Source organism: Furfurilactobacillus curtus (genome assembly GCF_045862785.1).
GTDB lineage: Bacteria > Bacillota > Bacilli > Lactobacillales > Lactobacillaceae > Furfurilactobacillus > Furfurilactobacillus curtus.
The window spans coordinates 538054-595724 of record NZ_BQXO01000002.1; the positions used below are offsets into that span (position 1 = coordinate 538054).

The following is a 57671-nucleotide window of genomic DNA, read 5'->3' on the forward strand; positions in this document are numbered from 1 at the left end:
ACTACGAATACGGGCTTTTAATTGTTTGATAAGCGTATTTTTAGTGGCTAAAAATTTAGCCGGCGTCCCCATGGTGTCCGGCTGACTGGCATAAATAGCGGCAATGGTTTCTTTAGTGAAAAAGAGACGACCATCTAACAAAACATCGTTAAAGCGTAGCTCAGCTGGCGTTAAATTCTGACAATAGGTCGACAGGTCGTTGACGGAAGCAGGGCTTTCTAAATAATCGCGGACATCGGGAAACAGCGAATTGGTTTGGGCGGCGTCAGCTTCATAGCGTTCAAATAGCGTCTCAACGTTTAGTCCTTGAAGCCGTTGGGTCAGAAAATCAGCTAAGGTCACTTGGCGCATGTTACGTTCTCCAAGGCTCGGCAAAACTTCTGAGATGTAGTGACTGAACAGACGATTCGGAGAAAAGAGCACCATTTGATCCGCTTGTAAAGTATGCTCGGTGGCTGTGCGACTGTGATACAACAGATAGGCAATTCGTTGTAGAATGGCAGAGGTCTTGCCTGATCCGGCCACGCCTTGAACGACAAGTAAGTCCGAGGTGGTGTCGCGAATAATGTCATTTTGCTCTTTTTGAATGGTAGCAACGATATTTTGCATGACTGCATCGTTTTGTTGGCCAAGCACGGCTTGTAGCATTTCGTCACCAACGGTCTCGTTGGTATCAAACATGTTGATAATTTGACCATTCTTAATGGTGAATTGGCGTTTTTTAGTTAGGTTTGTGGTTTGTCGGCCTGCAGGCGTGCTATAGTTCACCGAACCTAAAGTGCCATTGTAGTAGACGCTGGCAATTGGCGCTCGCCAATCATAGATGAGAAAATTCTGATTGGCATCCGTCAAAGAAAATGTGCCAATATATAGGGTATCAGGATGATCTTCATCAGTATCTTTGATATCGATCCGGCCAAAGTATGCTGATTTGTGTAGTTGATCAAGTTGGTCCAACTGTTGTCCAATGGTCGTTTCGTTAGTCACTGCTAGATAGACCAATTGGCGTTGCTGCTGAAGTTGCGCGTTGGTTTCCATCGCGTCGTCGATTTCAAACGTGTTAACCGAAGCGTTATCCGCATAGTTCTTCTGAACGGCGCTGGTTTCTTCGTGAGCACGGGTGAGCTGTTGCTGTCCTTCTTTTTGTTGACGCGTGATTTCGGTCATCACCTGGTCAAGTCGTTGCTGTTCTAGTTGCTGTTCATCGTTATTCAAGTTGACGCCTCCAGGTGCCATTGTGTCAGTCGCAACATTAATAAACTCTGACCATCTTAGCCGCCAAAAACGGACCTGTCAACGATGATGAATTACAGTTTTAAATCGCTAGCTAGTGCGTTTTGACAGCTCTTTTAAAAGTCGGTATACTTAATTAAGACGGATTGTGTCAAACAATCAGCATCGTAGTGGAGTAGACACCATAAAACAGCAAGGTTGAGATGGTGAGAGTCAGCCAAGGTGACGAAGTGGGCTAGGATGTCGTTTGCATCGAAAATAATTTTAAGTGGGATCGTAAGCGATCCAATTTAGGTGGCACCGCGGGTAACCGTCCTATGATGACCTTCTTTTCGTGTGAGAAGCGGTCATGATAGGACGGTTTTATTTTAGCGAAGCTACCCTTTAAGGAGGCCAATTAGATGGCAGAAACAAAAAAAGTGATTTTAACAGGTGATCGACCAACCGGGAAGTTGCATATCGGACACTACGTTGGCTCACTGCGTAATCGGGTGACGATGCAAAATTCTGGGGAATACAACACCTTTATTATGATCGCTGATATGCAGGCATTGACTGATAATGCACGTGATCCAGAAAAAATTCGACGCAGTCTGACTGAAGTTACGTTGGACTATTTAGCAGTTGGGATTGATCCTAAAAAGTCTACCATCCTAGTGCAATCTCAAATTCCGGCATTAAATGAACTGACCATGATTTATTTGAACTTAGTGACATTGGCGCGATTGGAACGAAATCCAACTGTGAAGTCAGAAATTGCTCAGAAAGGGTTTGGCCAAAGTATTCCCGCTGGCTTTTTAACTTATCCGGTCAGTCAGGCCGCTGACATTACCGCCTTCAAAGCCACGACGGTGCCAGTTGGCGATGATCAAGAGCCCATGTTGGAACAGACTCGTGAAATTGTCCGTGCCTTTAATGGCGCCTATAATGCTTCTGTGCTGATTGAACCGACCGGCGTTTTTCCACCTAAGGGTGAGGGCCGAATTCCTGGGTTAGATGGGAACGCTAAAATGAGTAAGTCATTGAATAATGCAATTTACTTGGCTGATGATGCGGACACGGTGACGCAAAAAGTGATGTCGATGTATACCGACCCACAACACATCAAGGTGAGTGATCCAGGTCATGTTGAAGGGAACACCGTCTTCACCTATTTGGATATCTTTGACCCTGATCAAGCCCATGTCGCAGAATTAAAAGCGCAGTATCAGGCTGGCGGACTGGGAGATGTTAAAATAAAGCGTTACTTAAATGAAGTTTTAGAAGCAACACTAGCACCGATCCGTAAACGACGGGCAGAGTATGCCGCCAATCTTGATTATGTGTATGACGTCTTAGCACAAGGATCAGCCCGGGCTAATGAAGTGGCTAACCAAACGCTCACTGAGGTTCGTGATGCAATGGGTATTAATTATTTTACGCAACGCAAGTAACAACAATGATGCGTTGAAAATGAGGCGAAGATGCATGGAAAATTTAGCGATTGTTGATTTGGGTTCGAATTCCGTCCGTATGGGAATCACACAAATCGAAAATGACGGGTCATTTAAAGAGGTTAAGCGAATTAAAGAGGATACCCGTATTTCTGAAGGCATGGGTGCCGAAAAAAGGTTGACAAAAGTGGCTATGGATCGAACCATCAAAGCGCTCGTTAGTTTCAAAAAGTTGTATGCGAATCTTCCCAATCTGACGGTGCGAGCCATTACAACGGCGGCAGTGCGTCAAGCGGTCAACCAAACAGAATTTCTTAGTCGGGTTCAAAAAGAAGTCGGTCTTAAATTGCAGGTATTATCTGGTGACGACGAAGCCTATTATGACTTTTTAGGTGCTGTCAATGCTTTGCCGTTGGATGATTGCATCATTTTGGATACCGGTGGCGCCAGTTGTGAATTAATTCATGTCGCTAACCGCAAGGCCAAGAATTTGATCAGCGTGCCCTTTGGTGCCGTTAATTTATCCGAGCAATTCCATTTTGAAAACATTATTACCGCTGGCAATCTTTTTTCCGGGCAAGTCTTCGTTCGTAAACGTTTGCAGGATATTTGGTGGCTTAATGATGCCATGCATTTGCCGATCGTCTTGCTGGGCGGTGCCAATCGCACGTTAGCCCGTATTAACCGTAAAGCACAAAAGATGGTGCGCGTCGAAGACATTCACGGTTATCGCTTGAAAACGGAGACCGTCTTTGACACATTTGATCGCTTAATCTCCAAGGATAATTCGCAACGGCAAGCGATTGATGGACTTGAATATGATCGAGCAGATATTATCGTTGGCGGGATGTTACCTCTTGTCGAGTTATTACAATTGCTGGATTCAGACCGCGTGATTTTTTCGGAAAGTGGCGTACGGGAAGGAATTGTATCCGAATATGTCAGTCAACATCCTAAATATCAAGCCCATCCTTAACTTTTAAATCAACAAAAAATGGAGGCCTAGTTGTGAATCAAGAACAACGCTCGTTTCGCTTTTTAACACCAGCACAGCGGCGCCAATACATTGCCCAACAACGAGCTCTGAGCGCTGACCAAGTCGCCATGGTTAAGAATAATGCCACCGATGCTGAGGCACTTTTAACTGAAAATTATCTGACCACCTATCGTCTGCCAGAAGGGATCGCCGTTAATTTGTTGATGAATCAGCAGGCTTATCAAATACCAATGGTGACCGAAGAGCCATCTGTTGTTGCCGCGGCAAGCTATGGCAGTTTAATGACGCTGGACGATGGTGGCGTGGTCGCACAGACTCTGGGACAGGCATTGACTGGGCAAATTTTGTTTGAAGGTATTGATTTTGAACAATTACGGATGTTTGTGACCGCAAATGAAGTTGAACTAAAGCGGCGGGCATTGGCCGAGCATCCAAGCCTAATCGATCATGGCGGTCAGATTAAGACGTTGATCGTTCGTGATTTGGCCGATGGCTTTGCTAGTGTGGATCTGACTGTGGATACTGGTGCTGCCATGGGGGCCAACACGATGAATGACCTCTTAAATGGCTTGAGAGATCAATTAGCTCAACATCTGGGCCACCAACCATTGACAGCGATTTTAACTAACGATGGTCAGGCTAGTCTCGTCAAGGTTACGACGCAAGTGTCATTTGCCCGCTTAGCTAAGGGTGATGCAGCTGCTGGTGCAGGTGTAGCACAGCGAATCGTTAGTTTAAGTGAACTAGCTCAACGCGATGTTAGCCGGGCAGTGACCCATAACAAGGGAATTATGAATGGCGTTGATGCCTTCGTTGTCGCAACTGGTAATGACTGGCGTGCAGTGGAAGCCAGTGCGCATGCTTATGCGGCACAGACAGGCCAGTATCGTGGCTTGGCGACTTGGCAACTGCGCGAAAATAAATTAAATGGTGAACTTACCATGCCGATGCATCTAGGACTAGTCGGCGGGGTGACCGCATCATTACCATTGGCGAAAATCAATCGTCAAATTGCTGACATTCAAGACGTTACTGAATTGAATCAATTGGCGGTTGCGCTAGGTCTTGTGCAAAATTTGGCCGCGTTGCGGGCCTTAGTTTCCGAGGGTATCCAACCGGGCCACATGGCCCTACAATATCGTAATTTAGCATTGGCTGCTGGTGCGACGCCAGCACAAGTGATTAAATTAGTGGCAAAACTGAAGGCATTAACGCGACCAACACTCGCAGATGCAAAACGACTATTAGCGGAATTATTAAGCGACTCGAAATAAGGAGGCAACATGGCAGAAATTAAGTTAATCCCCACGGTTCAAGCGCTGCTAGATCAAGTTAATGACTTGTTTCCTGGCACTGTAATGGTTCAATTTGGTGACCAACATGCAGGTTATGTGCGTGATGATCAGGTCGAACAACGACTATTAAAAGATCGGTTGTTAATCTGGGTTGATGACATTACAGCGCCACAATATTCGGCTGCCCATGAATTAAGTCATCTGTTGATGCTCTTACAAGGTTTTCCACAAATTTACTTCAATCTGACGTTTGGTGATGATGAACTAGATACGCAATTAATGGCGATGTCGACACAACTTTTCAACATTGCCAATCATTTGGTGATTTTTCCGGCGCTGGCTGGCCATGGATTGATTGATGACACGATTAAAAGCCAATACTATGACGGTGTTTTTGCGACGATTCAACCAGAAACTGGTCAACAAGATGACGCGCAAAATGCGCTCCGTTTATTGGTGATGCTGGATGCATTGGTCTTTTTTGGTGAAGAAATTGAACGCCACCGAACGGAATTAACGACGAATTTTCCAATGAGCTTTGCGGCTGCTGAAAAATTATATATGGGGATGATCGAGAAAACAGCTGATACCCCCTTTGGAATGCGGCGAACAATTGTAAAATTGTTCAAGGCGTTTGACGAACAACTGCAAGCCTGGCAGCTGCCGCCGTTGAATAGCACCGCCTTCACCACTATTTCAAGTGTTCTCAGTGAACGTCAATTGCGATTAAACATGCGTCAGTTGTTTGAAATCTTCCATTCTGATTTGAAAAATCCCCAAACCGGCGAACGTGCTTATGTAGGACTTAACCGATCTGATCGGCAAAACTCGTTTGTGTTGGCAATTCCGGATTCAGCTCAATCAGATACGGCTAGCTATTTTAAACAACTATATGATATGCCGGTCAAAGACTTCTTTGACGCGCAAAAAATCGCTTATATCATTCGTTGAATACCCACCTGCGTAGAGCATAAAAGGAGTTTGACATGGCCGTTAATTATCAAGCATTGTTTGATCAGGCCCAACATGTGACGTTCATGACGGGCGCCGGGGTGTCCACGGCTTCAGGAATCCCTGATTATCGTTCAAAGGCTGGCCTTTATTCATCAAAATTCCATGGTCTACCACCAGAAATATTGTTGAGTCACGATTTATTTGAACAACAGCCAGCGCTATTTTATGACTTTGTTAAAGAGAATATGTACTTTCCCGATGCCCAGCCGAACGTTATTCATGAGAAAATTGCGGCATTATGTCGCGCAGGCCGGGCTTCATTAATCACGCAAAATATTGATAATCTAGATCGTCGTGCGGGGAATGACGCTGTCGTGGAATTTCACGGGAATTTATTTCGTTGTTATTGCACCCTTGATGGTCAGTCAGTGACTTGGCAAGACTATTTACAGTCGATGTATCATCAAAGAGATCACGGCGTCATTCGGCCTGATATCGTTTTATACGGAGAGGGAATCGGTGATTCTGTTTTAAAACAAGCGGTCCAGGCGGTGGCAGCAGCCGATTTATTAGTTATCGTCGGCACCTCATTTAAAGTCTATCCGTTCGCCGGGTTGATCAGTTATCGACGTCCAACTGCAAAAGTTTTGGTGGTCAATAATGAGGCGATTCAGGCTGGAGACGTTACCGCGCAATTCACCGGCGATGCACGTGAGTTCTTTGCTAAATTGCAAGTTGATTAGTGTCAAGCAAGGGTGTTTGTTGGCGACACTTTTTGTTCGGTGATGCGACAGGCGCTGCATCGTATTGATTGCGTTTTTCATGAGAATTTTTTACAATTAACTTAATTAAAAAGGGAAGGCAGGTGGTCGGCTTGGCTCGCGAGGATATTTTTGCCCGACTTGGTAATTTACTGGCGCAGATGCGCTGGATGAATCGGTTCCAACTGATTTTTGATTTTCTGATGTTTTATGGAGCCTGGCAAGTCTTTTTTGGTGCACAGCCGGCCATGATGTTCGGTGTGGCCATGAGTCGCACGAATGCGGGGGTTGTCACGATGCTCTTTGCACTGATTAGCTGGTCATTTTCCGGCATTCGCGGTAATTATCGACGACAGGGACGGGCACTGATTAGCCATCTAAAGGGCATGCGGTTATCTGATGAAGAAACAGCAGTTGTGCGTCAATTCAAGTAGCACGCGATTAGTTTAAAATTGAGAATTGTGATTGAGAGTGGGACATAAGTCGGTAAGTGACGAACATTAAAAGCGAACTTCGAATGATGACGGTTTATCCATCATTCGAAGTTCGCTTTTAAGCGGAGTCAATTGACTTATGTCCCACGTTTTAGCTATTTAGGTTAGCGGTGAAATATAGATTTTGGTTTTGTCCCAAACTCGTTTTGTGTTTTTGACGATAGTCGGTTGACTTGATGCGGATAATCGCAAAAATTCGGCTAGTTACGCCTGAGATTGCTGTTTGGAGGAGACATAATGATTTCGATTGGTTTATCAACATGGACAAGACATCCACATCTGATCCACGATGAACAACGAGAAGTACGGTTTGACGAATACGCAGGCGTCTTTCCGTTGGTGGAGTTAGATACGTCTTTTTATGGCGTTCCTGCGCCATCTGCGATTAAAAAATGGGTTCGTCAGGCACCAGATGGTTTTAAGTACATTTTGAAAGCCCACTCAACCATGACGCATCATGATGATGGTCACACGCCAGTCTCAGAAAGGGAACGGATGGCGACGTTCAAGGCTTTTAAAATGGCGATTAAGCCGTTAGTAACCAGTGGCAAGCTAGCAATGGTGTTATTCCAATTTCCGCCGTTTTTTACCCGCACACTCGAACATATTCGCTACTTGCGGGAAGTACGGATTCAGATGGCTGATTTGCCAGTCGGTATTGAATTTCGAGATCCGAGTTGGTATGAAGGTGGTTTGAGCGAAGATGTTTTCAATTATTTAAAATCACTCAACTTGACCTATGTCATTGCTGATGAACCATTTGATGGAAATGCTGGCGTGCCCTTTACACCAATTGTGACCACACCAACTGCCGCCTATTTTCGTCTTCATGGGCAAAATCGGCGGGGGTGGTTGCAACGGGAAGGAAGTTGGGAGCACGAGCGGACCAACTATCATTATTCAGCGAAAGAAATTCAAACCCTTGGGCAAGCAATTAGCAATGTTGCCAAGCAAGTTGAACAAACTTACGTGATCTTCAACAATAACGGACACCGCGATGCGGCTGCTAATGCAGAAATGTTGCGGGATGAATTAGACTTACATTTTACTGGTTTAGGACCAACCCAAATCGAATTGTTTTAGGCAAAAGTGCTCAGCGTTAATCTAGTCTACTTCGCACTGGGCGATCTTGTCGTGCTATGCAGATTTGACACTGTCGCTTAACCAACAGAACCTGATTGATCAAAGCCATCAATTTGCCTCTGTTGGTTAGTGCTCGACGTCACCCAGTCTGCTTCGCACTGAGTGATAGTATGGTATACTGACTGTTAATTATTCGGGAACCACGCGGTTTCATCGAGTCAAAGGAGCGATTGTTTCATGGCAGAAAAAAAGCCCACTTATTATATTACAACCCCAATTTATTATCCTTCAGGAAAGCTACATATTGGTAACTCATATACCACGATTGCCGTTGATGCAGAGGCTCGCTATCGTCGATTAATGGGCAATGATGTCTTTTTCTTAACGGGAACGGACGAACATGGTCAAAAAATCGAAGAAAAGGCTGAATCATTGGGCCTAGATCCGAAAACATACGTTGATCAGATGGCAACGCAAATTAAAGATCTCTGGAAATTGCTAGAGGTCAGCAACGACAAATTTATTCGAACGACAGATAAGGATCATGAAGCAGCGGTGCAGGCAATTTTTGAGCAACTCTTAGCCCAAGGCGATATTTACAAGGGGCGTTATGAGGGCTGGTACTCGGTTGACGATGAAGAATTCTTTACTGAATCTCAGTTGGCCGAAGTTTTTCATGACGCGCAAGGCAATGTGACCGGCGGAAAGGCGCCATCTGGTCACGAAGTCGTCTGGACGGATGAAGAATCTTACTTCTTCAAGATGAGCAAGTATGCAGACTGGTTGTTGAACTATTACAAGACTCATCCTGACTTTTTGATTCCAAGCACACGAATGAATGAAATGATTAAGAACTTCCTTGAACCAGGTTTAGAGGATTTGTCGGTTTCGCGGACGAGTTATAAATGGGGCGTGCCGGTTAAATCTGATCCACGTCATGTGATTTACGTCTGGATTGACGCGCTATCCAACTATATTACGGCACTAGGATATGATGGCAAAGACTCGACTAACTTCGAGAAATTTTGGCCAGCCAACGTCCAAGTGGTCGGCAAGGAAATTGTGCGCTTCCATGCGATTTATTGGCCGATTATGTTGCACGCTTTGGGGTTACCATTGCCTGAACACATTGTTGGCCATGGTTGGCTCCTGATGAAAAATGGCAAGATGAGTAAATCAAAGGGGAATGTCATCTATCCAGAAACGCTGGTGGAACGTTATGGCCTTGATGCCTTGCGTTATTACTTATTAAAAGCGATGCCATTTGGTAATGACGGGCTATTTACGCCGGAGGATTTTGTCGACAAGATTAATTACGATCTGGCTAATGATCTTGGCAATTTGTTAAACCGAACGGTTGCAATGGTCAACAAGTACTTCAAGGGTAGCGTACCGGTGTTTGAAAGTGGTGTTAACGGGCCAGACATGGACCTTGAACAAACGGCCACTGATACGATCAGTCGTTATCACGAGTTAATGGCTTCGTTGCATTATGCTGATGCGCTCAGTGCCATTTGGCGGTTAGTGGCGCGGACCAATAAATATATCGATGAAACCGAACCTTGGGTATTAGCCAAGGCTGAAAAGGCTGGTGACGACCGGCGCTTGGCGGCAGCAATGAGCCATTTGGTGGCTAGCTTACGGGTGATCGCGCTACTGTTACAGCCAATTATGACGCATGCGCCGAAAGCCATTTTGGGACAACTGGGTTTATCCACCGAACCTGAAGACATGCAGATTCAACAATTATCATTAGCCGACTTACCGGCTAAAGTACAGGTTGTTGCTAAGGGAACCCCCATTTTTCCACGATTAGATGCAAAAGCTGAAATTGACTTTATTCAAGCACAGATGACACAATCTGATAAGCAGAAGGGGCGGGCCGCGATGGCCGCGGCGGCTGATTCTCAATGGGAACCAGAAAATGTGACGCTTGATTTGACGAAATCGGCCATTAAATTTGAAGATTTTGATCAAGTTGAAATCAAGGTCGCCCAGATTATTGAAGTTAAGCCCGTTGAAGGGGCTGATAAGTTGTTACAATTTAGACTAGATGCTGGCGATCAACAAAATCGGCAAATTTTGTCTGGCATTCATGAGTGGTATCCAGATTACCAAAAGCTTACCGGCAAAAAAGTCTTAGCGGTGACCAATTTGAAACCACGTAAAATGCGCGGGCAGATTAGTCAGGGCATGTTGTTATCAACAGAACACGAGGGTCAAGTCACGTTGGTTATCGTTCCAGATGAACTCAATAACGGGGATATTCTGGGCTAAACACCAGGTGCTTAATCAAATAACTTAGAGGGATTTATGGAAATTTTTGATTCACATACCCATTTGAATGATGATGCGTTTTATGAGAATGCCGCTGAATTTAATCAGCATGCGAAAGCAGTTGGTGTGGAGCGGATGATGAATGTCGGTTCAGATGCCGTGCTGAATGAGCGCGGTATCGAGCTTGCTCATCGGTACGAGACCATGTGGGCAGCGGTGGGATGGCATCCAGAAATGGCCGATCAATACACGGACGCAGCAGAAGAAACGTTAATTGGGCAACTACAAGATGACCGTGTGAAAGCGTTAGGCGAGATTGGCCTTGATTACCATGTGGATCAGCTTGACCAACATATTGAGGATCAAAAACGGATTTTTGCGCGGCAAGTAGCGATTGCCAAAGAGCTTCAGTTACCGGTTATCATTCATAATCGAGATGCATTTGCAGACACGTATGCGATCTTAAAAGCGGCAGATATTCGTGATATTGGTGGAGTCATGCATAGTTTCAATGGCGATCCAGAATGGCTCAAACGCTTTTTAGATTTGGGCATGCACATTTCTTACTCAGGGGTGGCTAGTTTTAAGAATGCTCATGAAGTGCATGCATCCGTCAAAGTGACACCGCTTGATGTCATGATGGTTGAAACGGATGCGCCATACTTGACTCCGACGCCGCATCGCGGTGAACAAAATGAACCGGCGCGAATTGTCGATACAGTCAATGCAATTGCGAAATTACGTGACATTGAGCCACTAAGCGTTGCTGCAGCAACTTATGACAATGCCAATGACTTTTTTAGGATTGAAGATTGATGACGAAGTTAAAAGAAGTCCTTGTTGTTGAAGGTAAGGATGATACGAAACGAATTTTACAGGCGGTTGAAGCAGATACGTTTGAAACAAATGGATCAGCGCTAAGCCAAACAATGTTAGCTCAGTTAAAACAACTGCAAGCAACACGTGGCATTATTGTGATGACGGATCCAGACTTTAACGGTGAGCGTTTACGCAAGCTCATTAGTCGAGCGGTACCAGAAGCCAAACATGCATTTATCACGCGCAAACAGGGCGTACCAGAGAATGCTGGTGGTAGCTTGGGAATTGAACATGCTGATCCAGCAGTTATTCAAGCGGCTTTAGCACATGTTGCGACCGGCACTGATCACTTTGAAGCGGTTATTTTTCAAAGCGACCTGCTTGCTGCTCATTTAATTGGTGATCAAACTTCCCGACAGCGGCGCGAACGGTTGGGCGAGTTGCTTAACTTGGGATATGTAAATGGTAAGCAATTGTTAAAACGACTCCAGCTATTTCAAATTCCCCGTGCTGATTTTATCGAGGCGGTGGCACAACTTGATCAAGAACTAGAAGGGAATCAGCATGAGCGATAAACAAAAACGACCCGATATTGCGACACCGCTGCGAACGCGAGCGATCATGAATACCTATGGCATCGCGGTCAAAAAGAGTCTTGGACAAAATTTTTTATCGGACCCAAATATCTTAACCAATATCGTTGATGCAGCTGAGGTGACAGAATCAGACGATGTTATTGAAGTCGGACCAGGCATTGGCGCATTAACCGAGCAACTCGCACGACGGGCCAAACGTGTATTGGCGTTTGAATTAGACCAGCAATTACTGCCGGTGTTGGCTGATACGCTGGCGCCCTACCCGAATGTCACAATTGTGAACGCAGACATTCTAAAGGTTGACTTGGCTTCAGCGATTGCTGAGCATTTACCAGGTGCTACGTCGGTTAAGGTGGTAGCAAATTTGCCCTACTATATCACCACACCGATTCTGATGGGGCTCATGAATGCCGCAGTCGATTTTGCGTCAATTGTTGTCATGATGCAAAAAGAAGTCGCTGAACGGTTGAGCGCGGTACCAGGTACCAAAGCCTATGGTGCATTGACTTTGGCCGTGGATTATCGGATGCAAGCAAAATTAGCTTTTACCGTTTCCCGGACGGCCTTCATTCCTCAACCTAATGTTGATTCAGCGATCGTTAAGTTGACACCGCGTGCACCGTTAACCGAATTGCCGTTTGATGAGGCGGCTTTATTTCATTTGATTAAGGGATGTTTTGCTCACCGGCGCAAGAGTTTATGGAATAATTTGCAAAGCCTATTTGGCAAGGCACCAGCGACCAAAGCAGTTATGGCCGAGACGTTGGATGATTTAGCTTTAGAGCCAAGTATTAGAGCAGAACGACTGTCATTGGCGGGTTTTATTGCACTGACCAACAGATTACATGAGCGCGGTGTTTTTTAGGTTAGGGCGTCGGTTTCACTTGATCTGGCTCATGCTCTTGCTTAAACGCGCTTGCCAGACCTGAGTCCTGTGCCCAACCAACAACCACAACCGGGCAGAAAGCGCCCAATTGTGATTGTCCGTTGGTGCTCGGTCTCAAACCGGTCTGGCTCACGCTCTGGCATAAACGCGCTTGCCAGACCTGAGTCCTGTGCCCAACCAACAACCACAACCGGGCAGAAAGCGCCCAATTATGATTGTCCGTTGGTGCTCGGTCTCACCCGGTCTGGCTCACACTCTGGCATAAACGCGCTTGCCAGACCTGAGTCCTGTGCCCAACCAACAACCACAACCGGGCAGAAAGCGCCCAATTATGATTGTCCGTTGGTGCTCGGTCTCACCCGGTCTGGCTCACGCTCTGATACAATTGTAATTTTTGCTTGACCATGCTATACTATTATGCATGTGAGGTGAATTGCATGCCAGCAACATTACAAAGTATCAAGTCTAAGTTGGACGCCAAATTAGGCCAAAAGCTGATGGTCGTCGCTCAGGCTGGTCGCAAAAAGGTGACTAAGCGTCGCGGCACTCTGCGGGAAACGTATCCGGCTGTTTTTGTGGTTGACCTCGATCAGGAGGAGAACTCATTTGAACGAGTCTCTTACAGTTACACAGATGTGTTAACTAAAAATATTGAAATCGCTTTTGATGAACAGTAATCATCACGGCGAACTCACGCATGAAGCACTTTCCCTAGTGGAAGGTGTTTTTTGTTTGGGGTAAAATAGAAAAAATAACAATTCGGTTAACTGGGGGTGACACCACGGAGATTTTGGAAAAGGCGCCTGCCAAACTTAACTTATTACTCGATACGCCGTTTCATCACGCGGATGGTAGTGAAGAGTGGGATATGGTCCTCACTTCGGTTGACCTAGCAGATTTAGTGACGATTAAGACTTTAGGTCGCAATGGACGAATTAAGGTCATGACGGATACTGGTTTTTTGCCCAATGATCGGCGAAATTTAGCCTATCAAGCTGCGGCGTTACTCGCCAATACTTATCACCGTAAAGAAGCAGTGAATATCACGATTGAAAAGCATATTCCCGTTGCTGCGGGAATGGGTGGCGGTTCTGCTGATGCAGCCGCAGTGTTAAGAGGGCTTAATCGATTGTGGTCGTTGAATTTAACGCCGGCGCAATTGTGCGAACTAGGCCTGAAAATTGATGCGGACGTTCCGTATTGTGTCTGGAGCCAGACCGCCCACGTAACAGGGCGTGGTGAACAAGTAGAACCCTTACCCGAACTACCGCCGATGTGGTTAGTAATTGCCAAGCCACAAACGAGTGTTTCAACGCCTTCAATTTTGCGCCAAATTAATTATGGTCGGTTGGAACATGCGTCTACGCCGCATTTACTGGCTGCTATTCATGCCAGTGACTATGATGGCATTTGTCAGGCGACCGCGAATGTTTTAACGCCGATCACGGCGCGGCGGTATCCCGTGGTTCAACGGCTCAAGACGCAAATGTTGCGTTTTGGTGCTGATGCGGCAGAAATGACTGGCACCGGCCCAACTGTCTATGGGATTTGTCGCAAACGATCCCGGGCGCAACGGGTGGCTAACGGATTGGCTGGTTTCTGTCGCGAGGTTTATGTGGTACGGCCAGTACGATTGGGCGCAGCAGTGCAATTAAGTGAGGCACCTTGTTCAACGGAGGATTAACAGGTGAATAAAGTCAGACAATTAGTCAAACGAACCGCGTTGGTCGGTCTTGGTAGTTATGCCACTTTAGTGGGCGCTGGCTATGGGGTCTACTACTTGGCAATGAATTGGTCAAGTAAGCAAAAGCGAGCCGGAATTAGTGCTTCTTTGAAAGAAAATACGCCTGATGAGAATCAGTGGTATCAAAATCAACAACGACAAGCATGGTCCATTGAGACTCCTGATGGATTAACTTTACGCGCAACATTTATTGCTGGTTACCAACCATCCTACGGCGTTGTTATTTTAGCGCATGGCTTACACCATGCCCGTGAACAGATGATTCCTTGGGCCAAATTGATGATCGAGCAAGGTTTCAGCGTGCTGATGCCAGATGCGCGAGCACATGGACGCAGCGACGGAAACGTGATTGGTTATGGTTGGTTAGATCGAAAAGATTATCAGCAATGGATTAATACTGTGGTTGAGCGTTGTGGGTTAACTGTGCAAATTGTGCTGCTTGGAATTAGCATGGGAGCGACGACGGTCATGGCTGCAGGCGGTCAGGCCTTACCTAAAAATGTCAAAGGAATCATTGAGGATAGTGGTTACCGATCAGTTTTTCAAGAAGGCAAATTTCGACTTTGGCACAAATATCACGTGCCCAGCACGGCCTTAATGCCGATTGCCAATTCGTTTGCCAAGCATCTAGCCGGTTACGCATTTCGCGAAGGGGATATTTTGGCTCAAGTCCGTCAAAATCACTTGCCTATTTTGATGATTCATGGTGGTGAAGATCAGACTGTCCCGGTGCAGGACGCCTATGCGTTATATGACGCGGCCAATGTCCCCAAACAACTGATGATTGATAGACAAGCGCCACATATTCGAGCCATTCGCACCCATCCGGACCGTTACCGACGAACGGTGCTCGCTTTTTTGCGGCGATCGCTGATTCATTAAATCAAAATTAGGTATAAAAAATAGCGAGGCCGTGAATGACTGTCTATATTTGAACAGTCATTCACGGCCTCGCTTTGGCCTATTTAATCGAGTGATTCGAGGTGTCTGGTTCAATGATGGATAATTCATGACGGAATTCATCTAGTAGTGTCTGGTTGGCGGTCGGTTTGGATTTCACGGTTTGATCAGCAACGGGTTGAACGGTGAGCCCCTCAGCAGATAGTTTATATTTACGAGTGGCGACATGCTCAACAAATTCATAATCGTGTGAAACAAACAAAATAGTGCCCGGATAATTAGCTAGAAAATTTTCTAAGGCGGTTAAGGTGGGCAAATCTAAAAAGTTGGTGGGCTCGTCCAATAAAAGGACATTTGCATCACTCAGGAGCACGGTCACTAAGGCGAGTTTGACCCGTTGGCCGCCACTCAACTGCCCGGCTCGTTGATTCAGCTGACTTGTGGTGAAGCCAAACTGGGCTAAAACGGTTTGACAAGTCACCCGAGGTTGTTCACTATTAGCAACCGCATTTGTCCAAACTGATTTTGTTAAGTTAAGACGACTCATGTTTTGCGCAAAATGACCAAACTTAACCGCTGGATTGACAGTAATTCCGCGCTTATTGTTCGTTAAAATTGAGCGTAACAGCGTGGTTTTGCCAATTTGATTAGGTCCGACAATGCCAACGTGTTCGCCAGTTTTAACCGTCAGATTTAGGTCTGCGCTTAACTGGTGTTTAGCGGCAGACAATGTAAAGTGCTCAAGCGTAAGCGGTGTGTGACGCCCTAATGACGCAAATTGCTGGACATGTAAGGTTACAGTCGGCGTGTGTTTCGGTTTTTGAACCGGCTCAAGCTGGGCCCGTTTTTGCAAACGACTAGCCGTCTTGCTGAGTTTACCTTGATTATTTCTCAAAACTGACTTTAAATTTTTGAGTTCATTTTTGCTGTGCTGATGGCGATTTGGTTTCACAACATGGGCGGCTTTTTGTTCGCGCCGTTGGGCCGCCTCAGCGAGGCGCCGCTGCTTTCGCTGTTGCACTTGGTAGGTTGCTTGTTGATGTTGACGTTGAGCCATCTGAGTAGTTTGAAAGGCGTCATAGTTCCCAGAAAAGCTCGTTAGCTGTTGATCAGCGACTGACCAAGTCGTAGTCGTGATGGCATTTAATAGATGCCGATCATGGGAAATGATGAGCAGCGTCCCAGAATAACGGGCCAGATGAGTGATAAGCCATTGCTGATTAGTTTGGTCTAAGTTGGCAGATGGTTCATCTAGGGCTAAGAAGGCCGGTTGCTCGCGGAAGGCGGCAATTAATGCCTGTTTGACTTGCTCGCCGCCACTCTGTGCTGAAATTTCATGTAGCTGTGTCACGATCGTTGGTGTAACGCGGCGATCGACATGACCAGCACGGGGAACCAAGGTGCCAGTAAGGACTTCGAGTAGTGTAGTTTTACCGACACCGTTAGCGCCAATTAAACCAATGCGATCACCAGGGTTAATGACTAATTGGTCGATATTTAATAGCTTTCGTTGACGGGAAATTTGTAACTTGGTTGCTTGTAGAATGAACATTAAATCAACTCCTTTAATGATAAACAAGGGTTGATCGAAGTCTATGAAAAAAAGGGTACACAAAAGGACATCCCCACGCTAAAGCATCGATCACCCCAAAAAAACAAACGTGAACATCATCATAGATTCGAATGACTGTCTACCCGATTTTCTGATGTTTGTTTTTTTATGACGACAGGCTTAATGGCGCATTGGCGGACGTCCTCCTCTTTTTAACTAAAATTATTGGCTCAACTGTAACGTGAAAGCTAAAGGCCGTCAATCTTTTTTAAAATCAGAGCGTGAGTCAGACATGTGAACTTCTAGAGATCATCGCTTTATGGCGAGGATTTGTTTAGACTTTTACATTGTCGTACACTGGCGATCATCCCACGCTGCCCTTATCGCAAGCACTTTGCGCTAACGCTAACGACACTGGTTAAAGGCGAAGCTTTAGTTAGTTGACGATTGATGAGGGATCGAAATGGAATGCAATTAATTTCTTAATTGCATTCACGCATCAGATTCGCTACACTATTAAACTGTAATCATTACTTTTTAAAATCAAATGTTAGTCCGTTATTCGATAAATTTTTGATCATGACGGCTAACTAAAGAGAGGCGATTGAGTGACATCGATGGAAAACAAAGCTGCGTCACTGCTATCTGTTAAGGATTTAGCGATGACGTTTCCTAACAAGGCTGTTTTTAAGAATTTGTCGTTTACGCTCCATCAGGGAGAATTTCTGAGTATTTTAGGTGAAAACGGCGTCGGGAAGACAACTCTGATTCGAATTTTATTGCATCAATTACGGCAAACGAGTGGCTCCGTGATGTGGCATCCTAACCGGGCAAACGTGACGATTGGTTATGTGCCACAATTTCGAAATATCGATACGGAATATCCGCTAACGGTTCGCGATTTTGTTGGTTTAGCGTTGGACCATAACTGGCGGCCTTGGTGGCGTCATGCGGAGAAACAGCGGATAAACGAGACGATCGTCACCACCGATTTAACGCGAATTGCGCGGACGCCACTAGGAAAAGTTTCTGGGGGAGAACTGCAAAAGGCCTATCTAGCTCAAGCTTTGATTCGGAAACCGCAATTGCTGATTTTAGATGAATCAACAGCTAGTTTAGATAACAACATGAAGTATGAATTGCTGAATCTCGTGAAGCGTTATCAGCAAGAAAACCAGGCGGCAGTGCTATTTGTTACCCATGATATTCCGTTAACAAAGGCCTTTTCGTCGCATTACTTGCTTATGCAAGCAGGTGGGTATCAACTTGGTCATGTGGCCGATTTGAAGGAATCAGTATTGGAGGCCGCACATGCTTAACTATCCTTTTATGCAAAATGCTTTTGCTGCCGGAACACTGATTGCATTGGTGAGTGGGCTGGTTGGGGTCTTTGTTGTGGCCCGCAACATGTCATTTCTGACCCATACGTTATCGGAAATTGGGTTTGCTGGGGCGGCATTTGGCTTGTTTATTGGCTGGACCCCATTGGCTGGAATGCTGTTGTTCACAACAGTGAGCTCTGTGGCGGTCGGTCAATTGAGTGAGAAAGCCTCCCGGCGAGAAGCCTCGATCACGTCTATTTCCGCGTTAGCCATTGGGCTGGGAATTTTATTTCTGGCGTTGTCAAATCAAAATGCCAGCTCGGCAACTAACATCTTATTTGGGTCAGTAATCGGAATCAGCCGCGCTTCAGTCGTACAAGTGGCCGTCTTGGCGATCGTTGTAATGATCGTGATCTTGGCCGTTTATCGTTCGCTTAAATTTGATTCGTTTGACGCAATCGGGGCTCGGGTAGCGGGCGTGCATGGAACGCTGCTGTCGATTATTTTCTTGGTTGCATTGGCCTTTTCCGTTAGTGTCGCCGCACAGATTGTGGGTTCACTGCTAATTTTTATTCTATTGACGCTTCCCGCCGCGGCTGCTAAGTATTTTGTTCACGGTGTTGGTACGATGATTGGCCTGTCCATGATTTTTGCGCTCATTGGTGTCTGGTTAGGGTTGGCTTTGAGTTACTGGACGAATTGGCCGGTGTCATTTTTTATCGCGACGATTGAGGTGGTTATCTACTTTATTGGGTTAGGCGTCAATCGACTAGCCACCCACGATTAATATCGTTTTCTTATCAGAAACTGTCTTCTCGTTACGGAGAGGATGGTTTTTTTAGGTGGTCTTAAATCAACTACTTGGAAATTTATGGGCGGTTTGCTTCAGAAAAGAGTTTGGAGAGCCCAACCGCTAGACATGCTCAGCCAGTCGTTCTTTATGCAAATTTTATCAAGAACAAAGCCGAACATTGTGCTATTATTAACCAGGGAAAGAACGCTTTTTGTTCGCATAAAATTAGAACGAGGATGAGGTAATTTAACGTGAAAGTTAGACGATCAGATCGCTTAATCGATATGACCCGGTATTTACTGGAACGACCGCGCACTTTGGTGTCGCTGTCTTTTTTTGCTGAACGCTATGAGTCGGCAAAATCCTCCATTAGCGAGGATCTCACCATTTTAAAACGGACCTTTCAAGAACGTGGGACTGGTTTGTTAGAAACCTTGCCAGGTGCCGCCGGTGGTGCACGATTTATTCCCTATATTTTGAAAGAAGATGCTGAAGCTTATATTAACGCTTTATGCAAACAGGTGTCTGATTCGCATCGGGTAATGCCAGGAGGTTACGTCTACCTGTCTGACTTATTGGGCCAACCGGAAGTGTTACGACAAATCGGTCGTCTAATTGCGACGCAGTATATGAACCAAACCATTGATTTAGTTTTGACCGTCTCTGTAAAAGGTATTCCGATTGCCCAGGCTGTCGCCGAACAGTTAAATGTGCCATTTGTGATTGCCCGCCAAGATGGCGCAATTACCGATGGTGCTACGGTTAGTGTCAACTATGTTTCAGGTTCATCAACGGCAATTGAAAAAATGCAAATTGCCAAACGAGCGCTGCCTGCTGGTTCTCGGGTATTGATTGTCGATGATTTTGTTAAAGGTGGTGGCACGATTTCTGGGTTAGCTAGTTTGGTACGTGAACTGGATAGTGAAGTGGCCGGTATTACGGTCTTTGGCGAAGGTCGTTTTAATGGTGATCGTAAGTCAGAGACATTTACCTCGTTACTGCATGTGGAAACTTTGCAAAGTGAATCAGAACCAATTAAAGCCACCCCGGGGAATTATCTAACGCGGGTCTTTGGCAATGAACGTTAATTAAAGGAGTTAGCATGAGTTCTCGGAATACAATTATTTTAGCAGCAGGTAAAGGCACACGGATGAAGTCCAAGTTATACAAAGTTCTGCATCGGGTAGCCGGTAAAACAATGGTTGATCATGTCTTGACTCAGGTTGAGCAAACCAACATGGATGAAATTGTGACGGTGGTCGGTTTTGGCGCAGAAGATGTGCAACATGAGTTGGGAGATCGTACCAAATACGTCTTGCAGGAGCAGCAACTAGGGACTGGTGACGCCGTTTTAAAGACTGAAGACATTCTTGGTGATGCAGATGGTATGACCTTGATTGTAAGTGGGGATACCCCTTTATTTAGAGCTGCAACGTTGCAAAAGCTATTTGATTATCATGAAGCTAAGGGTGATGTTGGCACAGTATTGACTTCCATCGCACCTGATCCAGCCGGTTACGGACGGATTATTCGTAACGATATTGGTTTGGTGGAAAAAATTGTGGAACAAAAGGATGCTACTGTTGAAGAGGCGGCTGTTGATGAAATCAATACAGGAGTTTACGTCTTTGACAATCAAGCGTTATTTAAAGCCTTGCATCAAGTCACCAATCACAATGCGCAAGGCGAGTATTATTTAACGGATGTGATTGGGATCTTGAAACAGGCGGGTCAACGAGTCGGCGCTTATCGGATGAGCGATTTTAGCGAGTCGATGGGCGTTAATGATCGTCAGGCACTAGCTGAGGCGACGAAGGTCATGCGCAAACGGATCAATGATGCACATATGGCTAACGGTGTGACCTTCATTGACCCGGAACATACTTATGTAGATATTGATGTCAAAATTGGTGCGGATACGATTATTGAACCAAATGTCCAATTAAAGGGACACACCGAGGTTGGTGAAGATTGTTTCATTGGTGCCAATTCTGAGATTCGCAATGGTCGGATTCATGATCACGTCACGGTGACTTCTTCTTTGATTGAAGATAGCGAAATGGAATCCGGTTCGAACATTGGTCCGATGAGCCATCTTCGTCCGCAAGCGCATATTGGTCATGATGTTCACTTGGGTAATTTTGTGGAAATTAAAAAGGCCAATATTGGTGATCGTACGAAGGTGGGCCACCTAACTTATGTTGGCGATGCTACTTTAGGAACGGACATCAACGTTGGCTGTGGTGTGGTCTTTGTCAATTACGACGGGGTTGCTAAACACGAAACAATCGTCGGTGATCACACGTTTATTGGTAGTAATTCGAACCTAGTTGCCCCCTTGCAAGTGGCGGATCATTCGTTTATTGCGGCTGGTTCCACAATCACCAAAGACGTGGCTTTCCATGATATGGCGATTGCTCGGGCCCGGCAAACAAATAAACCAGATTACTGGGATCGCTTACCTCACAAGCCAGAAGATGCTTAATCAAATCCGGACAGTAGATGCTTGCGTCTAGGCAAGTTAATAGGTACGATTAGAACGAAAAAGACTGTGATCACATCATCCGCGTGGAGGAAACATGGCAACTCAATACTTTGACCCAAAGCTAAAAATCTTTGCTCTAAACTCAAACCGGCCGTTGGCGGAGAAAATTGCTGAAGAAGTTGGTGTTGAATTAGGCAAAACGTCCGTCGATCGATTTAGCGATGGCGAAATTCGCATCAACATTGAAGAAAGCGTCCGTGGCGACAATGTTTACTTGATTCAATCAACATCAGCACCGGTTAACGATAATTTGATGGAATTATTGATTATGATCGACGCTTTGCGCCGGGCTAGTGCGAATACAATTAACTTGGTTGTCCCTTATTATGGTTACGCGCGCCAAGATCGAAAAGCGCGTTCGCGTGAACCAATTACTGCCAAATTGGTTGCGGACATGTTTGAAAAAGCTGGCGCAACTCGACTTTTGGCGCTTGATTTACATGCCGCCCAGATTCAAGGCTTTTTCGACATTCCAGTGGATCACATGATGGCCGCACCATTGTTGGCAGATTATTTCATCACGAACCATATTGCTGAAAATGCTGTCGTTGTTTCACCTGATCACGGTGGAGTGACGCGGGCCCGGGCCTTAGCCGAGTTTTTGAAAGCGCCAATTGCGATTATTGATAAGCGGCGTCCTAAGGCAAATGTGGCTGAGATCATGAATATTATTGGTGATGTTAAGGGTAAAAAATGTATCATGATTGATGATATGATTGACACGGCTGGCACGATCACATTAGGTGCGCGGGCTCTGATGGAGGCCGGCGCTGAGGAAGTGTACGCTTGTTGTTCTCATGCGGTACTTTCAGGACCAGCCGTCGATCGACTGAAAGAATCACCATTTAAACAAGTCGTTGTCACCGACTCGATTAACTTACCGGCTGAAAAGCAATTTGATAAACTCGTCAAGGTTTCCATTGCACCGTTAGTCGGGGATGCCATCAAACGCATTAATGAAAACAAACCAGTTAGTCCATTATTTAAGACGCGTTTCCACCGTGATGGTCGCTCGCATTAGTGAACAAATCCAACTGATAGTTACTTTAACAGTCCCATATGATGCCGCCATAATTTGGCAATCATATGGGACTGTTTGTATAAAATCAAAGTTAAGATTTTCTAACGTGTTGTAATGTGATAGACATGTTTACGTAATATTTGTCATTGAATGGTATACTAAGATCAGTGAGAGGGCTTCAAGTTAGTCAAGCCACTGGGGGTATGAAAGATGAAACATCTATTGCTTAAACAAGTGATCGTTAGCAGTTTAATTGTCATCAGTACGGCGGGTCTAGCGGCTTGCAGCACTAATACTGACGCGATCCAGACAAGTACAACGGCACAAGCAGAGATTAGTAAGACAAGTAAGACATTACAAACGAGTCAGCAAAAGCCTCGCTCAGTTGCGACATCTGCCACGAATTCATCTTCTATGGCAACAGCAACCAGTGTGGCTAATGATGGGTCCGTGAACACCAGCACTACGGGGGCTGGTTCAAGTCAGAATGTTTCTAAAGTAGCTTCTAAAATTAATTCTACTGCACAAATAGGCTCAACCTCTGTCGCGGCGAATGTTGCTCAACAAGGCAGCGCTAACAGTTCCGTCGTAGCCAGGCAGGCGCCGTCATCAGCTGTGGCTCAGTCGCAGTCAGGTCAGACGAGTGCGACAGCAACACAGACGTCATCAGTTAACCAAACGACAATTTTAAATGCATTTCGTCAACAGATGGGCTTTGTAGAAACGGATGGCAGTCGGCAGTATCAAGTGTCAGATTTGGGTCATCAACAATATCAAATTGATGTTCGCTCCCAAGCACCGGATCCGGCGGTTAGCAACTTGACGGGAATTTATCGATATGATGCCAATACGCAGCAAGTCACCAATTTATTGACGACGCCGTAGTCAGTACTGCCCGTTACTAATTTTAAAAAGACTTTTATACCGCAAGTAATTGCGGTATTTTTGTATCATGATAAAAGATTGGGGGAGCTGAAATGAAACCAAAAAACACACCCATCGGTTGGTCCTTAGGTGGACTGGGGCTATTTTTGGTGGCTGGGGTGGTCGCTTGGATAAGCCATGTTCCTTTGATTAAGATTTCCGACGCGTATTTTATGATTGGTTTATTTTTGATTGTCATCGGTGCGGTGATGCAGTTATCTCATGCCCATTTATTTACGGGATTTCGTCGGCGTCGAAAAACATATAAAGAAAAGCAGGATCAACAAGCAGATGACCGCGTTAATCAAAAGGATATCGCCTTGAAAAAGAATGAACCGTTGCGTGTTTCAGCTTGGAACGGTTGGTTATGGATTAGCGGACTGATTTTGATTGGCCTAGCCGTTATTTTAACCTTGTAGGCTAGCGTAAATGGCGATTAAAAAGTTAAGAACTTAAGCTAGACAGCTACTGTGGAGAAAATAGCGGTTAAATGAAAATATCTGGGTCGATTAAAAGACCACGATTCGCAATGTTTAGTGTAAAACATTGCGAATCGTGGTCTTTTTAGTGGGAAGTAGTCAAATTGAAGATTGGTTTGGTGTAACCATTAATGGTTTAGCGCGTATTTTTGAATGGCGACAGCAACGCCGTCTTCACGATTGGTCAAAGTGACAGCTTGAGCAGCTGCTTTTAATTCGGGGATAGCGTTACCCATGGCGATGCCTAACCCAGCGGCTTGAATCATGGATAAGTCATTGCCTTGATCACCGAGGGCCATGACTTCGGCCATGGTTAAACCAAGATCACTAGCCAGCCCAGTAATGGCGTTACCTTTCGAAGCAGCCTGATTCATCGCCTCAAGAAAATAAGGTTCACTGCGAACAAAGTAAAATTGTTGTTTGGCTTCAGCTGGTAACGCCTGATAAGCGGCTTCAACCAGCTTTGGATCATCGATAAACATCGCTTTTGACAGTGTCAGATCCGTGGGCATTTCGTCGACTGCACGATAGCGAATGGGCATGTTGACCAAATAAGCTTCGCCAATGGTGTAAGGGCTAATATCTCTGTTCGCTGTGTAAATAGCTTGGTCTGTTTCGACGTGAAAGTGGGTGCCTAAGGTGTGACTTAAATTTTCTAATTGACGGTATTGTTGATAATCCAGCGTATGGTGAACCAAAATGCGACCACTGATAGTTTGAGCAAGCGCGCCGTTAAAGGTAATGACATATTGATCATCACCAGATAAACCAAGCTGCTTCAAATAATTTGCAACACCAGTTAGCGGTCGTCCTGTACACAGGACAACTTTAATATTGGCATCGCGCGCAGCTTGAACTGCTGAAATAGTGGCTGGATTCAGGTCACCATTTTCATTGAGTAGCGTGCCGTCAATGTCGATTGCAATTAATTTAATGGTCATGGGTTAGACTCCTTGTGGGTGAATCAATTGATCGTTTTTGATATAGGTCTGAAATTCTTGGTAGATAGGATTAAAAAGATCACTTTCAGCATGTTGGCTGAGCATTTCTCGTGGGAAAAAGAACCGCTGATCCCCCGATTCACGACCGGTAATGGCTGCCACCAAAGTGCTGAGAGCGGACAGCTCAATCGTTGAACCATCCGCTTTCATCAGTTGAATCTCAGCGGCGGGCTTGCGGGAGTGATGTGGGTTTGCATTATATGGTAGGTCATAGCTATCGTTAGTGGCCGTGTAATAGGTGATATTGTAGCCGACCGTTTCAATTTGATCGCGTAAAATGGGCAACAAATCTGTCGTATCACTATCATATTCAACGGATTTTAACGGCTTGCGATTTAAAAAGCGGCGAGCGAGATCGCGTAAAATATCGTCATCACTATCGGCCCAGTGCAGAAAATAAGTGTTTAAGACGCCGTCGTCAAGCTTTAAATAGTCAACTAACGTCCAATCATGGTTGAAGAAAGGTTCCAGTAATAGTGGACGAAAGCCTTCTTGACGAATTGGTTGATTGTCATACAAATCTTTGGCGCGTAAAAGTAAGTGATCCAAAATGACTTCCATGGCGCGGGACACTGGGTGAAAGTAGACTTGTTGATACATTTGAAAGCGGCTTAAAATATAGTCTTCGACAGCATGCATTCCGTCAATGGTGAAGGCGATGCCGCCTTGATAAGGGCGCATAACGCGTAACACTCTAGCTAGATCAAAGCGGCCATAATCAGCACCGGTAAAGTAAGCATCACGCAATAAGTAGTCCATTCGATCGGCATCCAATTGACTCGAGATAATTTGGACTACTTGTGGATTTGGATAGGTGTGCTGAATTACACTGGCCACTTGTGCGGGAAATTCTGGACTAACTTGGCGCAGCACTGCATTGACTTCAGTACTGGGAGACGTCAAAATTTGCGCGGTGACTGCTTCATGATTCGTGTGGAAGATGTGTTCAAACGTGTGTGAGTAAGCACCATGACCAATATCATGAAGTAATGCAGCGCACAGTGTCACTAAACGTTCATCGTCATTCCACAGCCCGTCTCCGGCTGCTTGGCTTGGGTAGTCATTTTTGAAGTTATCACAGATACGGCGCGCAATTTCGTAGACGCCTAGTGAGTGACCAAAGCGGCTATGCTCAGCGCCGTGAAACACCTCTTCGGTCACACCGAGCTGTTTAACGCGCCGTAGTCGTTGAAACTCCTTTGTGTTAATCAGGTCCAAAATGACCTGATGCGATACAGCAATGTAGTTATGAACGGGATCGCGAAAGACTTTTTCACGAGGCAGTAATTGACTTTGATAGTCCATGCATTCTCCTTGAAACAACTGAATTTGGGTTAGTGTGATGTCTGATCGGGCTGGTTAAATGTCGGTTGATGTTGCAGTAAGCGTTTGGTTTCAAAGTCAATTTGAGCACCAAATTCTGGTTCTGTCATCAAATCGGCTAAGTGTTGTTTAGCTAACTGTGTGCCGCTTAGCTGAGCGGCTTTGACAAAGCGCGCCTGGGCTTCTTCAATGGTCAAAGATTGAGGTAACAAATCGCCGACGTTCATCATCGTGGCGGGATCGACATCTGGGAAATCCCATTTATTTTCTTCGTGTCCGAGCCCGACGGTGTAGAAATCGTGAATGAGTTGGGCGCGTGCATTTTGGTTGCCATTGACGCTGAGGTATAACATGATCACAGTGCCACCGTTGCGGCGACGTTGCGACATGCCGGCAATCTTGTGACCGTTGACACTTAGATCGTAGGTGCCCGGACAATAAGAACGCGGAATTTCTCCCGCCTCAATGGGAAGTTCAGGAAATGCCCGATCGACGAGTAATTTCATTTGATCGTAGGCTTCGTTGACCCCCATTTTGAGCAAACTTGGCGGAAAGAAAAGGCTGACGTTTAAAACGCCGGGATCCGAAACCACCGCCAGACCACCAGAGTTGCGCACAAAGCCGACATAATCATGTTCCCCTAAAATCGGATAAGCTTGTTCAAGATGAGGAAGGTCCGCATCTCGTAAGCCCATAATGACATTGTTGTCGAGCATCCAAAAATGTAACAAGGGTTGGGATTCGTGTTCAATTAAACTTAGCAACGCATTCATGTTGGCAAATGTGGCTAAGCCCTCAGTCTTGGTGAAATGTTGTGACAGGAGCATAGTCGTTTGAGCGAGGCTTAGAGCATCGGTCATTAAAAACACCTGATTTCTCATAAGGATTAAGGATGATAGCGTTTTTATCACTGCGACTATTATACCCAAACAAGGCCAAGTCTGCACGGTTACCATGGCTGACGGTTTGGTTGGAACATCATCTGAGCGAATTGATTAATATTAAGGTATAATTTAAAGCTAGAGTTAAATGGTTAGCAGAAAGTGGGGGGTCAAGGTGGCACAGCAGTTTGAACAAACGGTCACAGTTTATTTGCAAACAAATATCACGCAGGCTGGTGAAACGGAACAGTTCGATTTCACCTTGCCCGGCCGGCTGATTATGGTCAACGACATGCTTTACTTACGCTATGTGGAGGATGATAATGGGACGCCGACACCAGTGACGTTTAAGCTGACTAGTTCAGAAGACATTACGCTAACGCGCAGCGGCGACAATGGTTTGCGGTTACATTTCCTAGATGGTCAAGCAGTGACGACCAGTTATCGAACACCATACGGCACAATGTCCATTGAGGTAGCTACGGCTCAATTAAACGTGCGGCTTAATGATGACCTAAGTGCTGGCCGCATCGCAGTCGATTATGAATTAATGGCTGGGAAAAGCTTGATTGGTGATTATCAAATTAGATTGCAATTTGCTGTATAAGACATTATGATAAGATGTACACTCTCGAAAGGACGGGCCTTATTTTGGAACTTAAAATTTTCGAAGGTCAAAATAAAAAAGAATTGTCGATGATTGAAGTTGCTCACGCAATTCTCTCACAGCACGGTGAAGCAATGGGCTTTGCTGACCTAACCAATGAGGTTCAGACGTACCTCGGCGCTAGTGATGAAGAAGTTCGCGCACGTTTGGCGCAATTTTATACTGACTTAAACGTTGATGGCAGCTTCATTTCCCTCGGAGATAACACATGGGGTCTGCGGACGTGGTACCCATTTGACTCGATCGATGAAGCTACGATTAACGGTGAAGAAGACGAAGACCAGCCAAAGCGTAAAAAGCGTCGTAAGGTTAATGCCTTTTTGGCGGACGCGGCTGATGACGATGATGTCATTGACTACGATGATGACGATCCAGAAGATGACGACTTTGGTCAGTCAGATGATGATGACAGTCAAGATGGACCAGATACGCAAGACAATGATTTTGATGATGACGATGATGATACCGAAAACGATGACACTGATGAAGAGTTACCAGATGGCATCGAGGGTCAGCTCGCCGAATTAAATGATGATGACGACGATGATGATGACGAAGAAAACGGCGATGATGAGGATGATCCTGAATAGGAGCCTTTAAATTGTGCGACTGTCTCATTAGGAAGTAGCGTCTATGGCGATGGCTGTAGACGCTACTTTTTTTGGTGTCCGTTGGTGCTCGTCTTTACCCGGGCTGGTACACACGCTTTCCTAAACACGCTCGCCATCGCTGAAGGTTGCGCCCAACTAACAACCGTAACCGGGCCAAGACCGCCCAATTACGATTATCTGTTGGTGCTCACCTTCACCCGCGATGGCGAGCGTTCTGATCTTTTTTCTTGACCCACATGCATAAAGTCGGTATTATATTTTTTGGGCCCCGTTCAGTGAACGGGCACAGTTAAGTTGTAATTAAGGCTCCCAATTCTTTTGAATTGGGAGTTTTTTCGTTGTTAGATATTCCCCGCAAAATAAGAGAAGGAGCATTTATTTAGATGACCAAATACATTTTTGTCACCGGTGGTGTGGTTTCGTCAATTGGGAAAGGGATCGTTGCAGCCTCGTTAGGACGACTGCTGAAGAATCGTGGTTTAAAGATCACCATTCAAAAGTTTGATCCATACATTAACGTGGACCCAGGGACGATGAGTCCATACCAACACGGTGAAGTCTTTGTCACCAATGATGGTACGGAAACTGATTTGGATTTAGGCCACTACGAGCGTTTTATTGATATTAACCTGAATAAATACTCAAACGTTACAACGGGGAAAATCTACCAAGAAGTTTTACAAAAGGAACGTCGTGGGGATTACTTGGGGGCGACTGTCCAAGTTATTCCTCACATTACCGACGCGATTAAAGAAAAAATCATGCGAGCTGGTCAGACTACAGATGCTGACGTTGTGATTACTGAAATTGGTGGAACAGTCGGCGATATTGAGTCATTACCATTTATCGAAGCCTTGCGGCAAATGAAGACAGAAGTTGGTAGCGACAATGTTTTCTATATCCATACGACATTAATTCCATACTTGCGGGCTGCCGGTGAAATGAAAACGAAACCTACCCAACATAGTGTTAAGGAACTACGCGGTTTAGGAATTCAGCCTAATATGCTAGTCGTTCGTACAGAGAAACCAATTACGCAATCGATGCGCAATAAGATCGCTTCTTTCTGTGATGTTGAGCCTGAGGCCGTGGTTGAATCGATGGATGTGCCAACGGTGTACACGGTACCGTTAGCACTGCAAGACCAACACATGGATGACATTGTTTTGAACCACTTTCAAGTTGATGCCCCTGCAGCTGATATGACCGCATGGCGGCAGTTAGAGCAACATGTTCAAAACCTGCACAAGACAATTACGATTGACTTGGTGGGCAAGTATACTGATCTTCAAGATGCGTATATTTCTGTTAACGAGGCATTGAAATCTGCTGGTTACGTAGTGGATGCGGATGTTAAGATCAATCATTTCAATTCCGAACAGATCAACGCTGATAATGTGGATGAATTATTGGCTGATGCTGACGGGATTCTGGTGCCGGGCGGCTTCGGTGGTCGCGGAACTGAAGGTAAGATTTTGGCCATCAAATATGCCCGTGAACACGATGTGCCATATTTAGGAATCTGCTTAGGAATGCAAATGGCATGTGTCGAATTTGCCCGTGATGTCGTTGGCTTGAAGAATGCTAACTCGACAGAAATTGATCCGGATACGCCATATCCAGTGATTGATTTGATGTCTGATCAAGAAAATGTCAAAGACCTCGGTGGCACACAACGACTTGGCGCCTACCCGGCGAAATTGAAGCCGGGGACGTTAACGGCCGCTGCTTATGATAATGAAGAGGTTATTTCTGAACGTCATCGTCACCGTTACGAATTCAACAATGCTTTCCGTGAACAGATGACCGCACATGGTTTAGTCTTTTCAGGAACATCTCCAGATAACCGGTTGGTTGAAGTGATTGAGTTACCAACGAACAAATTTTTCGTGGCCGCGCAATATCATCCTGAATTTTTATCTCGTCCGGATCGTCCAGAAGGGCTCTTTAAGGCCTTTGTGAAAGCTGCTGATGACGAGCACATTAGTCGTCAATAGTTGCGTTTATTACGACAATTAATAACATCCATTAGGTTCGATTGAAGACTTGGCAGATTCAATCACTTAGTGGATGTTTTTGGTTCTAAAACATTTTCTAAAAATATACTGAGAAGCGGATCCTCTTATTGTGTTTTAAAGGTTCGTTCATTAGTATTGAAGATAATTGCGTGCTCCCCATTAGTGGTTGAGCAAATGAAGCAGTAGATAAATTTAAGTGTAAACATATGGCTGCTTGCGGCAGCTGATGTGATGAGAGAGGAATAACGCATGAAATCAATGATCATCCAAGGAGGTCACCGTTTATCTGGTGAGGTGACTATCGGCGGTGCCAAAAATAGCACAGTTGCTTTGATTCCGGCAGCAATTTTGGCTGATACACCGGTTCAATTTGATTCGGTGCCTGACATCTTGGATGTCCATAATTTAATGGCAATTCTCGATTCAATGAACGTGTCCTCCCATTTTGAAAATGGTGTACTCGACATTGATCCCACCCAGATTGAAGAAAACGCCTTGCCTGGAAAAGCGATTAAGAGTTTACGAGCCTCATATTATTTCATGGGGGCTTTATTAGGTCGTTTTAAACGGGCGACTGTTTCATTTCCTGGTGGTGACAATATCGGTCCGCGGCAGATTGATCAGCACATTAAGGGATTTAAAGCCTTAGGCGCCCAAGTCACCGAAATTGATGATGCTGTGCATATTGACGCTAGCGCAGGGTTGCATGGGGCGCGGATCTTTTTGGATTTGGTTTCCGTGGGCGCGACGATGAACATCATCTTAGCGGCAGTGAAAGCTGACGGTTTGACAGTGATCGAAAATGCGGCCAAAGAGCCAGAAATTATTGACTTGGCGACATTTTTGAATAATATGGGTGCAAAAATTCGCGGCGCCGGGACTGATGTGATCCGTATTGAGGGCGTGTCAACGCTCCAAGCGTCGAATACACACACAATCATTCCCGATCGCATTGAAGCTGGCACATATTTGTCCATGGCCGCAGCGATCGGTTCAGGGATTAATATCCAAAATGTTATTCCAGAACACCTCGAAGCGTTTACTGCCAAGCTACAAGAGCTAGGTGTTAAATTGGATATCAGTGAAGATAGCATTTATGTGCATAAATCTAATGATCTATCACCAATTCAAGTCAAAACGATGCCTTATCCAGGCTTCGCCACCGACTTACAGCAACCGATTACCCCGCTGATGGGCTTAGCTAACGGTTCTAGTCTCATTATCGACACAATTTACCCAGAACGCACAAAGCACATTGCTGAACTCAACCGAATGGGTGCAAATATCACGCTGGAAGATAAGATGATTGTAGTCAATCATTGTGATCAATTGACTGGCACCACAGTCGCAGCTGGCGAAATTCGTGCTGGCGCGGCGTTAGTTATCGCTGCTTTGATGGCAGATGGTAAAACGACCATTAACAATGCAGAAAACATTCTACGAGGCTATGATCGTATTTCGGAAAAGCTTAAAGCATTAGGCGCACAAGTCCAAATTATTGAAGATACCGATGCCGGTGTCTTTGAGTATTAGTGACCTTGCGCGCTAGACTCATTCATGGTATATTGTTTGGGTTGATTACATGTAACTATGACTCAGCAAATGACTCATGGCAAAGGAGATTACACTCATGAAACAAGGCATTCATCCAGATTACCACCAAGTTGTCTTTATGGACTCAACCACTGGTTTTAAGTTCATTTCAGGCTCAACGGCGACTTCTCAAGAAACCACTGACTGGGAAGACGGCAACACCTACCCATTAATCCGGGTTGAAATCACTTCTGACTCACATCCATTCTACACTGGGAAGCAGAAGTTCACTCAAGCCGATGGTGCGGTTGACAAGTTCAACAAGAAGTATGGTTTGAAGTAAACTGATCAAGTTAACGTAAACTAAGCTGGCTGATAAAATGCAGCTTATAACTACGCTTGAAGCGAATGATGGCTAATGCCGTTGTTCGCTTTTTTGTCGAGCTATAAAAGCCTAATTTCTTTTTCCTACTACTACGAGACAAGTCTGCTGGAATTTAGTTATCAGGTTCCGCCAATGGCATGAAACGAGTTTGATCGATAAATTAGCATAATCAACGAAGAGGATTAGGAGCTCTTAAAATCAACTACGAGCGACTTGTGTACGAGGATTGACATTTAACGAAGGTCTAAAAACACCCACGCTGCAAATCAAATGCATGCGTGGGCGTTTGAAATTTTGCCAGGTATAACTGGTTAAAGTCCTGTCAAGACTCTAAGCGTTACGGCTAAAAAGCCAAATGAATCAAACAAAAAATGTGATAGAAAAGTGATAAAAATATTTTTGGTCCGAATGTAAACACCAGTATCAAAGAAGCGAGAGACGCCAACGGCAAAAAACATTTCGAGGAAATGAAAATCATAGGCCTTAAAATGCATGGCACCAAATATGAACATGGAAATGATCCAGGAGATTACGAGAGCTTTATTTCTCGACAACTGTGTGTGTCTTTGGATAAGCGCTGCGACAATTAAAAATGAAAAGAGAGCGAGAAATTCTTCAGAAAAGGTTTCTAGAACGTCGCCAATTTCCAATACGGTAAACTTTTCGAGTATGACATCTTTAGCCGTATGGAGTAGAACACTTGTCGTCGAGTCAGCTACTGCCTGATAGTGGAGTTCTTTTAATAGAGTAACCGCTACGTTACTATAAATTGTGCCGGCAATTAACATGACCAGACCGAACCCCAAATCTCGCCAAGTTAAGCGTCTGAATAATTGGCTAATCTTAGAACCAGACAAAGTATTAAACGCGATGATAAATATGATAAATGGCACGATATTTTCAAAGATAAAATTAAGCCATACATTCTTAATTGGGTCGGCGAAAACAAGCATGAGCGAAGCCAAAATTGTGACAATTAATAAGATGACCAAATGTTTTGTCGAGGCACCTCGATCATAATCGATCAGCGGAAATCCCCTCGTTTCTCGCTTTTTTTCAAACAGAATGCCATTTTTCATGATGACGCCCCCAAATTAGTTAATGAGATAAGTGTACAAATGATGGATAATGGGCGCAATTTTTGTTCTCCACAAATTGTTGGGAGATTGGTGATTAGAAAAGTGAGGTAGTCAATAGGCAGGGCCCAATGGAATGAAGTACTAACGAGCAGTATTAGGCGGTGTATTTAACGGAAGCAATGAAAAATTCCCAGCTGAACATGATAAAATGCTCAGCTGGGGACTAACAGGATAGGTTAAAAACCACATCAGGTTATGATAGATTTTGTTGGACTTTTGCCAACCATAGCGGTAATACTTCAGCCAACTGGCGATAGGTTAAGGCAAAATTGTGTGAGTACCACGGGTCGGGAATTTCTTTGCCGCTTTCAGTGGGAATGACGTCATAAGCCAGATGGATTTTGTAATATTGATTAGTGGGCAATAATTCTCGTAAATTGGCGACATTTTCACGATCCATCGTGATGATCCAGTCAGCTTGATCATAGTCAGCGGTGGTAATGGGGCGGGAGCGATGATTGGCAATCGATAACCCATGTTCAGCTAAGATATGTTGCGCGCCAGGATGAGGCGGGTTACCTTCTTCCCAATTGCTGGTGGCGACTGATTCAGTCTGGATTTTACTTTGTAAACCAGCTTGGTTGATGAGTCGTTGGAACATGGCTTCAGCCATTGGCGATCGACAAATGTTACCAAGACAAACGAACAGAACGTTTTGCATGAAAACCTCCATCAGATAATTTAGTTTAATTGTGCCGTGTTGAGTGGCGTCTTGCAAGAAATTTAGTTGAATTATGAGATATGGTATAATCATAAACAATTGTGATTGATTGACTAATGTAGTTTATCACGCAATTTAGTCGAAATGGCGTGAACACAGCCAGTTAAATGGTGTGATATGAGGGGTTTATCATGAAAATGCAGTTAGCAGAAATTGCGAAGGCAGTTGATGCACAAAATGATTTAGGCGAGTCAGCTACTATTACGGTGACATCTGTACACTTTGATAGTCGACAGTTGGCTTCCGAGTCGCTATTTGTACCGCTTCGTGGCGAGCATGATGGTCATGAATTCATTGACAGTGCACGCGAGCATGGGGCGATAGCGAGCTTATGGGCTGCCGACGAAGCTGACCATGCGCCACACGACTTTCCAGTTTTAATCGTGGATGATCCACTAATCGCGATGACGCAATTGGCCGCCTATTGGTTGGCCAAGATTAATCCACAAGTAGTTGCGATTACTGGCAGCAACGGGAAAACAACAACGAAAGACATGACGGCAAGTTTGCTTAGCACGGAATACAACGTGGTGAAGACTTACGCTAATTACAATAATGAAGTAGGGGTACCATTCACGGTACTCTCGATGGAAGCAAATACGGAAGTTTTGGTCGTTGAATTAGGTATGGATCGTTTCGGCCAGCTGGATGAATTGAGTCGGTTAGTAGCGCCAGATGTCGCGGTAATTACGATGATTGGTGAAGCGCATATTGAGTTCTTCGGTACACGCGATAAGATTGCCGATGCAAAAATGGAAATTACTCACGGGCTAAAAGCGGACGGTCGCTTTGTTTACGACGGGGATGAGCCACTACTGGTGAGTCGTGCCCAAAACATTGCTAATGAACAGCGGACGTTTGGACAACAAAGCGCTAACGATTTATATCCGACACAAATTAATCAGGATACAAATTTGCACACAACGACGTTTACTGTGAACCAATGGCCTGATGAAATATTTACGATTCCTTTGATGGGTGACTATAACGTTAATAATGCATTAGCGGCTTTGACGGTCGCCCAGTTATTTCACATTCGGACAGCGAATCTCGTGAAGGGTTTAGGTGCGGTGGCCATTACCAAGAATCGGACACAGTGGTTGACTGGTGCCAAGGGTGAGGCCATTTTAAGTGATGTTTATAATGCTAACCCGACAGCGATGAAAGATGTCCTGCGTTTGTTTGCGCAAACACCAGCAAAGGGTCGCCACATTGCAGTTCTTGGTGACATGCTAGAGTTAGGTCAAGATGCTGATGCGCTGCATGCTTCTGTGGCTGAGGCATTAGTTCCAGATCAGATTGAGGAAGTTTATTTGATTGGTCCACACATGCAAGCACTAGCTCAAACGCTGACGACTAGTTATCCGAAGGCAGCTATTCACTATTATCCAACAGCGGGTAAAGAACAGTTAATCGCGGAATTATTGGCTGATATTACTGCCGACGATGAAGTTGTCTTGAAGGCTAGTCATGGATTGCACTTGGAAACGGTTTTAACGGCTTTACAAAGTTAAATTGAGTTTTTATATCAACAATGACGTTACCATTTGGGGACGTCATTGTTTTTTATACACTAAGGCGATTGCGAGAGCCTAGCGAACTTAAGACGGCTAGTTCAGACTAGGAAACATTTGCTTATCGCTGCGTAACGCGTTAAACTATTACAGTTGCGTTTTTTAAACGTGCACGCGTTAAAAATTGAATATCACACAAGAAAAAACGAATCAGGACGGCCGTTTTCACGCTTTAGCAGACGGATTTTTGCTAGTGTTGACGAAACCTTTTGATTTGAGGAGGAACTAATTTGAAGTTTGCAGAACTAGGTCTGAATAAAGACCTGCTAAAAGCCATTGATGAAAGTGGCTATGAAGAAGCAACCCCGATCCAAGAACAGACCATTCCATTGGTTTTGGCTGGTGATGATGTCATTGGTCAGGCTCAAACTGGGACGGGGAAGACGGCGGCCTTTGGGTTACCAATTTTGGATCGTATCGATACCGAAAACCCAAATGTTCAGGCATTGATTGTTTCACCAACACGGGAATTAGCCATTCAAACTCAAGAAGAATTATATCGCTTGGGTAAATATGAACGGGCACGGGTCCAAGTTGTTTATGGTGGCGCAGACATTCGTCGTCAAATTAACAGCCTTAAGAACCACCCGCAGATTGTCGTTGGTACGCCAGGACGATTACTTGATCATATTAATCGGAAGACGATTCGTTTAGATCACGTGCAAACGTTAGTCTTAGACGAAGCTGATGAAATGCTAGATATGGGCTTCCTTGATGATATCGAAAGCATCATCAAGATGGTGCCTGAAAAGCGTCAAACCCTGCTGTTCTCAGCAACAATGCCAGATAAGATTCGGCGGATTGGCATTCAATTCATGAGTGCTCCTAAAGAAGTCCGAATTAAGGCTAAGGAATTAACCACTGATTTAGTGGATCAATTCTACGTAAAGTCAAAAGAATATGAAAAGTTTGACTTAATGACGCGGTTATTTGATGTACAAGATCCTGATCTAACGATTGTATTTGGTCGGACAAAACGGCGCGTCGATGAATTGTCGAAAGGTTTGGAAGCTCGTGGGTATAATGCTGCCGGGATTCATGGTGATTTAACCCAACAACGGCGTTCACAAATTTTGAAACAATTCCGTGATGGTAAATTGGATATTTTAGTGGCAACGGACGTGGCCGCTCGTGGTTTGGACATTTCTGGGGTAACCCATGTGTACAACTATGACATCCCACAAGATCCCGAAAGCTATGTTCACCGAATTGGCCGGACTGGCCGTGCCGGGCATCATGGAACTAGTTTGACATTTGTAACGCCAAACGAAATGGATTATCTGCGTGAGATTGAAAAGCTAACGAAGGTGCGGATGTTACCATTGAAGCCACCTTCAGCTGCTGAAGCATTTGCTGGGCAGTTAGCTGCTGCAGAAAATACAGTCGCAGAGCTTGTTGAACATGCTGATACCGATAAATTTGACCAAGAAGCGGCTGATTTATTAGCTCACTATGATGCCAATGACTTAGTGGCAGCCTTGCTAAGCAATTTGACACCTGGTGATGAGCATGATGTGCCCGTCCATATTACACCAGAACGTCCATTGCCACGGCGTCACGGTGGTGGCGGTGGTGGCCGGAGCCGAAATGGTGGCGGTCGGAATTACCGTGGTGGTAACAACAGCCGTAACGGACATAACAGTCGATCATCACGTGAACGCGAAAATGGTAATCGCGGACATTATGATCATCGCTCCGGCTCGCGTAATGGTAACAGCAGCCGCAATGGCGGTGGCAAACGTAGCTATTCCATTAAGCATAACTAATTATTAATATTTATTCATGCCTCTGCTCGGGTTGATCGCCGACGGGGGCTTTTTTATGTTCGCTAAGCCTGATGTCTGTGCCTAGCCCAGCCTGCCTAATTGGCAATGAACGCCAACCAGTCAGTCCCCGCTAGTGCTCGACATCACCCAGGCATGTTCCGCTCTGATCTTTAAAACATTGGCACCGAATTGATGCGCAGTTCTATGCTATAATTTCGCTTAGATGTCACTAGTCTAGATCGATAGTAAAGAGAGACAGGAGCGAATAGCATGATTTTTGGCACCGGGATTGATTTAACGGATATCGAGCGGGTAGCGGATTTGAATCAACGGTTTCCAAAATTTGCGGCGAAGGTGCTCACGGCGGATGAACAATTGGCTATGGCGACACTGAAAGGTCAGCGCAAACTGGAGTTCTTAGCTGGACGTTTTTCTGCTAAAGAAGCTTACAGCAAAGCATTAGGCACTGGTCTTGGACATGCAGTCGGATTTCAAGATCTTGAAATTCTTGACGATAAGTTAGGCAAGCCGATGTTAACAATGCACCCATTTAATGGGCCAGCGCACATTTCTATCTCCCACACGGCTACGCAAGTCATGACTCAAGTGATTTTAGAACAGCCTGAGATCCATTAGGATTAAATCGGGTGATTGGTGATTATTTAACTTTTGAAATGGGGCAATTCTTTTGACAGATACAACGACGTCACAGATTATTGGGCGGCACCGGCCAACCATCGCGCACATCAATCTTGCGGCAATTAGGCACAACATTCAGGCCGAATTGCAGCGCGCCAAACCGGGGACGGAAATGTTTGCCGTTATCAAAGCCAATGGCTATGGTCATGGACTGGTTGAAATGGCTCGAGCTACCTTGGCTGCTGGTGCCACCGGGCTGTGTGTGGCCATCTTAGATGAAGCGTTGGTCCTACGCGAAGCCGGTATCACCGCCCCAATTTTGGTATTGGGTGTTACACCGGTCACTTGGGCACAGATTGCCTGTGAGCATAATATTGCGCTAACTGTGGGTGATCAGCAGTGGTTGACTGATGCAGCACCAATGCTTACTGGGCAATTGCGCATCCACCTCGCATTAGATACGGGGATGGGGCGAATTGGTTTTCAGAAACCGACCGAATTAGCTGATGGATTGACTGTTTTAGCCCAATATCCGAACAAATTTAATTTCGAAGGGATTTTTACCCACTTTGCGACGGCCGATGAAGCTGATCATCGCTATTTTGATCATCAGGTACAACGTTGGCAAGCGATGATGGCGGTGGTACCGCGACGTCCGCGTTATGTGCATGTGTCTAATACCGCCACATCATTATGGCATGAAGCTTGTAATGGCAATATGATTCGGTTTGGCGTGGGTATCTACGGTTTAAATCCTTCGGGAGGCAGTTTGACCAGTCCATATCCGTTAGAACCGGCGTTACGTCTTACGACACGGCTAGCTTTTGTCAAACGTTTGGCAGCTGGGGACTCAGTTAGTTATGGGGCAACCTACACGGCTAGACATGATGAATGGATTGGAACTTTGCCGATTGGCTATGCGGATGGTTATCCCCGACGAATGCAAGGCTTCTACGTCTTGGTGGACGGTCAGCGCTGTGAAATTGTCGGCCGGGTTTGCATGGACCAGTTGATGGTTCGATTGCCTCGTGAATATCCAGTTGACGCATTAGTGACGTTAATCGGCGAAGATGGAGCAGAGACAATTACGATGCAAGACATTGCAACGTATGCGGGAACCATTCATTACGAGATTGCGACCAATCTCAACATGCGTATCCAACGGGTTTATGAAAACTAGCTAGCGGCCGTCAAATATTACAGTTTTGTGTAATTGATAATTTTCACTTAAAACATGCTAAAATGTAGGCACCAAGCGATTGGTAGAAGGATGGATGCGGGGGAGTCAGCATGGCAAAGGATGGACGTCAAGTACCAGTTAGTTTTGATGATGCGACGCTAACTGAGCTCAATGCATACTGTGAATTTTTCAGTTTGGATCCGAATGAATTAATTAATTCTGTTCTCGGTCACTTTCTGGAGAATCACCAATCAGCTGATTTTAATCAATTGGCGCAAGGCTACTTAGCCATGGGACAACTGAATGAAGAAATCGCTGATGAATTTTCCGCAACGGAGGCAGAAGTTGCTCGCTTAGATCGTTAAGCAGCTTGTCTTCGTAGCAATGGAGCAGTCGCTCCATTTACATATTGACTTAAAGAGAGGTTCTTAGGTAGTTGGCAAACGTGGAAGTAAGGCGCGGGGATATTTTTTATGCCGATCTGTCCCCTGTTGTGGGATCAGAGCAAGGTGGCATGCGACCAGTGCTAATCGTACAAAATAATATCGGCAATCATTATAGCCCGACGGTAATCGTTGCGGCAATCACGGCTCGTATCAGTAAGCCGAAGATGCCGACCCATGTCGGGGTGCCCGCCAAGGGTAATGGTATTGGCAAGGATTCGGTAATCTTATTAGAACAGATTCGCACCATTGACAAGCAACGTCTTCGTGATCGTGTGACTCATTTAGATGATTCGGTAATGAATCGGGTCGATCGTGCACTAGGAATTAGTGTTGGATTAGTCGAACGTGATTGAACTCAAAATATAAATTAACAGACGAAAATCGGCATCGCTCAGCTTAAGTAATTTAGCTGAGCGGTGCCGATTTTAGTTACAGTTGGTTATTCGAGTTGTAAATTTTCAACTTCGGAAACGCGAAATTGTTTACGGTTTAAAGCCTTGATGATTTTTTGACAACGTTCTTCGTCGACATCGGCGGGTAAGGTGAAGAGGGTTCGATGGACCAATTCACCGGCCTGCACATCTAGTGTCATACACGAAGCGATGGAAGTGTATTTCGTAATGATTTTTGAGATGTTAGCTAAATCACCACGTTCACCTTGGGAAACCACGGTTAAGACATAACTGCCAACGTTGAAATTCCAACTTTGAGACAACATGTCTAGCAAACGAGTATGCGTTAAAATGCCATAAAAGTAGTTATTTTCATCTAATACTGCAATGTAAGGTAGATCCTTGATTGAGAAAAAGACTTTAAAAAAGGCATCATTGATGGAAATGAATTTCGTTGCATTTTTGAGCAAGGTAGTAACTGGTAAGCTCATGTCACCACCACGTGATTTGTGTCGATAAATGTGCATTTTGTAAATGTTACCGCGGAAAATCTTGCCAGTTTCGTCTAAAATTGGTACACAACGGAAGCCGGAATCTTCTAACACTTTCAAAGCTTCTTCTAAAGTGACATCCTCACGCACTGTGGTGATACTGTCGTAAGGTTTAACGAGCGTTTTTAATAACATGCAGCGACCTCCAAAAATTAAAAAATGGTAAGAATGTTGTTTTCATCATACCACACCTTAACGACAATCGGGGATCAAGGATGGTGTCATGACGGATTTAAATCAAAAAAGTAGTCTAAAAAAACCGATGCCTAAGTTAGACATCGGTTAGAGCAGCATTAGTCAAGGTAACTAATAAGCTGATTCAAATTATAGGCCAGTTTCTTTGAAGCCGTTATCACGAACCTCTTTTAAAGTTGCTGCAGAAGCTGCCATCTTTTCTTTTTCATCAGCCGATAATGGTACTTCAACCACACGGTCAATTCCTTGACCATTGATGACGGCAGGTGAACCAATAAAGGTATCAGTTAAGCCGTATTCGCCATCTAGTGGAGCGCCAACTGGCAAGATCGCATTTTCATCCCGCAAAATTGCCCGTGAAATCCGCATCAATGAAGTTGCAACGCCGTAGAAAGTGGCTCCTTTACGGTTAATGATTTCGTAGGCTTTGTGCCGTGTTTCATCTTCAATTGTGGCTAGGTCATCACGAGAAACGCCATTTTCTTCAGCAATTTGTAGTAATGGCTTGCCGGCAATCGTTGCTTCATCAAAGTTAGCAAATTCGGAGTCGCCGTGTTCACCCATGATATAAGCATTAACGTCACGCGCATCCACGTTGAACTTCTTGCCTAATGCAACTCGTAGACGGGAAGTATCTAATGAAGTTCCTGAACCAATGACCCGACTCTTGTCAAAGCCTGACCATTTCCAAGTCGCATAAGTTAAAATGTCAACTGGGTTAGCCGCCACTAAGAAGATGCCGCTAAAACCAGCGTCAACAATTGGTTTAACGATCGTTGACAAGATTTTTAAATTTTTGTTCACTAAGTCTAGGCGAGTTTCACCGGGCTTCTGTGGTGCCCCAGCTGTGATAACAACGAGATCAGCGTCTTTAGCATCGCTGTATTCACCAGAGTAGATCTTCTTTGGCGTGAGCCATGCCAAGGTGTCTTCAAGGTCTAAAGCGTCCCCTTCAGTCCGATCTTTCAAGACGTCGACAATGACGAATTCTTCTGCGAGGCCTTGTTGTGCCATGGCGAAAGCGTAACTTGAACCTACTGCTCCGTCACCAACAAGCAATACTTTTTGATGATTTGTAGCCAAAATAATCATCCTCTCTATAACTAAATTTTTATTTTGTAACCGGTGTAAGTATAACATATGGAGGCCTTGTGAAATACCGCATTAAGTCGTCCTAGACCAGTGTCGCCTAGGCGCTTCGAGATGAGGATGTGCTATAATACAAGTCTGAAAACAATTTTAACTGAAGCGAATATTGCTGATTGATAGGGAAACCGATCGATCAGCCCTTTTGCATAGTAGGAAAGACAAAATTAATGATCAAGAGTGGGGCAAGGACAGATAAATGAAGATGGTCGTAGGGTTAGGAAACATTGGTGCTGAGTATGAACGGACACGGCATAATGTCGGGTTTATGGTTGTCGATCAATTAGCGGATGAGTATGGTGTTACGTTTAAACGGGCGCGCCAAGAAGCTTTCATAGGTAGTGCACTCATCGGACATGAAAAAGTATTATTGGTTAAACCAACAACATATATGAACGATTCGGGCCGTGCCGTTCGGCCATTGATGGACTATTATCACGTGAGCTTAGATGATTTAGTCGTGATTCACGATGACATGGATTTGCCAGTCGGTAAAATACGGCTGCGACAAAAAGGGTCGGCTGGTGGTCATAATGGCATTAAAAGTTTGATCGCCCATTTAGGTACACCGGCCTTTAAACGAGTCCGCGTTGGCATTGATCATCCTGCCTCTGTCAGTGTCGTTGACTACGTTTTAGGTCGCTTTACCCAGGCGCAAACATTGGGGATCCGAGCAGGGATGGATGATGCTCAAGCGGCAGTTGAAGCCTGGTTATCAGGGACGGAGTTTGATCAGGTGATGAATTCGTTTAATTAAGGGTCAGCAGCTGGTGCATTTTAATGATCGTCATACGGAAGGAAGATTATGGAATTACAAGATTTTATGCGGTCGGCGCCGGAGTACCAACAGATTCTGGCAGGAACCAATAAACGCCGGCAATTAGTGACCGGAATGGCAGGTTCAGCTCGTTCACTTTTACTGAGTACACTATTAGCAGATTTAAAGCAGCCGTTATTGATGGTGACAGATACGGCTTTTCATGCTGGTCAACTAGCTGACGATTTAACCAATGTGCTGCCTGATGAGCAGGTGTTTAACTTTCCCGCGGAGGAAATGTTAGCCACCGAAATAGCCGTAAGTTCGCCTGAGGCTCGAGCTGATCGGGTTCGTGCCTTACACGCCTTGCAACGGCAAGCGCCAATTGTCGTTATCAGTGATTTGGCGGGATTGCGTCGGTATTTGCCGCAACCCAGTGATTTTGCCGCGGCGAGCTTTACTTTGGTAACCGGCCAAGACTATCAATTACGCGACTTACAAAACCAACTCCATCAGATGGGGTATGTACACGAGCAGTTGGTCGCTCGTCCTGGTGATTTTGCTGTTCGCGGATCCATTTTTGATATTTATCCGTTAGATGCTGATTATCCAGTGCGAGTGGATTTTTTCGATACCCAGATTGATTCATTGCGAACTTTTGACCCCGAGAATCAACGGAGTCTCGAAACAATTGAACAGATCACTGTCTTACCAGCTACAGAATTAGTGATGAATCCGACTCAGTTAAGCAGTGGTAAGGCGAAACTAAGCCAGCTCGTTGATAAGTACGCAAACACATTAAGTGGTGATGAGCGTCAACAGCTAACGGCCCACTTTGACGAATTACTCGTAGATGATGCCCAGCCAAGCACGGTGCCCGAATTGGGGTTGTACGCGCATTTGTTTTACCAAGAGCCGGCAGGGCTGCTGGATTACTTGACTACTGATGGAGTTGTTTTATTCGATGATTACAATCGGTTAATTGAAACAGATCGGCAGATTTCGACAGATGAAGCCAACTGGATCACGGATCGTTTGCGGACGCAATCGATGTTGCCAGAACAACCATTAGGCCATGATTTTCGGCAAACGATCCGTGAGATCAAACAGGTGCAAGTCTTTTTCTCGCTTTTTCAAAAAGGCATGGGCAATATGCGTTTTGATCAACTGACGAATTTTATTAGCCGGGATATGCAGAAATTTTTCGGTCAGCTACCGGTTTTAAAGACGGAAATTGAACGTTGGCAAAAACAACACCAGACCGTGGTTATCATGGTCAATGATCAAGACCGGATCAGTAAGGTCAATGACACCCTACACGATTTCGAGATAAAAGCCAGTTTAGATAAGGTCAGCAACTTGACCCAGGGCGCTGTTCAAGTGGTGCCGGCCACTTTGCAAAATGGATTCGAGTTGTCGGCAGCTGGCTTGGTCGTCGTGACTGAGAATGAAATGTTTGCCAAAGTCACCAAAAAGCGACCGCGACGGCAAACATTAGCCAATGCCGAACGATTACGGAGTTATACAGAATTAAAACCTGGCGATTATGTGGTTCACATCAACCACGGGATTGGCCGCTTTGAAGGAATGCAAACCTTGGAAGTGGATGGGGTTCACCAAGATTACATTACGATCGATTACCAAGATAATGCGAAGATTTTCATTCCCGTCACGCAGTTAAATTTGATTCAAAAGTATGTTTCGTCTGAAGATAAAAAACCACGGGTGAATAAGCTCGGTGGAACCGAGTGGGCGAAGACAAAACGTAAAGTTGCCAGTAAAATCGAAGACATTGCCGACGAGCTGGTTGACCTATACGCCGCCAGAGCCGCGCAAAAAGGTCACGCTTTCCCGCCAGATGATGCCTATCAGGCTGAGTTTGAAGCGGCATTTCCTTACGTTGAAACACCAGATCAACTGCGGAGTATTGATGAAATCAAGCATGATATGGAACAGCCTAAGCCAATGGACCGTTTGTTAGTCGGCGATGTCGGCTTCGGCAAAACAGAGGTGGCCTTGCGAGCAGCTTTTAAAGCGATTGAAGATCGGAAACAAGTCGCCTTTCTGGTCCCAACAACAATTTTAGCGCAACAACACTATGATACGATGACCGCGCGTTTCGATGGTTTTCCCGTTAAAATCGGGATATTGTCTCGGTTTGATACGCCCAAGCAAATGAAAGCGACCCTGGCCGGTGTGGCAAGCGGTGAAATTGACATTGTCGTGGGTACGCATCGTTTGTTATCCAAAGATGTCATTTTTAAGGACTTAGGATTGCTACTGGTTGATGAAGAGCAACGCTTTGGCGTTAAACACAAAGAACGAATTAAGCAAATGCGCGCGTCAGTGGATGTCTTGACTTTGACGGCAACGCCCATCCCACGAACCTTGAACATGTCGATGATTGGAGTTCGCGATCTATCCGTCATTGAGACGCCACCTGCGAACCGTTATCCCATTCAAACGTATGTGATGGAGGCTAATCCGGTTGCCGTTCAAGATGGCATCAACCGGGAACTTGCCCGCGGTGGCCAAGTGTTTTATCTGCATAACCGCATTGACGATATTGAACGCGTGGTCGACAATGTGAAACAACTTGTTCCAGATGCCCGCGTGGCATATATCCATGGCCGAATGACTGAAACGCAACTGGAAAGTGTTCTATACGATTTCATTCGCGGTGAGTACGACGTGTTAGTCACGACTACAATTATTGAAACCGGCGTTGACATTCCCAACGTAAATACTATGTTCATTGAGAACGCTGATCATATGGGATTGTCACAGCTGTATCAATTGCGAGGTCGAATCGGACGCAGCAATCGGGTGGCTTATGCTTACTTTACTTATCAACCCAATAAAGTATTGACCGAAGAAAGTGAAAAGCGGTTGGAAGCAATTCGCGATTTCACTGAATTGGGTTCTGGTTTTAAAATTGCGATGCGTGATCTGTCTATTCGAGGGGCTGGAAACCTGTTAGGTCAGCAGCAGCATGGCTTTATTGACTCGGTCGGGTATGATTTGTACACCCAGATGCTCTCGCAAGCTGTCGCTAAAAAGCGTGGACAATCTGTCCAAGTGCGATCGGATACGGAAATCGAATTGGGCATTGAAGCATATCTTCCCTCTGAGTATATTGCTGACGAACGGCAGAAGATTGAAATATACAAACGAATTCGTGAATTAGACAACGAAGCCCAGTACGTGGAAGTTGATGAGGACTTAATTGATCGCTTTGGCGATTATCCTCAAGCAGTCGCTAATTTGTTGGCAGTGGGTCATTTAAAGATGACTGCCGATGCGGCACTCATCAGTAAGATTGCCCGTACCGATGATGTGATTTTAGTGACTTTGTCTGCAGAAGGTAGTCGAATCTTGTCAGGAGAGGCGATTTTTAAAGCCTTATCCGAAACAAAGTTACGCGCCACAGTAAGTGATAATGCGGGACAATTGGTCGTCAAATTAGTTATTCAGCCTAAAATGACGGAGACACAATGGCTTGCATCATTGAGTGCCTTTGTGACTGCGTTGGCTGAGACGGTCGGTGTTCAAACGGAAACAAGAACTGCTGAAACGGCTTCGACGAACGCAGCCGATTAAGTCTTGGCTACAGAATCTTGGAGTAAAGGAGTCCGCATGAAGATACATCCACAAGCCAAAGCAACGGATAAGCCTACCCAAACAGCTCGTCGGGGGTTAGTCAATGGGGCTTTGTTATTGTCGTTAGCGGCGCTTATTGCTAAGGTTCTTAGTGCCGTGTACCGGATTCCGCTGCAAAATTTAGTCGGGAATACGGGTTTCTACGTTTATCAGCAAGTCTATCCATTGTATGGGATTGCAATGACCTTCGCCTTGAGTGGCCTGCCAGTATTTATTTCAAAATTAATCGCTGAGGTGACAGATCCATGGCGCCAACGGTTAGTTGCTCGCCGAATCTTTGTTATTTTAGCTGGCTTTGGCTTATGCTTGTTCATCGGTTTGTTTGTGGGGAGTCATGGCATTGCAGCGGCGATGGGTGACACTGGTTTAACACCACTGATTCAGGTAGTTGCTGGCATGGCGTTATTTTTGCCATTCTTAGCTGTTGGCCGCGGTTTGGCGCAAGGTCAGTTTAATATGCGGCCCACTGCGATTTCACAAGTATTGGAACAGGTCGTGCGGGTGATGGTCATTATTGTTGTCGCCTGGTTAGCTGCGCACCAGCATTGGAATGTGTATCGGATGGGCGCTTGGGCCATGAGCGGGGCGTTATTCGGAGCTGTTGCCGCCTTAATCGTCTTTGGACAAACTTATCGAAGTCTATTCAGGCCGTTACCAGCAACAAAACCAGTAGCTACAAACGATCATTGGCGAACTTTGATGGGGCGTTTGTGGCAAGAAGGTGGTACCATCTGTTTATTTGCGGCGGTTGTTATCCTATTGCAACTCGTTGATTCATTTACGGTGAAGCGTGGTTTAGTTGCTAGTGGGCTTACTGACCCAGCTGCTAAATCGCTCAAAGGCGTTTATGATCGAGCTCAACCGCTAATACAGTTAGGTCTAGTTGTCGCAACCAGTTTTTCGGCAACTTTATTACCAGCGTTAAGCGTTGCCTGGCGTCAACAGCGTCAACAGGCAATTCAAATGACACTAACCATGTTGATTCATATTAGTCTTGCCCTATCAGCTGCCGCCACAATTGGATTAGTCGTGCTCATGCCACTCATAAATTTAGTTCTCTTTGGCAGTGAGACTGGTAGCTTGGCTTTAGCAATTTATTGTCTCAGTATCATTTTCGCTAGCTTAATCAGTACGTATAATAGTATTTTGCAGAGCATGAATCAGTATCGACTATCGCTAATTGCGTTAACTGCTGGGCTCATTGTTAAAGGCTGTTTTAACTATTGGGCCGTTTACGTGTGGGGAATTAATGGCGCTAGTTGGCTGACGGTGATTAGTTTGGCGGCAATGATGCTAATATTATGGTTGGGTAGTCCAACATCGATGAGAACAGCCTTGACTCATGGTAGTTTTGTCCGCAAATTGGTAGGAACCGTTGGTACAATGGGAGGACTAGCTGGTTTAGCTAGTTGGTTATTCCAGTTGTGGCTGCCACTAACGCGTGGGTCAGCTATCTTGATGGTTGCGATTTGTGTGGTTATTGGGATGAGCGTCTTTGTTGGATTAGCGTTATGGGGACAATTGTTTTCGATGCGAGAGTGGTTAACCTTGCCGGGTGGAAGGCGATTGTTAAAACTAACAAAGCGAAATTAAGTCAGAATTTGACGAGGTGAAAGATGCGATTAGATAAGTTTTTGAAATTATCACGAGTGATTAAACGGCGCACGGTGGCAAAGGAAATTGCTGACCAAGGCCGAATTACGATTAATGGAAATAAAGCGAAGTCATCCAGTAATGTCAATGTGAATGATAAATTAGTCATTTCATTTGGTAATAAAACACTGACCATTCAAGTTTTAAATCTGATGGAAATTGTTAAAAAAGATGATGCTGATAAGATGTATAAAGTCATCAATGAAGCGTATGCTCGAGATTTTAACGCTGAATTATAATTACAATTTTAATTGCATGACGAAAGTACGTTCCCCTAAAAATGCCCTAAAACGTTGAGGTGTAATGGTTTTGTCATTTACATCTATTTTAGCCGTTGTTATACTCTAGTTAATAAGTTGATTGAATACAATCGAAGTTGACCATTAATGGTGGGGCATGACATGCAAGATAAACAGACGGTTCATCAGTTGAATAACGATTATGTACAGCGTTTACGCGCTAGTGAAGTGGCTCATCATGCCCAAAAGCTGGCTTTGAGTAAACAACGTCGTGGTCGAGCTGTTCGAATTTTAATTGGTTTTGCCGTCGCACTAGTCTTATGTGTATGGGCCTACGGAAAAAATTTAGCTAGTCTTCATCAAATTAATCAGCAAACTGAGGTTGCTCAAAAGCAATTGAGTACCGCAAAAGCTGAACATGGTCAACTGAACCAAAAGGTGAAACAGCTGCATAATGATGACTATTTAACGCAATTGATTCGGTCGAAATACTTATATTCGAAGAATGGTGAGATTGTCTACAACCTACCAAGTAATTCGAAATAAAATTAACTGAAAACGGGCAAACCAACAGCCGCAGTGACTATCTGCGACTGTTTTATGTTAAAATAATTTTAATTTTACCGGTAGGTTTAGGTGCTCAGGAGGGCTATTTTTTCTATGGCAGTGGAAGTTGGTAGTAAGGTGACAGGGAAAGTGACGGGAATTACTAATTTTGGTGCATTTGTCGATTTAGGCGATCATCAAAGTGGACTCGTTCACATTAGTCAGGTCTCAAATAATTATGTCAAAGATATTCACGATGTCTTGAGTGTTGGTGACGAGGTTAGCGTCAAGGTCATATCCGTGGACAAGGGGAAGATTGCCTTGTCCATGAAAGCACTCGAGACACAATCGTCTAATACTGAGTCGCACCATGACCGTCCACATACCTCAGCACCTAAGCGAGTAAATAACGCCAACGTACATAGCAGTCGCGGGCGTAAGTCACAACCGATTGACAGCAGCTTTGATGGAATGATGGCGAGCTTTTTAAAGGATAGCGAGCAGCGCTTGGCAACTTTAAAGCACAACACTGAAGGTAAGCGAGGCGGCCGCGGTGGGCGACGTAGCTAGGTCAATAGCAGTGTATTGAAGCGTTGCGGTTTTTAAAACCGTGATGCTTTTTTTCTAAAGGCAGGCTTAAGGAGGAAAACGATATCGACAAAGTGATGCGGTTGTTTTTGCAAGCTAATCGGACACATCATCTGTGGCAGCCAGAAGATACGATTGTATTAGCAGTGTCCACTGGCGTTGATTCGATGGCCTTATTGACATTATTTAGACAGCTACCAAAAGCACAGCGACCACGGTTGGTGGTGGCACACGTCAATCATCAGTTACGGGCCCAAAGTGACCAGGAAGAAAATTACCTCCGTCAGTATTTAGCTAGCAGCGATATTAAATTAGTTGTCAAGCATTGGCCACAACGCGAACATCCTAAGTCCGGCTTAGAGGCAGCTGCGCGTCAGGTGCGCTATAATTTTTTCCGAACGGTCATGACCCAGTATCAAGCCAATGTGTTGGCGACGGCACATCAACAAGATGAGCAAGTCGAAACGGCGCTCATGGCGATGATCGAAGGCCGATCGTTCACGAGTAATTTAGCGATTGAGTGGCGACGCCCTTTTGCGAATGGGCATTTAATTCGTCCCTTGCTAGGTGTATCTAAGACGATGCTGCGGGATTTTGTGAGACGCCAGCAGATTATGAGTTTTGAAGATACAACAAATCAAGAGCTGACGGCGACCCGTAACCGAGTTCGCCAACAGCTCATTCCACTCATCAAGCAAGAAAATCCCCGATTTGTCGCAGACTTTAGTCAGTCGATTGTGGATCAGCAGCAAGTGACGTTTTATCTGCGCGGTCAGGCCCAAACAATTTTGGCGGAAATTGGCGGCCAGGTGACTAAAGTTGTCCAGCATGAGTTACCAACAAGCTTTTTACTGAAACAAGATTTTTTACGTCAACAAGGACCAATTAATATTGCCGCTGGTGCTTGGCAAAATGCCGCTCGTGGATTGACTAGTGGTCCGCCACAGACCCATTTCAACTTAGATAAAAATTGGCAACTCGTCCGTCGCTATGACAATTATTTCTTTCAAAGGCGAACGCAAACGCCTGAGAAAATTGAGTTGTCGCTTCAATTTGAAAATAAAACTATGGTAACATTGAACAAACGACACCCCTTAAGCAATGGGGGCTGGCTAGATGCTTGTGATGCTCAACAAGTTGTGACGATGCAACCACAGCGTCACAGCGTTCACGTTCGCGTTAAGGCATCTGAGTGGCCATTGGTCGTACGGTTGGCAAAAAAAACTGATCTGCTTACCTTGCATGGTGGGCATCATCAGCAAGTGCGCCGAATTTTGATCGATCAAAAGGTACCTGTTGAACAACGTCAAGCACAACTCATCGTAACGACCAACACTGGTCGTCCGTTGTGGCTAGTTGGTCGAAAAGTAGCAGTGGGTAACGATGGCGCACTAATTGAATTGTCGATAAAACTAGACGGGGAGTAGCGAATGAATAACGATATTGAAAGAACGCTCTATAGTGTTGAAGACATTAAGGAAGCAGCTCACCGACTGGGGCAGCAGCTCACTGAGGATTATCAGGACAAACGGCCGATTTTAATTTCGGTACTTAAGGGTGCGATCTTATGGACGGTTGATGTGATGCGCGAGATGGACATTATGGCCGAAGTGGACTTTATTGATGTCTCCAGTTATCACGGTGGCGTTGCTTCAGCTGGCGAGATTCAATTGGTCCACGATCTTAGCGCTGATGTAGCTGGACGTAATGTCATTATTATGGAAGATATTATCGATACTGGACGTACCCTACAATTCTTGATCGATCTGTTGAAACAGCGACAGGCTAAGGACATCAAGGTCTGTACGTTACTTGATAAGCCTGAGGGTCGAGTGGTCGCGGCTAAAGCCGACTATGTGGGTTTCAAATTGCCGAAAGAATTCGTGGTTGGTTATGGACTTGATTACAAAGAGTTCTATCGTAATTTGCCATATGTGGGTGTTTTAAAACCATCCGTATATGAAGGTGACCGTCCTGAGTGAAAAATCTGTGCCTAATAAAATTGACCGAAAAAGGCGTGATTTTTATTTGGTCAAGATAGGTCAATTGTGATATAGTATGTTTCATCAACAGGGATTAACCCTGATCAGGCCATTGATCATGGTCTGAATAACGTCTATGCCGTCAGGAGGCAATGCATGAATACACGCCGAAATGGGCCGGTTCGGAATAGTTTGTTTTGGATCGTGATCTTCTTGTCATTTATGGGAATTTTATATTTCTTTTTTGGCAATAACTCCGGATCTCAAACCCAGAACATTCGTTCCAGCGAATTTGTCCGTCAATTAAAGCAAAACAAGGTTAAAAACTTTCAGGTACAACCGGCTGGTGGAGTTTATAAAATCACCGGTGAGTATCGAAAGGCACAAAAAGTTTCTGGTTCTGGTAGTACCGGCCTTGGGATTGGTAGTAGTCAAACGACAACTGCTAAGAACTTTACCAGTTCTATTTTGGAGAATAATGCTAGCGTCCAACAGGTGACTGATGCGGCGTCTAAACATAATGTCAAGATGGATACTAAGCCGGAAGAATCCAGCGGTTTTTGGATTAATTTAATTAGCTTAATTTTGCCTGTCATCTTGATTGGTTTCTTCTTCTACATGATGATGGGGCAGGCTGGTCAAGGCGGTGCAGGTGGCCGTGGTGGTGTGGCAAGCTTTGGGAAATCTAAAGCTAAGCCTGCTGATCCGAAGAGTAATACAATTCGGTTCAGCGATGTTGCCGGTGAAGAAGAGGAAAAGCAAGAACTAGTCGAAGTGGTCGAGTTCTTGAAAGATCCGCATAAATTTACGACATTAGGTGCTCACATTCCAGCCGGCGTCTTACTTGAGGGCCCGCCAGGTACAGGGAAAACGTTGCTGGCCAAGGCTGTTGCCGGTGAAGCTGGCGTACCGTTCTTCTCCATGTCTGGTTCTGACTTCGTGGAAATGTTTGTTGGGGTCGGGGCTAGCCGAGTTCGTGATTTATTTGACCAAGCCAAAAAGAGTGCTCCTTCGATTATCTTCATTGACGAAATCGATGCAGTTGGTCGTCAACGGGGAACTGGCATGGGTGGCGGCCATGATGAACGCGAGCAAACGTTGAACCAGTTGTTAGTTGAAATGGATGGGTTTACGGGTAATGAAGGGGTCATTGTCATGGCCGCTACGAACCGGTCTGATGTGTTGGACCCTGCGTTATTGCGGCCAGGTCGTTTTGACCGCAAGATCTTAGTGGGTCGTCCTGACGTTAAGGGCCGTGAAGCAATTTTGAAAGTACATTCCAAGGGCAAGCCATTAGCTGCTAATGTGGATTTAAAAGAAATTGCGAAACAGACGCCTGGTTTTGTAGGTGCCGACTTGGCAAACCTATTGAATGAAGCTGCATTGTTGGCCGCTCGTCGCGGTAAGACGCAAATTGATGCAGCCGATTTAGATGAGGCCGAAGATCGCGTCATCGCTGGTCCAGCTAAGCACGATCGGGTTATCTCAGATCAAGAGCGTCGAACGGTGGCATTCCATGAAGCTGGCCATACGATTGTGGGCTTGGTCTTAAATGATGCGCGAGTCGTGCACAAAGTTACGATTGTCCCACGTGGTCGTGCAGGCGGTTACGCAATCATGTTGCCACGTGAAGACCAGATGTTAATGAGTAAAAAAGATGCACAAGAGCAGATCGCCGGGTTGATGGGTGGTCGTGCTGCTGAAGCGATTATCTTTAACTCTGAGTCATCCGGTGCATCTAATGACTTTGAACAAGCAACCGGCATTGCTCGGGCAATGGTTACCCAGTATGGGATGAGTGATAAGCTGGGGATGGTTACGTTAGAGAGTGATGGGCAACCGTTCTTAGGTGCTCAATACGGCCAACAACCCCCTTATTCACAAGAGACCGCTGCGTTGATTGATGAAGAAGTTCGTCGGTTAACGAGCGAGGGTTACCAAGAAGCCCGTGACATTATTCAGAGTCACCGTGAACAGCATAAATTGATTGCCGAAGCGCTTTTGAAATATGAAACGTTGGATGAGAAGCAGATTCTAAGTTTGTTTAAGACGGGTAAGATGCCAGAAGCTCAGCCAACCAATGCTGATGCGCAAGCAGCAACCTTTGAACAAGCTAAGAGTGCGCTCGAACAGCGTGAGGCGCAACGTGCTGCAGCACATGATGATGCGCTCAGTGCATCTACCAGTGATTCTACAGCGACAAGCGCACCACAATCGGCGACGAGTCAACCAGAATCTGCTAGTGAGGCACCTACATCATCGGCACAATCAGATTCAGATTCACATTCAAACGAATAATTTAAGTTGGTTACGCGGAAAGTATCTCGTCAAGTTTGACGAGATACTTTTTTGTCTCCCCATCCCAACCTGAGTTCACGCGTAACTGACTTTTTTTATGGAGTGCGGTATACTTGCTTTCAGAAATTTTGGGTTACGCCATCAGTGAGTGATGGATAGTTAACGAGGGAGTTTGAAATGAACGATTATTTAGTAAAAAGCATAATTGATGGCGGTAATTTTCGCGCTTATGCCGTGAGAAGTACAGGAGTGGTTGCGGAAGCGCAGCGGCGCCACGATACGTGGAGTGCGTCTTCGGCAGCGTTAGGACGGACGTTAACGGCATCACTATTACTCGGTACTTCTTTATTGAAAGGGCAAGAAACAATGACCGTCAAAGTAGCTGGCGACGGTCCAGCTAAAGGAATTGTGGTCGATGCAGATGCCAATGGTATTGTTAAGGGGTACATCATCGATCCACACGTTCATCTGCCCCTTAATGAGGCTGGACACATCGATGTTGGCGGCGCAGTGGGTCACAATGGGTTTTTATCGGTTACAAAAAATTTAGGTTTGGATCAACCCTACACGGGGCAGGTCGGTCTAGTAAGTGGGGAAATCGGGGATGATTTCACTTACTATTTGGCTCAGTCGGAACAAATCCCGTCAGCAGTTGGGGTATCGGTGTTTGTAGAAAACGACAATACGATTGGTGTGGCTGGCGGTTTTATGATCCAGGTTTTGCCAGGGGCTGACGATCAGGCGATTAGTCAACTGGAACAATCTTTAAAAGACATGCCGTTAGTTTCGCAATTGCTACGCGATGGGAAGACACCAGAAGACATCTTGACTGACTTGTTTGGTGAGTCGCGGGTAAATATTTTGGAAAAAGTCCCCGTGGCTTTTCAGTGTGATTGTTCGAAGGCCCGTTTTGCCACCGATTTAAGTAGTTTGCCTGCTCATGAATTGCAAGCAATGATTGATGAGGATCATGGTGCCGAAGCGGTTTGCCGTTTTTGTGGCAACCGGTATAAGTTCAGTGAAGCAGACTTGGCCGCAATTATTACCGAACAGCAGGCATAAAATTTGGAGGTGCAAAGATGAAGTGGCAAATTGGTTCAGTGGAGATTCCTAACCAGATTGTAGTTGCACCGATGGCTGGAGTGACTAATCAAGCTTTTCGCGTTATCTGTAAGGAATTTGGGGCCGGCTTGGTTGTCTGCGAAATGATCTCAGACCGCGGTATTATGTATCAAAATAAAAAAACGCTATCGATGATGAGTGTTTCGAAAGCTGAGCATCCAATGAGTATTCAAATTTTCGGCGGGACGAAAGAAACCCTAGTTCAAGCGGCCCAGTATGTAGATCAACAAACTGAGGCGGATATTATCGATATTAATATGGGCTGCCCTGTTAACAAGGTGGTTAAAACGGAGGCCGGTGCTCGGTGGTTGTTAGACCCCAATAAAGTCTATGAAATGGTTTCTTATGTGACAGATGCGGTCAAGAAGCCAGTGACCGTCAAGATGCGTACTGGCTGGGATCCCGACCATCTTTACGCAGTGGAAAATGCTTTAGCGGCCGAACGCGGCGGTGCTTGCGCATTGGCCATGCATGGGCGAACACGTCATCAATTTTACGAGGGCCACTCTGATTGGCACATCTTGCATGAAGTGGCTAAGCAGATTCATATTCCATTTATGGGAAACGGTGATATACAAACACCGGCAGACGCCAAGAAAATGATTGAAGAAGTTGGTGCGGATGCCGCAATGGTGGGTCGTGCCGCAGAAGGTAACCCATGGGTATTGGGCCAGATGGCGCATTACTTGTCAACAGGGGAGTTGTTGCCAGAGCCAACTGCAGATAAAAAGATTGCCATCGCTAAGGAACATTTGCAGCGGTTAGTGGATTTAAAAGGTGATCACGTTGGTTCACGTGAGTTTCGGGGCCAGGCCGGCTACTACTTGAAAGGAATAGCTCACTCTGCGCGGACAAAAGTCGCCTTGAATAACGCAGAAACATCAGCTGAAATGATTGAACTATTTGATCGGTTCATGACGCAATTAGCTGCCCGCCAAGCACGGGAAACTTCGGAAAGTGTTCGGCAAGGCTAACTTTTAGTGTAAAATGGTGGCAGTGTTAATTTGACAGAAGTGAGGGATTAATGTGGCAAAACAAGATACAGAAATGAATGATCAAATGCGCGTGCGCCGCGAAAAATTGCAAGAATTGCGCGATCAAGGGATTGAACCCTTTGGCCATCGATTTGACCGGACACATTTGGCTGCGCAATTGCATGAGCAGTTTGGTGACGAAGACAAGGAAACTTTGGCCAATGAAGACCATATTGTAACAATTGCTGGACGGATGGTCTCCAAACGTGGTAAGGGGAAAGTTGGCTTTGCCGATTTAAAGGATCGTAGCGGGCGCATTCAAATTTATGTTCGCAAAGATGTCATTGGTGAAGAGATGTACCACGTATTTAAACGGGCGGATATCGGTGACTTTATTGGCATTAAAGGTGATGTCATTAAGACCGATATGGGCGAGTTAACTGTACGTGCGCAAGCATTAACTTTCTTAAGTAAAGCGTTGCGGCCACTCCCTGATAAATTTCATGGTTTAACGAATCAAGAACAAATTTATCGGCAACGTTACCTTGACTTGATCGCTAATGATGATAGTTTTGATCGATTCAAGAAGCGTACAAAAATCATTTCGGCTATTCGTCATTACCTAGATGGTTTGGATTTCCAAGAAGTTGAAACGCCGGTATTGCATAACATTGCTGGTGGGGCGGCGGCACGGCCGTTTATCACTCATCATAATGCGTTAAATATTGAACTTTACTTACGAATCGCCTTAGAACTCCATTTAAAACGTTTGATTGTTGGTGGGATGGAACGGGTTTATGAAATTGGCCGTGTATTCCGCAACGAAGGCATTGATACCAAACATAATCCTGAGTTTACGATGTTAGAGTCTTATGTTGCCTACTGGGATTTCCACGATGTGATGGATGAAACTGAGGGAATCTTTAAGGCCGCTGCTAAAGCAGTGACTACAGATGCCATTGTGAGCTATCAAGGCACGACGATTGATCTTGCCAAACCGTTCAAACGGGTTCACATGGTTGATGCCATCAAGGCTGAAACAGGTATTGATTTTTGGCAGCCAATGGATCTTGAACAGGCACAACAATTAGCAACAGAAAACGGCATTCATTATGAACCGTTTTGGACAGTGGGTCATATTATTAATCAGTTCTTTGAAGATAAGGTTCAAGATACGCTGGTTCAGCCTACATTTATCTATGGTCATCCGGTTGAAATTTCACCACTGGCTAAAAAGAATCCAGATGATCCGCGTTTCACAGACCGGTTCGAACTTTATATTATGGGCAATGAATTCGCCAATGCCTTTACAGAACTAAATGATCCGATTGATCAGCGTGAGCGTTTTGAAGCCCAAGCGAAGGAACACGATGCCGGTGATGATGAAGCTCAATTGATTGATGAAGATTTTGTTGAAGCGTTGGAATACGGTATGCCTCCAACTGGCGGCTTAGGAATCGGTGTTGATCGACTAGTCATGCTATTGACTGATGCCCCGTCGATTCGCGACGTCTTATTATTCCCAACGATGCGCGCAGAAGATAATCTCGACCAAGAAGATTAATGCAGCATCTTA

The 57671-nt window shown here is 45.2% G+C and carries 53 protein-coding genes (1 of these 53 running past the window's edge); 44 read left to right on the top strand and 9 right to left on the bottom strand.

The features are described 5' to 3' along the window. Positions 1-1236, bottom strand: partial view of an RNA polymerase recycling motor HelD gene (gene helD / locus ACKTR2_RS05550; RefSeq protein WP_407883329.1) — the 5' portion only. The gene continues 1101 nt to the left of window position 1, outside the view; the window shows 1236 of its 2337 coding nt (coding positions 1-1236); the start codon lies at positions 1234-1236; the stop codon falls past the left edge of the window. A gap of 398 nt (positions 1237-1634) precedes the next feature. Here helD and trpS point away from each other — a divergent pair, with 398 nt between their 5' ends. The 14 genes from trpS to ACKTR2_RS05620 all read left to right on the top strand — a co-directional run bounded on the left by trpS (position 1635) and on the right by ACKTR2_RS05620 (position 15454). After that, a complete protein-coding gene (gene trpS / locus ACKTR2_RS05555) occupies positions 1635-2666 on the top strand; it encodes a tryptophan--tRNA ligase (RefSeq protein WP_407883331.1) in 1032 nt (343 codons plus the stop codon). Positions 2667-2700: 34 nt separating this feature from the next. After that, on the top strand, positions 2701-3642 hold the full coding sequence (locus tag ACKTR2_RS05560) for a Ppx/GppA phosphatase family protein (RefSeq protein ID WP_407883332.1): 942 nt from the start codon (positions 2701-2703) through the stop codon (positions 3640-3642). A 32-nt stretch (positions 3643-3674) separates the two neighbouring features. Next, positions 3675-4937: a 3-hydroxy-3-methylglutaryl-CoA reductase gene (locus ACKTR2_RS05565; RefSeq protein ID WP_407883334.1), complete on the top strand. Its 1263-nt coding sequence runs from the start codon at positions 3675-3677 to the stop codon at positions 4935-4937. Between the two features lie 9 nt (positions 4938-4946). Next, positions 4947-5909 carry an IpaB/EvcA family protein gene (locus ACKTR2_RS05570; protein ID WP_407883336.1) on the top strand — a complete coding sequence of 321 codons (963 nt, stop codon included), beginning with the start codon at positions 4947-4949 and terminating at the stop codon, positions 5907-5909. A 35-nt stretch (positions 5910-5944) separates the two neighbouring features. Further along, positions 5945-6655 (top strand): NAD-dependent protein deacylase, encoded by a 711-nt coding sequence (locus ACKTR2_RS05575; protein ID WP_407883338.1) that lies wholly within the window; start codon positions 5945-5947, stop codon positions 6653-6655. A 131-nt stretch (positions 6656-6786) separates the two neighbouring features. Beyond that, a complete protein-coding gene (locus ACKTR2_RS05580) occupies positions 6787-7107 on the top strand; it encodes a hypothetical protein (protein ID WP_407883339.1) in 321 nt (106 codons plus the stop codon). Positions 7108-7404: 297 nt separating this feature from the next. After that, positions 7405-8250 carry a DUF72 domain-containing protein gene (locus ACKTR2_RS05585; RefSeq protein ID WP_407883341.1) on the top strand — a complete coding sequence of 282 codons (846 nt, stop codon included), beginning with the start codon at positions 7405-7407 and terminating at the stop codon, positions 8248-8250. A 237-nt stretch (positions 8251-8487) separates the two neighbouring features. Beyond that, the gene (metG, locus tag ACKTR2_RS05590; protein WP_407883343.1) at positions 8488-10527 is read left to right on the top strand and encodes a methionine--tRNA ligase; all 2040 of its coding nucleotides are present in this window, start codon (positions 8488-8490) and stop codon (positions 10525-10527) included. A gap of 36 nt (positions 10528-10563) precedes the next feature. Continuing rightward, positions 10564-11343 (top strand): TatD family hydrolase, encoded by a 780-nt coding sequence (locus ACKTR2_RS05595; RefSeq protein ID WP_407883345.1) that lies wholly within the window; start codon positions 10564-10566, stop codon positions 11341-11343. Next, positions 11343-11921 carry a ribonuclease M5 gene (rnmV, locus tag ACKTR2_RS05600; protein WP_407883347.1) on the top strand — a complete coding sequence of 193 codons (579 nt, stop codon included), beginning with the start codon at positions 11343-11345 and terminating at the stop codon, positions 11919-11921. The genes ACKTR2_RS05595 and rnmV overlap by 1 nt, the downstream gene beginning before the upstream one ends. Next, positions 11911-12807, top strand: coding sequence for a 16S rRNA (adenine(1518)-N(6)/adenine(1519)-N(6))-dimethyltransferase RsmA (rsmA, locus tag ACKTR2_RS05605; protein WP_407883349.1), 897 nt, complete (start codon positions 11911-11913; stop codon positions 12805-12807). The genes rnmV and rsmA overlap by 11 nt, the downstream gene beginning before the upstream one ends. Before the next feature lie 458 nt (positions 12808-13265). Further along, entirely contained in the window at positions 13266-13505 is a 240-nt protein-coding gene (locus tag ACKTR2_RS05610) for a Veg family protein (RefSeq protein WP_407883351.1), read from the top strand. An 80-nt stretch (positions 13506-13585) separates the two neighbouring features. Continuing rightward, positions 13586-14512 (top strand): 4-(cytidine 5'-diphospho)-2-C-methyl-D-erythritol kinase, encoded by a 927-nt coding sequence (gene ispE, locus ACKTR2_RS05615; RefSeq protein ID WP_407883461.1) that lies wholly within the window; start codon positions 13586-13588, stop codon positions 14510-14512. A gap of 3 nt (positions 14513-14515) precedes the next feature. Further along, positions 14516-15454 (top strand): alpha/beta hydrolase, encoded by a 939-nt coding sequence (locus ACKTR2_RS05620; RefSeq protein ID WP_407883353.1) that lies wholly within the window; start codon positions 14516-14518, stop codon positions 15452-15454. 79 nt (positions 15455-15533) lie between these two features. Here the strand turns inward: ACKTR2_RS05620 and abc-f are convergent, their stop codons facing one another. Continuing rightward, positions 15534-17024 carry a ribosomal protection-like ABC-F family protein gene (abc-f, locus tag ACKTR2_RS05625; protein ID WP_407883355.1) on the bottom strand — a complete coding sequence of 497 codons (1491 nt, stop codon included), beginning with the start codon at positions 17022-17024 and terminating at the stop codon, positions 15534-15536. 617 nt (positions 17025-17641) lie between these two features. On the opposite strand from abc-f, the gene ACKTR2_RS05630 reads away from it, so the two are divergent. From ACKTR2_RS05630 to ACKTR2_RS05660, 7 genes are all read left to right on the top strand, one after another. After that, positions 17642-18343, top strand: coding sequence for a metal ABC transporter ATP-binding protein (locus tag ACKTR2_RS05630; protein ID WP_407883357.1), 702 nt, complete (start codon positions 17642-17644; stop codon positions 18341-18343). Then, a complete protein-coding gene (locus tag ACKTR2_RS05635; protein WP_407883359.1) occupies positions 18336-19133 on the top strand; it encodes a metal ABC transporter permease in 798 nt (265 codons plus the stop codon). Before ACKTR2_RS05630 ends, ACKTR2_RS05635 begins: the two co-directional genes overlap by 8 nt. Positions 19134-19390: 257 nt before the next feature. Continuing rightward, positions 19391-20227 carry a pur operon repressor gene (gene purR, locus ACKTR2_RS05640; RefSeq protein WP_407883361.1) on the top strand — a complete coding sequence of 279 codons (837 nt, stop codon included), beginning with the start codon at positions 19391-19393 and terminating at the stop codon, positions 20225-20227. Between the two features lie 14 nt (positions 20228-20241). Then, positions 20242-21624, top strand: coding sequence for a bifunctional UDP-N-acetylglucosamine diphosphorylase/glucosamine-1-phosphate N-acetyltransferase GlmU (gene glmU / locus ACKTR2_RS05645; RefSeq protein WP_407883363.1), 1383 nt, complete (start codon positions 20242-20244; stop codon positions 21622-21624). A 94-nt stretch (positions 21625-21718) separates the two neighbouring features. Continuing rightward, positions 21719-22705 (top strand): ribose-phosphate diphosphokinase, encoded by a 987-nt coding sequence (locus tag ACKTR2_RS05650; RefSeq protein ID WP_407883364.1) that lies wholly within the window; start codon positions 21719-21721, stop codon positions 22703-22705. 210 nt (positions 22706-22915) lie between these two features. Beyond that, positions 22916-23590, top strand: a complete 675-nt coding sequence (locus ACKTR2_RS05655) for a hypothetical protein (RefSeq protein ID WP_407883366.1) — start codon at positions 22916-22918, stop codon at positions 23588-23590. 92 nt (positions 23591-23682) lie between these two features. Next, positions 23683-24048 (top strand): DUF3899 domain-containing protein, encoded by a 366-nt coding sequence (locus ACKTR2_RS05660; RefSeq protein WP_407883368.1) that lies wholly within the window; start codon positions 23683-23685, stop codon positions 24046-24048. A gap of 188 nt (positions 24049-24236) precedes the next feature. Here the strand turns inward: ACKTR2_RS05660 and yidA are convergent, their stop codons facing one another. The 3 genes from yidA to ACKTR2_RS05675 are packed head-to-tail and all read right to left on the bottom strand — an operon-like array spanning position 24237 to position 27292. Next, on the bottom strand, positions 24237-25049 hold the full coding sequence (gene yidA / locus ACKTR2_RS05665) for a sugar-phosphatase (protein ID WP_407883370.1): 813 nt from the start codon (positions 25047-25049) through the stop codon (positions 24237-24239). A 3-nt stretch (positions 25050-25052) separates the two neighbouring features. Further along, complete coding sequence (locus tag ACKTR2_RS05670) at positions 25053-26414, bottom strand: HD domain-containing protein (protein ID WP_407883372.1); 1362 nt, start codon at positions 26412-26414, stop codon at positions 25053-25055. A gap of 29 nt (positions 26415-26443) precedes the next feature. Beyond that, positions 26444-27292, bottom strand: coding sequence for a lipoate--protein ligase family protein (locus ACKTR2_RS05675; RefSeq protein ID WP_407883374.1), 849 nt, complete (start codon positions 27290-27292; stop codon positions 26444-26446). A 196-nt stretch (positions 27293-27488) separates the two neighbouring features. Between ACKTR2_RS05675 and ACKTR2_RS05680 the strand changes: the two genes are divergently transcribed. The 5 genes from ACKTR2_RS05680 (at position 27489) to ACKTR2_RS05700 (ending at position 32485) form a co-directional block, all read left to right on the top strand. Continuing rightward, positions 27489-27920, top strand: coding sequence for a DUF1934 domain-containing protein (locus tag ACKTR2_RS05680; RefSeq protein WP_407883376.1), 432 nt, complete (start codon positions 27489-27491; stop codon positions 27918-27920). 44 nt (positions 27921-27964) lie between these two features. After that, positions 27965-28570, top strand: a complete 606-nt coding sequence (rpoE, locus tag ACKTR2_RS05685) for a DNA-directed RNA polymerase subunit delta (RefSeq protein WP_407883378.1) — start codon at positions 27965-27967, stop codon at positions 28568-28570. Positions 28571-28974: 404 nt separating this feature from the next. Beyond that, entirely contained in the window at positions 28975-30588 is a 1614-nt protein-coding gene (locus ACKTR2_RS05690) for a CTP synthase (protein WP_407883380.1), read from the top strand. A gap of 270 nt (positions 30589-30858) precedes the next feature. Next, positions 30859-32142: a UDP-N-acetylglucosamine 1-carboxyvinyltransferase gene (locus ACKTR2_RS05695; protein WP_407883382.1), complete on the top strand. Its 1284-nt coding sequence runs from the start codon at positions 30859-30861 to the stop codon at positions 32140-32142. A gap of 97 nt (positions 32143-32239) precedes the next feature. Beyond that, the gene (locus ACKTR2_RS05700; protein WP_057810130.1) at positions 32240-32485 is read left to right on the top strand and encodes a type B 50S ribosomal protein L31; all 246 of its coding nucleotides are present in this window, start codon (positions 32240-32242) and stop codon (positions 32483-32485) included. Positions 32486-32838: 353 nt separating this feature from the next. Here the strand turns inward: ACKTR2_RS05700 and ACKTR2_RS05705 are convergent, their stop codons facing one another. Together ACKTR2_RS05705 and ACKTR2_RS05710 are read right to left on the bottom strand one after the other, a co-directional pair. Next, on the bottom strand, positions 32839-33606 hold the full coding sequence (locus ACKTR2_RS05705; RefSeq protein ID WP_407883385.1) for a CPBP family glutamic-type intramembrane protease: 768 nt from the start codon (positions 33604-33606) through the stop codon (positions 32839-32841). A gap of 253 nt (positions 33607-33859) precedes the next feature. Then, complete coding sequence (locus ACKTR2_RS05710; protein ID WP_407883387.1) at positions 33860-34327, bottom strand: low molecular weight protein-tyrosine-phosphatase; 468 nt, start codon at positions 34325-34327, stop codon at positions 33860-33862. Positions 34328-34518: 191 nt separating this feature from the next. On the opposite strand from ACKTR2_RS05710, the gene ACKTR2_RS05715 reads away from it, so the two are divergent. The 6 genes from ACKTR2_RS05715 to ACKTR2_RS05740 all read left to right on the top strand — a co-directional run bounded on the left by ACKTR2_RS05715 (position 34519) and on the right by ACKTR2_RS05740 (position 40345). Beyond that, complete coding sequence (locus tag ACKTR2_RS05715) at positions 34519-35901, top strand: UDP-N-acetylmuramoyl-tripeptide--D-alanyl-D-alanine ligase (protein ID WP_407883389.1); 1383 nt, start codon at positions 34519-34521, stop codon at positions 35899-35901. A 290-nt stretch (positions 35902-36191) separates the two neighbouring features. Beyond that, positions 36192-37727: a DEAD/DEAH box helicase gene (locus tag ACKTR2_RS05720; RefSeq protein WP_407883391.1), complete on the top strand. Its 1536-nt coding sequence runs from the start codon at positions 36192-36194 to the stop codon at positions 37725-37727. 270 nt (positions 37728-37997) lie between these two features. Continuing rightward, positions 37998-38363 carry a holo-ACP synthase gene (gene acpS / locus ACKTR2_RS05725; protein WP_407883393.1) on the top strand — a complete coding sequence of 122 codons (366 nt, stop codon included), beginning with the start codon at positions 37998-38000 and terminating at the stop codon, positions 38361-38363. Positions 38364-38415: 52 nt separating this feature from the next. Next, entirely contained in the window at positions 38416-39546 is a 1131-nt protein-coding gene (gene alr, locus ACKTR2_RS05730) for an alanine racemase (protein ID WP_407883395.1), read from the top strand. A 110-nt stretch (positions 39547-39656) separates the two neighbouring features. Further along, entirely contained in the window at positions 39657-39911 is a 255-nt protein-coding gene (locus ACKTR2_RS05735; RefSeq protein WP_407883397.1) for an antitoxin, read from the top strand. Positions 39912-39982: 71 nt separating this feature from the next. After that, on the top strand, positions 39983-40345 hold the full coding sequence (locus tag ACKTR2_RS05740; RefSeq protein ID WP_407883399.1) for a type II toxin-antitoxin system PemK/MazF family toxin: 363 nt from the start codon (positions 39983-39985) through the stop codon (positions 40343-40345). 86 nt (positions 40346-40431) lie between these two features. Here the strand turns inward: ACKTR2_RS05740 and cbpA are convergent, their stop codons facing one another. Together cbpA and ACKTR2_RS05750 are read right to left on the bottom strand one after the other, a co-directional pair. Then, positions 40432-41070 (bottom strand): cyclic di-AMP binding protein CbpA, encoded by a 639-nt coding sequence (cbpA, locus tag ACKTR2_RS05745; protein WP_407883401.1) that lies wholly within the window; start codon positions 41068-41070, stop codon positions 40432-40434. Positions 41071-41259: 189 nt separating this feature from the next. After that, positions 41260-42222 carry an L-lactate dehydrogenase gene (locus ACKTR2_RS05750; protein ID WP_407883403.1) on the bottom strand — a complete coding sequence of 321 codons (963 nt, stop codon included), beginning with the start codon at positions 42220-42222 and terminating at the stop codon, positions 41260-41262. 253 nt (positions 42223-42475) lie between these two features. On the opposite strand from ACKTR2_RS05750, the gene pth reads away from it, so the two are divergent. The 12 genes from pth (at position 42476) to lysS (ending at position 57659) form a co-directional block, all read left to right on the top strand. Then, positions 42476-43033, top strand: a complete 558-nt coding sequence (pth, locus tag ACKTR2_RS05755; protein WP_407883405.1) for an aminoacyl-tRNA hydrolase — start codon at positions 42476-42478, stop codon at positions 43031-43033. 48 nt (positions 43034-43081) lie between these two features. Then, entirely contained in the window at positions 43082-46633 is a 3552-nt protein-coding gene (gene mfd, locus ACKTR2_RS05760) for a transcription-repair coupling factor (RefSeq protein ID WP_407883407.1), read from the top strand. A 36-nt stretch (positions 46634-46669) separates the two neighbouring features. Next, positions 46670-48286, top strand: coding sequence for a putative polysaccharide biosynthesis protein (locus tag ACKTR2_RS05765; RefSeq protein WP_407883409.1), 1617 nt, complete (start codon positions 46670-46672; stop codon positions 48284-48286). A gap of 23 nt (positions 48287-48309) precedes the next feature. After that, complete coding sequence (locus ACKTR2_RS05770; protein WP_407883411.1) at positions 48310-48585, top strand: RNA-binding S4 domain-containing protein; 276 nt, start codon at positions 48310-48312, stop codon at positions 48583-48585. A 162-nt stretch (positions 48586-48747) separates the two neighbouring features. Further along, positions 48748-49131 carry an FtsB family cell division protein gene (locus ACKTR2_RS05775; RefSeq protein ID WP_407883413.1) on the top strand — a complete coding sequence of 128 codons (384 nt, stop codon included), beginning with the start codon at positions 48748-48750 and terminating at the stop codon, positions 49129-49131. 114 nt (positions 49132-49245) lie between these two features. After that, positions 49246-49701 (top strand): S1 domain-containing RNA-binding protein, encoded by a 456-nt coding sequence (locus ACKTR2_RS05780; protein ID WP_407883415.1) that lies wholly within the window; start codon positions 49246-49248, stop codon positions 49699-49701. Between the two features lie 95 nt (positions 49702-49796). Then, positions 49797-51146, top strand: coding sequence for a tRNA lysidine(34) synthetase TilS (tilS, locus tag ACKTR2_RS05785; protein ID WP_407883463.1), 1350 nt, complete (start codon positions 49797-49799; stop codon positions 51144-51146). Positions 51147-51149: 3 nt separating this feature from the next. After that, positions 51150-51701, top strand: coding sequence for a hypoxanthine phosphoribosyltransferase (gene hpt, locus ACKTR2_RS05790; RefSeq protein ID WP_407883416.1), 552 nt, complete (start codon positions 51150-51152; stop codon positions 51699-51701). Between the two features lie 156 nt (positions 51702-51857). After that, positions 51858-53999, top strand: coding sequence for an ATP-dependent zinc metalloprotease FtsH (gene ftsH, locus ACKTR2_RS05795; protein WP_407883418.1), 2142 nt, complete (start codon positions 51858-51860; stop codon positions 53997-53999). 177 nt (positions 54000-54176) lie between these two features. Beyond that, a complete protein-coding gene (gene hslO, locus ACKTR2_RS05800; RefSeq protein WP_407883420.1) occupies positions 54177-55061 on the top strand; it encodes an Hsp33 family molecular chaperone HslO in 885 nt (294 codons plus the stop codon). A 17-nt stretch (positions 55062-55078) separates the two neighbouring features. Then, positions 55079-56095: a tRNA dihydrouridine synthase DusB gene (gene dusB, locus ACKTR2_RS05805; RefSeq protein ID WP_407883422.1), complete on the top strand. Its 1017-nt coding sequence runs from the start codon at positions 55079-55081 to the stop codon at positions 56093-56095. Positions 56096-56168: 73 nt separating this feature from the next. After that, entirely contained in the window at positions 56169-57659 is a 1491-nt protein-coding gene (lysS, locus tag ACKTR2_RS05810; RefSeq protein ID WP_407883465.1) for a lysine--tRNA ligase, read from the top strand. The last annotated feature ends 12 nt before the right edge of the window (positions 57660-57671 follow it).

What these genes read in the sequence shown, in the direction of transcription:
- trpS (WP_407883331.1), top strand. Translation starts at nt 1,635, where the DNA reads ATGGCAGAAACAAAAAAAGTGATTTTAACAGGTGATCGACCAACCGGG.
- ACKTR2_RS05560 (WP_407883332.1), top strand. Translation starts at nt 2,701, where the DNA reads ATGGAAAATTTAGCGATTGTTGATTTGGGTTCGAATTCCGTCCGTATG.
- ACKTR2_RS05570 (WP_407883336.1), top strand. Translation starts at nt 4,947, where the DNA reads ATGGCAGAAATTAAGTTAATCCCCACGGTTCAAGCGCTGCTAGATCAA.
- ACKTR2_RS05575 (WP_407883338.1), top strand. Translation starts at nt 5,945, where the DNA reads ATGGCCGTTAATTATCAAGCATTGTTTGATCAGGCCCAACATGTGACG.
- ACKTR2_RS05585 (WP_407883341.1), top strand. Translation starts at nt 7,405, where the DNA reads ATGATTTCGATTGGTTTATCAACATGGACAAGACATCCACATCTGATC.
- metG (WP_407883343.1), top strand. Translation starts at nt 8,488, where the DNA reads ATGGCAGAAAAAAAGCCCACTTATTATATTACAACCCCAATTTATTAT.
- ACKTR2_RS05595 (WP_407883345.1), top strand. Translation starts at nt 10,564, where the DNA reads ATGGAAATTTTTGATTCACATACCCATTTGAATGATGATGCGTTTTAT.
- rnmV (WP_407883347.1), top strand. Translation starts at nt 11,343, where the DNA reads ATGACGAAGTTAAAAGAAGTCCTTGTTGTTGAAGGTAAGGATGATACG.
- rsmA (WP_407883349.1), top strand. Translation starts at nt 11,911, where the DNA reads ATGAGCGATAAACAAAAACGACCCGATATTGCGACACCGCTGCGAACG.
- ACKTR2_RS05610 (WP_407883351.1), top strand. Translation starts at nt 13,266, where the DNA reads ATGCCAGCAACATTACAAAGTATCAAGTCTAAGTTGGACGCCAAATTA.
- abc-f (WP_407883355.1), bottom strand. Translation starts at nt 17,024, where the DNA reads ATGTTCATTCTACAAGCAACCAAGTTACAAATTTCCCGTCAACGAAAG.
- ACKTR2_RS05630 (WP_407883357.1), top strand. Translation starts at nt 17,642, where the DNA reads ATGGAAAACAAAGCTGCGTCACTGCTATCTGTTAAGGATTTAGCGATG.
- ACKTR2_RS05635 (WP_407883359.1), top strand. Translation starts at nt 18,336, where the DNA reads ATGCTTAACTATCCTTTTATGCAAAATGCTTTTGCTGCCGGAACACTG.
- glmU (WP_407883363.1), top strand. Translation starts at nt 20,242, where the DNA reads ATGAGTTCTCGGAATACAATTATTTTAGCAGCAGGTAAAGGCACACGG.
- ACKTR2_RS05650 (WP_407883364.1), top strand. Translation starts at nt 21,719, where the DNA reads ATGGCAACTCAATACTTTGACCCAAAGCTAAAAATCTTTGCTCTAAAC.
- ACKTR2_RS05655 (WP_407883366.1), top strand. Translation starts at nt 22,916, where the DNA reads ATGAAACATCTATTGCTTAAACAAGTGATCGTTAGCAGTTTAATTGTC.
- ACKTR2_RS05660 (WP_407883368.1), top strand. Translation starts at nt 23,683, where the DNA reads ATGAAACCAAAAAACACACCCATCGGTTGGTCCTTAGGTGGACTGGGG.
- yidA (WP_407883370.1), bottom strand. Translation starts at nt 25,049, where the DNA reads ATGACCATTAAATTAATTGCAATCGACATTGACGGCACGCTACTCAAT.
- ACKTR2_RS05670 (WP_407883372.1), bottom strand. Translation starts at nt 26,414, where the DNA reads ATGGACTATCAAAGTCAATTACTGCCTCGTGAAAAAGTCTTTCGCGAT.
- ACKTR2_RS05675 (WP_407883374.1), bottom strand. Translation starts at nt 27,292, where the DNA reads ATGACCGATGCTCTAAGCCTCGCTCAAACGACTATGCTCCTGTCACAA.
- ACKTR2_RS05690 (WP_407883380.1), top strand. Translation starts at nt 28,975, where the DNA reads ATGACCAAATACATTTTTGTCACCGGTGGTGTGGTTTCGTCAATTGGG.
- ACKTR2_RS05695 (WP_407883382.1), top strand. Translation starts at nt 30,859, where the DNA reads ATGAAATCAATGATCATCCAAGGAGGTCACCGTTTATCTGGTGAGGTG.
- ACKTR2_RS05700 (WP_057810130.1), top strand. Translation starts at nt 32,240, where the DNA reads ATGAAACAAGGCATTCATCCAGATTACCACCAAGTTGTCTTTATGGAC.
- ACKTR2_RS05705 (WP_407883385.1), bottom strand. Translation starts at nt 33,606, where the DNA reads ATGAAAAATGGCATTCTGTTTGAAAAAAAGCGAGAAACGAGGGGATTT.
- ACKTR2_RS05710 (WP_407883387.1), bottom strand. Translation starts at nt 34,327, where the DNA reads ATGCAAAACGTTCTGTTCGTTTGTCTTGGTAACATTTGTCGATCGCCA.
- ACKTR2_RS05715 (WP_407883389.1), top strand. Translation starts at nt 34,519, where the DNA reads ATGAAAATGCAGTTAGCAGAAATTGCGAAGGCAGTTGATGCACAAAAT.
- acpS (WP_407883393.1), top strand. Translation starts at nt 37,998, where the DNA reads ATGATTTTTGGCACCGGGATTGATTTAACGGATATCGAGCGGGTAGCG.
- ACKTR2_RS05735 (WP_407883397.1), top strand. Translation starts at nt 39,657, where the DNA reads ATGGCAAAGGATGGACGTCAAGTACCAGTTAGTTTTGATGATGCGACG.
- cbpA (WP_407883401.1), bottom strand. Translation starts at nt 41,070, where the DNA reads ATGTTATTAAAAACGCTCGTTAAACCTTACGACAGTATCACCACAGTG.
- ACKTR2_RS05750 (WP_407883403.1), bottom strand. Translation starts at nt 42,222, where the DNA reads ATGATTATTTTGGCTACAAATCATCAAAAAGTATTGCTTGTTGGTGAC.
- pth (WP_407883405.1), top strand. Translation starts at nt 42,476, where the DNA reads ATGAAGATGGTCGTAGGGTTAGGAAACATTGGTGCTGAGTATGAACGG.
- mfd (WP_407883407.1), top strand. Translation starts at nt 43,082, where the DNA reads ATGGAATTACAAGATTTTATGCGGTCGGCGCCGGAGTACCAACAGATT.
- ACKTR2_RS05765 (WP_407883409.1), top strand. Translation starts at nt 46,670, where the DNA reads ATGAAGATACATCCACAAGCCAAAGCAACGGATAAGCCTACCCAAACA.
- ACKTR2_RS05770 (WP_407883411.1), top strand. Translation starts at nt 48,310, where the DNA reads ATGCGATTAGATAAGTTTTTGAAATTATCACGAGTGATTAAACGGCGC.
- ACKTR2_RS05775 (WP_407883413.1), top strand. Translation starts at nt 48,748, where the DNA reads ATGCAAGATAAACAGACGGTTCATCAGTTGAATAACGATTATGTACAG.
- ACKTR2_RS05780 (WP_407883415.1), top strand. Translation starts at nt 49,246, where the DNA reads ATGGCAGTGGAAGTTGGTAGTAAGGTGACAGGGAAAGTGACGGGAATT.
- tilS (WP_407883463.1), top strand. Translation starts at nt 49,797, where the DNA reads ATGCGGTTGTTTTTGCAAGCTAATCGGACACATCATCTGTGGCAGCCA.
- hpt (WP_407883416.1), top strand. Translation starts at nt 51,150, where the DNA reads ATGAATAACGATATTGAAAGAACGCTCTATAGTGTTGAAGACATTAAG.
- ftsH (WP_407883418.1), top strand. Translation starts at nt 51,858, where the DNA reads ATGAATACACGCCGAAATGGGCCGGTTCGGAATAGTTTGTTTTGGATC.
- hslO (WP_407883420.1), top strand. Translation starts at nt 54,177, where the DNA reads ATGAACGATTATTTAGTAAAAAGCATAATTGATGGCGGTAATTTTCGC.
- dusB (WP_407883422.1), top strand. Translation starts at nt 55,079, where the DNA reads ATGAAGTGGCAAATTGGTTCAGTGGAGATTCCTAACCAGATTGTAGTT.
- lysS (WP_407883465.1), top strand. Translation starts at nt 56,169, where the DNA reads ATGAATGATCAAATGCGCGTGCGCCGCGAAAAATTGCAAGAATTGCGC.